This is a genomic window from Mycolicibacterium gadium, assembly GCF_010728925.1.
Lineage (GTDB): Bacteria > Actinomycetota > Actinomycetes > Mycobacteriales > Mycobacteriaceae > Mycobacterium > Mycobacterium gadium.
This window is the reverse complement of sequence record NZ_AP022608.1, coordinates 4,504,221-4,560,149: the sequence shown is the minus strand read 5'-3', so window position 1 is coordinate 4,560,149 and position 55,929 is coordinate 4,504,221. Positions and strand designations below refer to the sequence as shown.

Genomic DNA, 55,929 nt, shown 5'->3' with positions numbered 1-55,929 from the left:
GGATCTACCCGTGTATCGGTGCTCTCGCTGGTCACCGGGACCGCCCGAGCAGACGCAGCGAGCCTCGGCAGATATCGGCCGAATACCTCCGGTGCAGGGCGTTGACCGGGCCGCAGCCGTACCGCCGCCAGTGCACGGCGCGGCGGCGATGCGCGGCGGGATCGTCACCCCGATCGACGCGCACGCCGTCAGCCTCCACCGCCTCAACGGCGGCGCCCATCACGGCCAGCACCATGTCGTCGGTGACGAGAAATTCAGCTAGCTGTCGATCGTCGGATCGCATTGCCAGCGAGCGTAATTCGTCGATCCCCGCGCGCACCCGCCGGTACCGGATCGCCGCGCCGGCCGCCGCCACCTGCGCGACCGCCTCATCGATCCGGCTTGTCCGGCGCAGCAGCGCCCGAACTGCCGCGAGGTCGGCGCCGCCTTCGACGGCCAGCACGGCGTGGGCAATGCCGAACCGGTCCAGCACGTCGAGCAGACGATTTCTCGTCTCGGCCGACAGCGGATGGTCGGAGTGCACGAAAGCGTCGGTCGAGGTGAGGTCCGCGGGCGCATCCACCAGCGTCTGCAACGCGGTCATCAGTTCCTCGTCCAGCTCGGCGCGGGCAAGCAGACCCACCACCGGCACGGTGGGCGCATCCGTCAGCGCGCGCAGTGCGGTGGCATGGCGCTGCGCGGTTGCCAGCGGCCCGGCGTCACCGAACGCGCTCAGGTCCGCCTTGTTCAAGATGACCACCGTCGGCTTGTCCGAACGGTTGGCCACGATCAGATCCTCGGGCTTGAGGGTCTCGGCGACGACGAGCACGGTGACGTCGGCGGCGTCCGCCCTCACCGCGACACCCGCGTCGGCCAGCGCGGCGGCCACCGTGTTCCGTCCGACACCTCGGCGACCGCACACGGCAACGCCTACCGGCGCAGCGGCCCGCCGAATGATCGGCGCCAACCGCGGATTACGACTCTGCTCAGCGAATTGCGTCAAGACGTCAACGAAAATCTCAGCAGCCTCCATGCTCCCCACGGAGTACCACGGTCGGTGGCCCCCTTCCCCACCCACGATGTTGGCACCTCCGCAGGCATGTCGCGAGCGGTAGTTGTGGCCGTTGGGAGTAAACCGGCAGCCCGTGGTCGAGGCGTAGCAGTCGAAGGCAACTGTTGGGTATCAATATGTACCACGATGCGGGTACTCCCCCCTTGATGAGCGACGATGGACGGATGCTTTCGGGTAGCGCGGGAGTGGGACTGCCGGCTGAGCCGGCGGAAGTCGGGGCACCACCCCCGTCACATCTGCACCCCCGGGTGACGAGCTTCAGAACCCGCCGGACGACGTTGAGTGGCGCACAGCAGGCCACGTGGGACCGGCTCTGGCCTGAGCTGGGCATGCACGCCCGCGACGGCGACGGCCCGGCCCCCGCGTTGGACACCGAGGCCTGGTTCGGACGCAAGGCACCGATCGTCGTCGAGATCGGCTGCGGCGCGGGCACCTCGACATTGGCGATGGCACAGGCAGAACCGAACATCGATGTGGTCGCCGTCGAGGTCTACCGTCGCGGGCTGGCACAGCTGCTGTCCGGTATCGACCGCGAGCGGGTCCGCAATATCCGCCTGGTCCGCGGCGACGGCGTCGACGTCCTGCAGTACATGTTCGGGGCGGACTCGCTGACCGGGGTGCGGGTCTTCTTTCCCGACCCGTGGCCCAAGGCCCGCCACCACAAGCGCCGGCTGCTGCAAACCGCGACCATGGCGCTGATCGCCGACCGGCTGAGGCCCGGCGGTGTGCTGCACGCCGCGACGGACCACATGGGTTACGCCGAGCACATCGCCGAGGTCGGTGACGCCGAACCGCGGTTACGCCGCGTGGGCATCGAGGACGCCCTTCCCATCTCGGTCGATCGGCCGGTGACGAAGTACGAGCGCAAGGCTCTCGCAGGCCCCGTGGTCACCGAACTGCTCTGGGAGAAGGCCCAATGAGCCTCACCGAAGACATCGCGCGGATTTCGGATGTGGCCGAAACGCCGCCCGCAACCGGTCGGGTGCTGCTCGTCTGGGATGCGCCCAACCTGGACATGGGCCTCGGCTCGATCCTCGGCGGTCGGCCCACCGCGGCGCACCGGCCCCGGTTCGACGCGCTGGGCCGCTGGTTGCTGTCGCGGACGGCGGAGCTGTCGGCGACCCGGCCCGACGTCTCGCTGGAGCCCGAAGCCACCGTGTTCACGAACATCGCCCCTGGTAGCGCCGATGTGGTTCGACCTTGGGTGGAGGCATTGCGTAACGTCGGCTTCGCGGTGTTCGCGAAACCGAAGATCGATGAAGACAGTGACGTCGACATCGACATGCTCAATCACATCGCGCTTCGCAGGAGTGAGGGCCTGGCCGGTGTGCTGGTGGCCTCGGCCGACGGTCAAGCATTCAAACAGCCGTTGGAGGAAATCGCCCGCGACGGCGTGCCTGTGCAGGTGCTCGGATTTCGCGAACATGCGAGCTGGGCGCTAGCGTCGGATACCTTGGTGTTCGTCGACCTGGAGGACATCCCTGGTGTTTTCCGGGAGCCATTGCCGCGGATCGGACTGGATTCGCTGCCCGAGCAGGGGGCTTGGCTGCAGCCGTTCCGGCCGCTGTCATCGTTGCTGACCTCGCGCGTCAACACGTGAAATGCGCGGGTCGCCTTGAAGATTTGTGAGCGTTAGGAGCTTAGGTGTTCGCCTGGTGGGGTCGGATGGTGTACCGGTTTCGGTACTCCGTCATCGGCGTCATGGTTGCACTGTGCCTCGGTGGCGGCGTGTTCGGCATCAGTCTGGGCGAGAACGTCACGCAGAGCGGCTTCTATGACGAGGGCAGCCAGTCCGTCCACGCCTCGGTAACCGCCGACGAGGCGTACGGGCGTGACCGAACCAGCCACGTGGTGGCGATACTCACGCCGCCCGACGGCAAGAAGGTCGACGACCCCGAGTGGATGAAGAAGGTCACCGACGAGCTCAACCAGCTCGTCGCGGACCACGAGGACAAAATGGTCGGCTGGGTGGGCTGGCTGCGCGCCCCCAACAGCGACGACCCGACGGTCCAGCAGATGAAGACGTCGGACATGTCGACGACGTTCATCAGCGTCCCGCTCAAGGGCGATGACGACGACACGATTCTGAAGAACTACCAGGCGATCGAGCCCGACCTGCGCAAGGTCAACGACGGCAATATCCAGCTCGCCGGCCTGCAACCGCTGGCCAGCGAGCTCACCGGCACCATCGGCGAGGACCAGAAGCGCGCCGAGGTGGCCGCCATCCCGCTGGTCTGTGTCGTGCTGTTCTTCGTGTTCGGCGGCGTGGTCGCGGCAGCGCTCCCGGGCATCATCGGTGGCCTGACCATCGCGGGCGCGCTGGGCATCATGCGACTGCTCGCCGAGTTCATGCCGGTGCACTTCTTCGCCCAACCCGTGGTCACGCTCATGGGTCTCGGCATCGCGGTCGACTACGGCCTCTTCATGGTGAGCCGGTTTCGCGAGGAGATCGCCGAGGGCTACGACACCGAGGCTGCCGTACGTCGCTCGGTGATGACGTCGGGGCGCACCATCATGTTCTCCGCGGTCATCCTCGTGGCGTCCTCGGTGCCACTGTTGCTGTTCCCGCAGGGCTTCCTGAAGTCGATCACCTACGCGATCATCGCGTCGGTCATGCTCGCGGCGATCCTGTCGATCACCGTGCTGCCCGCCGCGCTCGCCATTCTCGGCTCTCGGGTCGACGCCCTCGGCGTGCGCTGGCTGATGAAGTTCGCCGAGCCGGACACCATCAGGTCCGACCCGGGCAACCCGCGCACCAACACGTTGGCGATCGCGTCGATCCCGACCGGCCTGCTGGTCCCGCCGGTGGGCATCGCGCTCGGACACCTGGCGCGCAAGCGGATCAGGGAGACCGGTGAGCAGGGCGCGCAGTTTGCGTTGATCGGCCTGACGCTCGGTTACATCACCCTGCTGGGCGGTCTCGCCTACGCCATCTCGGCTTCGAAGGACACTCTGGGCACCGCCCTCTACTGGGTGTTGATGGGCATCGTCATCTTCGTCGCCGTGGTTGTCGTCGGCGTCGTGCTCGCGCGCTATGTCCCGCTGGCCCGCACCCCGATCGTGTGGTGGCTGAACTGGCTCGCCGAGAAGACGCAGAAGACCAAGACGCGCGCCGAGGTCGAGAAGGGCTTCTGGGGCAAGCTCGTCAACGTCGTGATGAAGCGACCCGTCGCCTTCGCCGCCCCCATCGCGATCGCCATGATCGTGCTCGTCATCCCGCTGGGGCAGCTGGCGCTCGGCGGCATCAGCGAGAAGTACCTGCCGCCCGACAACTCCGTTCGCTCGGCGCAGGAGAACTTCGACAAGACCTTCCCCGGATTCCGCACCGAACCGCTGACGCTGGTGATTGAGAACACCGACGGCCAGCCGGTGACCGACCAGCAGGTCGCGGAGATCCGCAGCAAGGCCATGACGGTCCCCGGGTTCATCGAGCCCGACGGCGATCCCTCGAAGATGTGGCAGGCCCGTGGAGGTGAGTCCACCGATCCGTCAGTGCGCGTCATCCAGAACGGCTTGGTCGACCGCAACGACGCCGCGAAGAAGGTCGACGAGCTGCGCTCGATCTCCCCGCCGCGCGGACTCACGATCTCCGTCGGCGGTACCCCCGCGCTGGAGCAGGACAGCATCCACGCCCTGTTCGACAAGCTGCCGTTGATGGTGACCATCCTGATCGTCACCACGACCATCCTGATGTTCCTGGCGTTCGGTTCGGTGGTGTTGCCGATCAAGGCCGCGGTGATGAGCGCGCTCACGCTCGGCTCCACGATGGGCGTGCTCACGTGGATGTTCGTCGACGGCCACGGCTCCGGCCTGATGAACTACACACCACAGCCGCTGATGGCTCCGATGATCGGTCTGATCATCGCGGTGATCTGGGGTCTGTCCACTGACTACGAGGTGTTCCTGGTGTCCCGAATGGTGGAGGCCCGCGAACGCGGCATGTCCACCGCCGAGGCAATCCGCATCGGCACAGCCACCACGGGCCGGCTGATCACCGGTGCCGCACTGGTTCTCGCGGTCGTGGCGGGCGCGTTCGTGTTCTCCGACCTGGTGATGATGAAGTACCTCGCGTTCGGCCTGCTGATCGCCTTGCTGCTGGACGCCACCATCGTCCGTATGTTCCTGGTGCCGGCGATCATGAAGCTGCTCGGCGACGACTGCTGGTGGGCGCCGCGCTGGATGAAGCGGATCCAGGAACGCCTCGGCCTCGGTGAGACCGAGCTGCCCGACGAGCGTAAGCGGCCAGCGGTGCGCGAATCCGTCGAGAACCCCGAAGCTCTGGTGGGTGCGGGCGCACCGGTCCCCGCCCGTCCCCGCCCACCGCACGATCCCACGCATCCGGCCGCGGAGGGCGCATCGCGTCCCGGCGCTGCTGGCCGGGCCGCCGCGCCGCCACGGACGAATGCGCCGTCGACCACGGGGACGACCCGCATGCCGACCGGACGCCCGCCCGCCGACGAACCGCAGACCACGCGCCTGTCGACCGCACGGGACGCGGTGCGCAACGCCGTGCACAACGCCGCGGCCGCCACCCGCTCGGCCGCCGGTCCCCCGCCCCCGCGGGAAGAGCGCGAGATCGAGTCGTGGCTCGGCGAACTGCGCGGCACCGGCGCGCCTGCCGGTCAGCCGACGCCGTCGCCGAGCAGAAGGCCGGCCACCGAGGGCCGCGGCCGCCCGTCGACCGCGTCCACCCGCAAGATGCCGGGCGCGCCCGCGTCGGAAGACCCGGGTCCGGGGACCCCGTTGCAAGGCAGGGGACGCCCGCTGGGGACCCCGCCGCCGCAGGACAGGGCACAGCCGCAGCAGCCCGACGACGCTGCGACAACGGCGATTCCCGCCCAACGCGCAGAGGATCCCGACACTGCCACCGAGAAACTCAACGCTGCCGCCGAAGAGCAGCCGAAGCGACGCGGCGGCGGAGTGAGCGCCGCGGATCTGCTGCGCCGCGAAGGGCGGATGTAGAGCGCGTCGGCTCATGTAACCCCAGGGCGCGATTCCGCCCGAAATCTCGCCGTGCGGTTACCCCCGCGACGGGCGAAGGCGGTGGCGACCCGGCCGATGACGGCACCTTCGGTGTCCCGTTTGGTGACTCGTACGACGAGCCAGCCAAGGTCGGTGAGATCGTCATGCCGTCTGATGCCTTTGTTGAACACCTCGGGGTCGGTCCTGTGGTGGTCACCTTCGTACTCGGCCGCCACCTTTATGTCCTCCCAGCCCATGTCGAGTTCGGCGACGAGTGTGCCGTAACCGTCGTACACGGGTATTTGTGTTGTGGGGCGGGGAAATTCGTTCCGGATGAGAACCAGGCGTAGCCATGTTTCCCGCGGCGATTCCGCGCCTGCGTCGACGAGTGCCAAAGTCTTGCGTGCCTTCGGGATGCCGTGGCGGCCGCGATACCGATCGGCCAACAACTCGACATCGGCCATCTTCAGGCGGGTCGCCCGGGCGAGCGCGTCGATCGTGGCGACCGCCGAGTCGACCGGGTACCGACACGCGAGGTCGAGGGCGGTTCTCGCCGGATTGGTCACCTGCATGCCGTCGACAACGCAGATCTCGTCACTCTCGATGGAGTCAGCCCACGCATTGACGCCTTCAGCACGCCTGCGATTGGTGTCGATGATCGCTGCGGGCAAGCTCGCGTCGATCCACCGGGCGCCATGCAACGCAGATGCCGACAAGCCAGCAAGAACGCCGCGGCGTCGAGACCTCAGCCAAGCCGCCTTGGCCCGAATGACGGGAGTGACCGGTGTGTTCTTGTCCAGGTATATGTCCTTGTGCAGCGCGATGAAGTCGCGGCGCAGCGCGTGGCGCGTCAGCGCTCCGGCAGCCGTCGCTGCACTGCCCACAAAAGGTTGATTCATGGCCGGATTCTGCATAGGGACGCTGACATCCCCGCGTGTGTAACCCCAGGGCGCGATTCTGCCCGAAACAGCGCCGTGCGGTTACATCGGCGATCTAGTCTTCGCCGCTGCCCCCGACGTCATCGGGGGTGGCCTGGATGACGGCTTCGTCCCCGGTGGCCTGCGCGGCCTCCTCTGCCGCGGGATCCCTGGCGAGCAGCACCCTCGCCGCACTGTTGAGGAACGCGACCGCAGGCACCGCGAGCAGCGCCCCGACGATGCCCGCCGTGATGCCGCCCGCGGCGATGGCCAGCACGACGGCCAGCGGATGGATCGACACCGCACGACCCATCACCAGCGGCTGCAACACGTGCCCCTCGAGCTGTTGGACGGCGATGATCAGTCCGAGGGTGATGAGCGCATAAATCAAGCCTTTGGCGATCAGCGCGACGATGACGGCCAGGAAACCGGCGACCACCGCCCCGACCAGCGGGATGAACGCACCGAGAAACACCAGCGACGCCAGCGGAAGTGCCAGCGGGATGCCCATGATGGCCAGGCCGGTGCCGATACCCACCGCGTCGACGAGCGCCACCAGGAACGTCGCGCGCACATAGCCGATGAGCGACCGGAACCCCGCCCGGCCGGCCTCATGGACGCGCGGCTGCACGTTCTCGGGGAAGATCTTTGTGACGAACCCGAAGATGTTGCGCCCGCCGTGCAGCAGGAAGATCAGGGTGAAGAGCACGAGCAGGGCGCCGGTGATGATCTCGGTGAGGGTGCCCGCCGTCGACAGCGCCCCACTGGTCACCCTCTCCTGGTTGTCACGCAGCGCCTCGAGGGCGGTCTCGCGGGCCTGCTTGATCTGGTCGCCGCCGACATGCAAGGGACCGCTGGACAGCCAGTTACCCAGACCCTCGATGCTCTGGCCCACCTGCTCGGCAAGAGCGGGCAAACCCTCGATGAACTGGCTTACGACGAAGGTGAGAATGCCGCCGACGACCGCGAATCCGGACAGCAGCATCAAAGCGACCGCGACGCCGCGCGGAAGGCCAACGCGATCGAGGAAGTCGACCGCGGGCAGCAGCAGCGCCGCCACCATCGTCGCCAGGGCGATCGGCACGACGATCAGCTCGAGCCGCTTGACCACCCACAGCACCGCGAAGATTGCGGCACCGATGACCAGCAGCCGCCACGACCACGCCGCGGCCTTGCGGACCAGCGGGCTGACCGCCAGGTCTGCGTCAGATAGACCCGCGGACATCCCGCCAGCGTAACGGCCCGCCCCGCGCGTACCCGGTATCTCGGGAAACCGTCGCCCCACGCCTTACCCTGTAGGGCGTGTCGCACGACGCGCCGGCGCGCGAGTCCCGCGGTCAGGACCGCCCCGCGCGCGGCAAGTACTGGTGGCTGCGGTGGGCGATCATCGCCGTGGCCGTCGTCGTGCTGTCCGTCGAACTGACGCTGGTACGCGATCAGCTCGCCAACGCCTGGCGCAGCTTGTACTCCGCGAACTGGTGGTGGGTGCTGGCCGCGGTGGGCGCGGCGATGGCGTCGATGCACTTCTTCGGCGACATCCAGCGCAAGCTACTGCGGTCCGCGTGCGTGCCCGTACACCAGTGGCGCTCGCAGGCGGCGTTCTATGCGGGCAACTCGCTGAGCACGACGTTGCCAGGCGGCCCGGTGCTTTCGGCGACGTTCATCTACCGCCAGCAGCGCAGGTGGGGCGCAAGCCCGGTGATCGCGTCATGGCAGTTGGTGATGTCGGGTGCACTGCAAGTCACCAGCCTGACGCTGCTCGGGATCGGCAGCGCCTTCTTCCTTGGCGCGAAACACAATCCGTTCTCGCTCATCTTCACCCTCGCCGGGTTCATCATGTTGATCGTGCTGGCCCAGGCCGTCGCATCGCGGCCGGACCTGCTCGACGGTGTCGGGGTGCGCGTGCTGTCGTGGGTCAACTACGTGCGCGCCAAACCGGCGGACAAAGGGCTCGCCAAATGGCGCGAAACCCTCGCTCAGCTCGAGTCGGTGAACCTGACCAGGCGCCAGCTCGGCGTGGCGTTCGTGTGGTCGATGATGACGCTCGTCACCGGCGTGGGCACGCTGCTGTTCGCGTGCTTCGCCGCAGGCGGAAAGCCGTCGCTGCTCGGTGTGGTGGTGGCCTACGTCGCCGCCCGCGCCGTCGGATCGATCCCGCTGATGCCCGGTGGGCTGCTGGTGGTCGAGGCGGTCCTGGTGCCGGGGCTGGTCTCCAGTGGAATGACCTTGGCCTCAGCGATTTCCGCCATGCTCATCTATCGGATGGTCAGCTGGATCTTCATCGCCGCCATCGGCTGGGTGGTGTTCTTCTTCATGTTCCGCACCGAGGCCGAGCTCGATCCCGACGCCGACCCCGACTCGTAGAAGGTAATCACCTCGCCCATGCGTACCCGCTATGCCGCTGCGCTTTTCGGCGTCTCAGTGCTGCTCGCCGTCGGCTGCTCGTCCTCGTCGGAGCCACCGGCGCCGTCGACGACATTGACTTCCCCAACCACCAATGCCGGGCCGATCCGCGGGCCACAGCAGCCGATGGCGACGCCGCTGGTCGGCAGTGTGATCGCGCCGCCGATCCCCGTGCCCGCGACCGACGGTCGTGTGCACCTGGCCTATGAGGTTCAGCTGACCAATGTGCTCTCCCAGGAGGTGGCACTGACCTCGCTGGCGGTGCTGGACCGCGACGTCTCGCTGCTCAAACTGGCCGGCGAGCGACTCGCCGACTGGACGCGCGTGGTCGGAAGCCCAACGCCGACAACTAAAATCGGGCCGGCGCAGACGGCCATTGTTTGGCTCGACGTCGCGTTGGAAAAGGATGCCGCCGTACCGGAGCAGTTGGTACACGCCGTCAGCCTGTCGCTGTCCGACCCGAAACCGCCCCTGTTCCCGGCAACCATGACCATCGACATCGCGGCGACAGCGGTACAGTCCCGCAAGCCGATCGCGATCTCGCCGCCACTGTCAGGGCCGGACTGGCTGGACGGCGACGGCTGTCCCCCTGGCCTGCGGCCGGGAGGTGCCCCCAGTGGCACCAGCGCACACCGGATGGCGCTCAACCCGATTGACGGCCAACTGTGGGCGGCCGAGCGGTACGCGATCGACTATGTCCAGCTTCGGCCGGACGGAGCGCTGTTCTCCGGCGACCGTTCGAAGCTGAGTAGCTACTCCTACTTCGGCGCTGACATCCGCGCCGTCTCCGACGGACCGGTCGTCGCGGCCGTCGACGGGCTGCCCGAGCAGATCCCCGGTGCGAGCCCCACCGGACTGGAGTTGAATCAGTACGCCGGAAACCACATCGTGCAGGATCTCGGGGATGGCAACTATGCGTTGTACGCCCACATCAAGACAGGCGCGGTCAAAGTAGAGGTCGGCGACCGCCTCACCGCCGGCCAAGTGATCGGCGCGGTCGGCAACACCGGCAACAGCGATGCACCGCATCTGCACTTCCATGTCATGAGCACACCGGATCCGTTGCGCTCGAACGGCCTTCCCTTCGTGTTCACCGAATTCCGTCTCGACTCGAAGGTGTCCGAACCGGCGGACAACCTGAACGTGCTGTTCGAGGGTAAACCCGCGCCCTTGCAACCCGGATTCATCGCCCGTGACGAAAACAGCGTCATGCCAATGGAACTGGATGTGATGACCTATGCCGATCGATAGCGCCGAGCAGGCCCGCCCCGCGTTGACCGCGTTGGCGACCGACGTCGTCTGCGTCGTCGTCTTCTGCACGATCGGCCGGCGCAGTCACGCCGAAGGGTTGACGCTTTCCGGCATCGCCGAGACGGCCTGGCCGTTCTTGGTCGGCACGCTTACCGGCTGGCTGTTGTCGAGGGCCTGGCAACGTCCGGCCGCACTGGTGCCCTCCGGCGTGGCGGTGTGGTTGTCCACCGTGGTCGTGGGCATGCTGCTACGTAAGCTCACCTCGGCCGGTACGGCGCCGAGTTTCATTGTCGTGGCGTCACTTTCGACGGCCCTGCTATTACTCGGCTGGCGCGCCGGGGTCGCCCTGCTCACCCGCGGCTGACACAGTCAGGGTCGCGCGCAACCCGCCGAGTGGCCCGTTGCTCAGCTCGATGCTGCCGCGATGCAGCGCCGCCTGTTGCGCCACGAGCGCGAGGCCGAGCCCGGAGCCGCCCGGCGCCGCGGTGGTGCCGCGGGAGAACCGGCCGAGAACGGTCTTGTGTTCCTCGGCGGGCAGCCCGCGGCCGTTGTCGTCCACGATGATGACGATCTCGTCGCGCGCCCGCAGTGCCTCCAGCACGATCCGCGTCGCCTGGCCGTGCTGGATCGCGTTGCGCACCAGATTGTCGACGGCCAGCCGCAGACCGCTCGGCCAGCCCCAGATGACACCGAGGTCGTCCTTCGCCTCGACGACGATCTCGATGTCATCGCGCAGACGCATGTTCTCCCGGGCCACCCGGTCGAGCATGTCGGTGATGTCGATCAGTTCGCGGTCTTCGGCTTGCGCCAACTGACCTGACGCCAGCTGCCCTAGCGCGGTGATGATCGCCTCCACCCGTCGCTGCGCCCGGGACAGGTCGGCCACCACCTCGTCGCGCTCCTCGGCAGGGAGGTCGTGGATTCGCAACGTGTCCAGATCGGCTCGCATCGCCGTCAGCGGCGTTCGCAGCTCGTGGGCGGCGTTGGCCGCGAAATCCTGGGCGGCCTGCAGCGAGTTGGTGGTCGCCCGCTGCGCGGCCGTCAGTCGGCTCAGCATCGCCGACATCGCCTCGGACAGGTCTTCGGCCTCCCGCGCCCCATGCACCTTGGGCATCTCCTCGCTGCCCCGGCGCAACTGCTTGGTGTGTTCGGTCAGTTTGCGCAGCGGCCGGATCGCTGGCCCCGCCAGCACCCATCCCAGCAGCGCGGCGATCAGCACCGTGAGCAGACCCGCCGCGGCGTACAGCGGAATCCTGGAGGCACTCAACAGAATGCTGTCAGCGCGGATACCGATCGACATCAGGACGCCGTCGGGCTGATCGACGGGCAGGGTGCGCACCCGGTACTCGACGCCGTTGACTTCCACCGTGTCGGTGCCCGGCGGTAGCGGCGGCAACTGGAAGCCGCGCTGGAACACCACCTGTCCGGTGGATTCGGACCGTCCTGTCGTCAGCACTCCGCGGCGCGGATCCTGTAGCTGTTCTGGTCGCATGCTGGCGTCGATGATCGAATCGAGTCGGCGATCAAGTTGTGCCGCATCGTTATTCGCGAGCACAACCGACGTCGCGATCGTGAACACTGCGACCACCGCGGCCGCTGCGGCTGCCGACGCGACGGCAACTCTGGTGCGCAGCGACGCGGATCGCAGGAACCGCGGAAGTCTCACCCGCTACGACTCGTCCCGCAGGACATAACCGATTCCGCGCACCGTGTGAATCACCCGCGGCAGGTCGTCGTGTTCGAGCTTGCGCCGCAGGTAGGAGATGAAGACGTCGGCCACGTTGGTGTCGACGTCGAAGTCGTAACCCCAGACCAGTTCGAGCAACCGCTGCCGGCTCAGCACGACGCCGGCGTTCTCGGCCAGCACGGCGAGCAGATCGAATTCGCGTTTGGTCAGATTGACCCGCTCACCGCCGGCGAACACCAGCCGTCGCGCGGTGTCGATCGTCAACGGGCCGACGGTCATCGTGTCGGATTGCTGGTCGGAATGGCCTGCGCGACGCAACAGCGCATGCAGGCGCGCCACCAATTCACCCAGATCGAACGGCTTCGTCAGGTAGTCGTCAGCGCCGGCTTCCAACCCCGCGATCCGGTCGTTGACGGTGTCCCGCGCGGACAGCACACAAATCGGGATCTCGTTCCCGAGCGCGCGCAGCGCGGTCACGACGGCGACGCCGTCGAGTTCTGGCATTTGAACGTCAAGCACAAGCGCGTCGTGCGATTCATTCGATAACAGCCGCAAGGCTTCTTTGCCGGTCGCCGCGACCCGAACGTCGAACCCCGAATGGCGCAAACCTCGCGCAACCGAAGTTCTGACGTCCGGATCGTCGTCGACCATCAAGACGGTGCGGCCAGCGCCCTCCCCCTTGGATGGCTCCTGTTGCACCCGAACGCAGACTTAGCTGTCCGCGATGCCGTCGCCGTTGGTGTCGCCGCAGCGATTCTTCAGGTCGACGAGCGGCTGGCGGATCCCGGTCAGGTCCGCCTTGGTCTGCGGGTGCGCATCGAGATACTGCTGAACGTCGTCGCGGACCTCATCGCGCGGCACACCTTCGAGGCTGGTGAAGAACCAGTTCACATCCGGATGCGAGAACAGGTAGGCAGACGTCGCCGCCGAGACACCCGAGGCCACGCCGGCCAGGTCGGCCGCGGTGCAGTTGGGTGGGGGAGGTGGCGGAGGAGGTGCCGGTTGCGCCGAAGCCAGAGGCATGGCGCCGAAGAACATCGCACCGGCGATCGCGCCGGTGCCCACCGCGCCAGCTACCGCACGTCGGGCAGTACGGGCCGAGAGCAACATGGACAAGCTCCTTCTTCGGAAGTGGAAAGGAGGTAACCATGGGCGGTTACCGACATCAAAAGCTAATCAGAATGTGCACAGACTTTCTTGCCTTGCGGCCAACGAATCTTAAGAAAGTCTGAATTCGCAGCTCAATCACCTTACCAGCGAGAGTCGCGCGTCGGCCCAGGCTACGGCAAGCCCGCGATCGCTGCTCCGGGGAGCGAGGTGGTGCCCTGCGAAACGGGGGACGCCGACGGCGACTGCGCCGGTGACACCGTACCTGGGGCACCTGCGGCCGAGGAGCTGGTCTGGGTGCCTGGCAAACTCGGAAGGCCGGGCGCCGCCTGCTGGGCGGCCTGCATCAGACCCATCATCTGCGGCAGGGTCAGCGGAAGCTTGCACCGGCTCGACAGAGTCGCCAGCGGCTGCTGCAACTGCTGCATGTCCTTGGCCGCTTGCGGGTTCGCATCGAAGTAGGTCTTCACCGCGGCGAGCGACTGCGGCCCGCCCTGCTGCTTGGCGATACTCGTCAGTGCCTGGTTGGTCTGCGGATGCGTGTCGAGGTAATTGCCCGTCGACGTGGCGACCGCACCGATCGTCCTGGCGACTTCGCTGGCCGCGCACGGGTCCGGCGCCGCCGTTGCTGACGGCATCGCCGACGACGGTGACACCATCATCGCGACCACCGCGGCGCCGCCGAGGGCGGACGCGGCGAACGTGGCGAACAGCCCGCGGCGCGATCCAGCGGTGATGGATCTCATATGCACTCCTCATGGGTTTGCGAACGATTCGGCGCACCCGAAACGCCCGCCATAGGCGGCAATCGATCCCCGACCGCAAAACCGGCCCAAACGGCCGAACTACATAGTGCCATCGTGAGGGCGAGGCTTACGAATTGAGCGATCGGAAACACATGCCACGGACAGCCTGTAACTACTGCCGGCCGCGTACCGAAAGAGAGGGTTAGAGCTGCTTAAGGCGTTGCTGGCAGGATTCCCGCCGCGCCTCGACATAGCACACGCTGTTGTACGCTCACGCTAGCAACGCCGGGCCAATGTCGTCGGCAGCCCGACTCCGGGGAGAAAGCGGGGAGTTCGACATCCAGCAGTTCATGATGCGCTTGAGCAGCACCCTGCGCAGATACCGCTGGGCGGTGTTCGCTGTATGGCTGCTTCTCCTGGTGCCATCGGTGTATCTCGCGCTGAGCCAGTCCAGTCACCTCACCGGCGGGGGTTTTGAGGTCGAAGGCTCGCAGTCGCTGCGAGTCCAGCGCGAGCTCGAAGAGAATTTCCCCGACCAGGGGGCTTCTCCCCTGGCCCTGGTGGCCGCGCCGCGCGCCGACGCGTCGTTCGCCGACATGGACAACGCGGTCGCCTTCCTGGAACGCGCCGCGGCCGAGGTGCCCAGCGTCCGGGTGGTGCCCAATCCGCAACAGCCGGCGCCGCAACCCGACCGCCCCTACGTCGTCACATTGCAGTTGGACTTCAACAACACCGGCGCGGTCGACGTCGCCAAGAAACTCCGCCAGAAGGTCGGTATCGACGGCGAGGAACCCGGGGAGATCGAGAACGGCAAGGTCAAGCTGTACGTCATCGGCCAGGGCGCGCTCGGTGCCGCAGCCACCCAGGCCACCAAACACGACATCGCTCAGGCCGAGCAGTGGAACCTTCCGATCGTCCTGATTGTCTTGCTCGCGGTGTTCGGGTCGCTGGCCGCCGCGGCGATGCCGCTGGTGCTCGGCATCTGCACCGTCGTCGTGACCATGGGACTGGTCTATCTGCTCTCGATGTACACCACGATGTCGGTGTTCGTGACGTCGACGGTGTCGATGTTCGGCATTGCCGTGGCCATCGACTATTCGCTGTTCATCCTCATGCGTTTCCGCGAGGAGCTGCGGTCGGGCCGCGACCCGGAACAAGCGGCCGACGCCGCCATGGCGACGTCGGGTCTGGCGGTCGTCCTGTCCGGCCTCACGGTGATCGCCTCGGTGACCGGCATCTATCTGATCCAGACGCCGGTCCTGGTCTCGATGGCCACCGGCGCGATCCTCGCGGTGGCCGTTGCGGTTCTGACGTCGACGACGCTGACGCCGGCCATCCTCGCCACGTTCGGTAGGGCGGCGGCCAAGCGGTCGTCGTACCTGCACTGGTCGCGCCGGCCGGAGACGACCCAGTCGCGGTTCTGGACGCGCTGGACGGGCTGGGTGATGCGGCGCCCGTGGATCGCGGCGCTCGGGGCGGCGGCGCTGCTGCTGATCTTGGCTGCACCCGCGTTCTCGATGGTGCTCGGCAACAGCATGCAACGTCAGTTCGAGCCCACCCACGAGATCCGGGGCGGCGTGAACGCCGCGGCCGAGGCGCTCGGGCCCGGCGCGCTCGGACCGGTCCGGGTCTTGGTGAGCTTCCCCGACGGCAACGCGGCATCGGCGCCCTCCAAGCAACCCTTGCTGGACTCGATGCGCCAGCGAATGGCCCAGGGGCCCAACGTCGTTTCGGTGACGCCCGCGGTGTTCGGCGAGGATTACCGGCACGCGCTGCTCTCCGCGGTGCTCTCGGTGGACCCGGAGGACATGGGTGCCCGCGAAACCGTCGACTGGATGCGCGCGGAGCTGCCGTCCACCCCGGGACTCGGTGATGCCCGCATCGACGTCGGCGGTCCGACAGCACTGATCAAGGACTTCGACGACCAGGTGTCAGCCAAACAGCCGCTGGTCTTCGCGTTCGTCGCGCTGATCGCGTTCGTGATGCTGTTGATCGCCATCCGGTCGGTGTTCCTGGCGCTCAAGGGTGTGCTGATGACCGTGCTGTCGGTCGCGGCGGCCTACGGCAGCCTCGTGGCCGTCTTCCAATGGGGCTGGCTGGAGCCACTGGGCTTCGAACCGATCTCGTCGCTGGACAGTACGATCCCGCCGCTGGTCCTGGCGCTGACGTTCGGCCTGTCGATGGACTACGAGATCTTCCTGCTGACCCGCATCAGGGAGCGCTTCCTGCAGACCGGCAACACCCGTGACGCCGTCGCGTACGGCGTGAGCACCAGTGCCCGCACGATCACCAGCGCCGCGCTGATCATGATCGCGGTGTTCATCGGGTTCGCGTTTGCGGGCATGCCGCTGGTCGCCCAGCTCGGCGTCGCGTGTGCGGTCGCCATCGCGGTCGACGCCACGGTGGTGCGCCTGGTGCTGGTGCCCGCGCTGATGGCGATGTTCGACGAATGGAACTGGTGGCTGCCGCGCTGGCTCGATCGCATCCTGCCGGAGGTCGACTTCGAGAAGCCGCTGCCCAAGATCGACCTTCCCGACCTCATCATCATCCCCGACGACCTCTCGTCCCTCGGGCCAACCGGCTCGGAGCTGCGCATGGTGGTCAAGTCGGCAGCCAAGCTGAAAAGCCTTGCCCCGCAGGCTGTTACCGTCGCCGATCCATTGGCGTTCAGCGGCTGTTTGCCCGCCAAGCAGTTGCGTAGCGCCAGCCGGCTCAACAGCACGCACCGCACCGGCGCAGGCGGCAAGGCGTTGCTCACCGCCGAGCTTCCGGTGCATCCGGTGACGATGTGGCGGGGCCGGCTGTCGGTGGCGCTGGACGCGCTGAGCGAAGCGTCCGCCTTCGAGCGGGCACCCATGGAGCGGCGCAGCCCGGTAGAGACCACGAATGTGCAACTGCCGACGGGCGACCGCCTGCAGATCCCGACGGGCGCCGAGACGCTGCGACTGCAGAGCTACCTCATCATGTGCCGAAACAGCACCCGGGACTACGCAGCGTTTGCCGAACTCGTCGACGCGATGGAGACTCGTACGGCCGCAAGCGTGCTGGCCGGCATGGACCGGTACTACTGTGGACAGGATTCGAGGAAACAATGGGTGGCCACCCAGTTGGTACGCCGGCTGGCCGACCCCCAACCGTCAGACGAGCACGACACCCGCATGTCGGGCCCGCAGGCGGAGGCCGATTGGGCCAGGGTGAAGGAGCGCTGCCTTTCGGTGGCGGTGGCCATGCTGGAGGAGGCGAGGTGACGGTGACTCCCGACGTCCGGGGCACCTCGCGCCGCGAGCCCGGCTCGCCGGATCCCACGCCAGGACGCCGTCCACCGGTGGATGACCGGCCCGTCGAGTTCTGGCCGACATCGGCGATCCGCGCGGCGCTGGAGACCGACGACCTGGCCGTGTGGCAGCGCATCGTCGCGGCCATCAAACGCGATCCGTTCGGCCGCACGGCACGGCAGGTCGAGGAAGTCCTGCAGACCGCCCGCCCGTACGGAGTCTCAAAGGCGCTCGCCGAGGTGCTGCACCGCACCCGCGAACATCTCGAGGCCAACGAGCGCGCCGAGGTCGCCCGCCATATCCAGACGATGCTCGACAGGTCGGGTCTGGGCCAGCAGGAGTTCGCCTCGCGCATCGGTGTGCCCAACGACGATTTCGCGTCCTACCTCCGCGGTGAAACGAGTCCGTCCGCGTCGCTGATGGTGCGCATGCGCAAGCTTTGCGATCGTTTCGCGAAGATGCGTTCGACGCGCCGCGAGGGCCAGGCCTGAAGTCCTACGCTGGCGACATGAACAGCGACAACAAAGCCGCCATCAGCCTCACCACCGGACTCGAGGATGCCGAAAAAGTCACCGTCGCATTTCTGGTCGCCGTCGGTGCCGCCGAAAGCGGAAGGCCGACGCTGATGTTTCTCACCAAGGAGGCCGTCCGTCTGATGGTGCCCGGAGTCGGCGTGGGCACGGCCTGCGACGGCTGTCCACCCTTGGAAGAGCTGATGGACCGCTACGGGAAAGCCGGGGGCCGCTATCTGGTCTGCCCGATCTGCATCAAGTCCAAGCAACTCGACGCCGACAACTTCATCGACGGCGCCGAACCCGGAGGCACTGTTCAACTCTGGGAATGGATCGGCGACGGCGCGACCACGTTCAGTTACTAGCCGCCGATGGATATCGAGCGCATTCTCCGCCAGACCCGAAGTGTGGCGATCGTCGGCGTTTCAGATGACCCGATGCGGCCCAGTCACGGAGTTTGGCGCTACCTGAAGGCGGCCAGTGACTACGAGCTGTACCTGGTCAATCCGACGATCAGCGAGATCGACGGCGACAAGGTCTATCCGTCGCTGGCGGAACTGCCCGCGGTTCCGGACATGGTCGACGTGTTCCGTCGCCGCGAACATCTGCACTCCGTGCTGACCGAGACGATTGCCGTCGGCGCCAAAACGCTTTGGCTGCAACAGGGTCTGTGGGATGACGAGGTCGCCCGCGACGGTGCCGCCGCCGGACTCCAGGTCGTGATGGATCGTTGCCTGAAGGTGGACCACGCGCGTCTGCTCGGCTAGCGGGAGTGAATCGGCGATACGTCGTCGACCAGCCAGCGGCCGTCCTGCTTGGACAGCCGGACCCGCAACGCCAGCACTGCGGTGTCGGGCGGGGTGCCGGGCGAGCTCTGTGACCCGCGCAGAATCACGGCGACGCTGGCGGCCGCGGGGCCGATCGCCTCGACGCCCGCGGACACGGTACTGGCCGTCGCCGAGACGTTGCGACTGGCCAAATCCTTTGCCACAGAGTCGAATTCCTTCTTGAACTCCTCTGCGGCCTGTGACGACATCATCGCGGTGGCCCGGTCGATCGACGCGGTGGGGCTCTGCGGGGTGAAGGTCGCTGACGCCTCCGAGACGCTGCTGGCGAGGTCGACCACCTCTGCGGTGTCGTTCTCCAGGTTGCGGTCGGGCACCGACCAGTTCAGATAGGCGACGACGACGGCCGCCGCCAGTGCCGCCGCCGCGGTGCCGGCCACCGCGAGTCGCAGCCTCGGCCCGTCGTCATCCGTGCCGACGGTGACCCCGTCCCTGCGGGCCAGCACCACGTTGGTCACGACGCCTTCCACGATGAGCAGACACAGCACCGAACAGACCGAAACCCACCACAGCGGCCAGCCGAGCGCGACGCCTATGTAGAGCAACGCGGCGATCGCGGCCAACGGCGCCGCCACGTCGAAGGCGCCGATGCGCCAGGCGGTCCTCATCGGACCGACTCCAGCCGGGAGATCATCGGCTTGCCGTCCACGTCGGCGACGTCGAGCCGCAGCGTCCAGCGCACCGTCTGGGGCTTCTCGTTGCCCGCGTTCTCACTGACCGACGTCGCGATGACCATCACGGTGTCGGTGCGTGAGGCGAACGCCGACACATCGGCGGCGGCCGGCGGCCCCTGCGCGCCCGGCTGTTCGTGGTGCACGTACTCGACCGCGACCGAGTCGACCTGGCCGGTGGTGCGGGTCTGCAGCTTCTGCACCAGATCGCGATACGGCTTGATCGACGCGTCGAAGTCGGCGTTGAGCTGTCCGACGGTGCCCTCGTGCAGCTGCGCCAGGCTGGCCTCGACGGTGTCGGCGTTCATGTTGATGAGCACGGTGGTCCAGTCGGCGGCGGCCTGCATGGCCTGCGTGCGGTAACGCAGTTCGGCGGCGTCGCTGCGGTGCTGGGTCCAGATCAGCGCGGCGAGCACGACAGCGGCTATCGCGATCACGCCGGCTACCGCCGAGCCGATGCCATAGCCGGAGATCGCGGAATCGTGCTCGTTGGCATCCGCCTCGTCTTCGGGCATGCGCGTGAGGGTACCGGGCGGCAGCGAGCACGATCGCCACGCTGCCGCGACGACCGGTCTGGCAGTCTGGTGGGGTGACAGTAGAAGCAATCCGATCCGGTCTCGACCTGAGCCACGTCGACTCCGATGCCCGTCCGCAAGACGACCTCTTCGGCCATGTCAACGGCCGCTGGTTGAGGGAATACGAGATGCCGGGCGACCGTGCCACCGACGGCGCGTTCCGGTCGCTGTACGACCGGGCCGAGGAGCATGTCCGCGACCTCATCACCGAAGCCAGCGAAAAGGCTTCAGCGTCCGGTTCCGACTCGCCGTCCGACGAGCGGCGCATCGGGGACCTGTACGCCAGCTTCATGGACGAGCGGGCGGTGGCTGCACGGGGTGTGCAACCGCTGCTCGAGGAGTCGGCCGCCATCGACGCCGCGGATACTCCCGAGGCGCTGGCAGCGGTCCTCGGCACGCTGCAGCGCACTGGCGTCGGCGGGGGGACCGGAATCTACGTCGACACCGATTCCAAGGACTCGACGCGCTATCTGGTGCACATGAGCCAGTCCGGCCTCGGCCTGCCCGACGAGTCGTACTACCGCGACGAGCAGCACGCCGAAATTCTCGCCGCCTATCCGCGGCACATCGCGGCGATGTTCGGACTCGTCTACGGCGAGGAACTGCAGCCGAACGAATGGCAGGCCACCGCCGAACGCATCGTCGCGCTGGAAACCAAGCTGGCCGCCGCGCACTGGGACGTCGTCAAGCGCCGCGACGCCGACCTGACCTACAACCTGCGCACCTTCACCGACCTGCTCACCGAGGCGCCCGGCTTCGACTGGGCCGGGTGGGTGGCCGCGCTTGGTGCCACCCCCGACAAGGTCGCCGAAGTCGTGGTGCGCCAACCCGATTACTTGACGGCGTTCGCCGCGGCGTGGTCCGCCTTCGATCTGGCGGACTGGAAGGCGTGGCTGCGCTGGCGGCTCATCCACGCCCGCGCGTTCCTGCTGACCGACGAGTTGGTCGCCGAGGACTTCGAGTTCTACGGCCGCAAGCTCTCGGGCACCGAGGAACTGCGCGATCGCTGGAAGCGCGGGGTGTCGGTCGTCGAGGGTCTGATGGGTGACGCGGTCGGAAGACTCTATGTCGAGCGGCATTTTCCGCCGCTGGCCAAGTCCAGGATGGACGAGCTGGTCGCCAACCTTCGCGAGGCGTACCGGGTCAGCATCAACTCACTGGCGTGGATGACGCCGCAGACGCGCGAGAAGGCGCTCGCCAAGCTCGACAAGTTCACCCCGAAGATCGGTTATCCGGCCAAGTGGCGCGACTATTCGGCGCTGGTGATCAAGCGTGACGATCTGTACGGCAACTACCTACGCGGCTACGCCGCGGAATACGACCGGGATCTGGCCAAGCTCGGTGGGCCCGTCGACCGCGACGAATGGTTCATGACGCCGCAGACCGTCAACGCCTACTACAACCCCGGCATGAACGAGATCGTCTTTCCCGCCGCGATTCTGCAGCCGCCCTTTTTCGATGCCGATGCCGACGACGCCGCCAACTACGGCGGGATCGGTGCGGTGATCGGTCACGAGATCGGTCACGGCTTCGACGACCAGGGATCCAAGTACGACGGCGACGGCAACCTGGTCGACTGGTGGACCGACGACGATCGAGCCGAGTTCGGCACGCGGACAAAGGCTTTGATCGAGCAGTACGACAAGTACGTGCCCAGGGCGCTCAGCAACGGCCATCACGTGAACGGCGCATTCACCGTCGGCGAGAACATCGGCGACCTGGGTGGCCTTTCGATCGCTCTGCTCGCCTACCAGCTCTCACTCAAGGGCGAACCGTCGCCGGTGATCGACGGGCTGACCGGTGAGCAGCGGGTCTTCTTCGGCTGGGCCCAGGTGTGGCGCACGAAGTCCCGTGACGCCGAAGCTGTTCGGCGGCTTGCGATCGATCCGCACTCGCCACCGGAGTTTCGCTGCAACGGCGTCGTGCGCAACCTGGACGCGTTCTACGAGGCGTTCGACGTCGACCAGTCAGACAAGCTCTACCTGGATCCGCAAGAGCGCGTGCGGATCTGGAGTTAGCGATTTCGGTGCGCTTACGGTCGCTGTGCGAACGTAAGCGCACCGAACTCACCTAGAACATCTGCCAGTCGGAGGCGCCGTCCGGTTTGTCGTATATGCCGGTGGAGTTCTTGATGACAACAGCGTCGCCACTGCCGAAGTTGTCGTAGAACCACTGCGCGTTGGCTGGGCTCAGGTTGATGCAGCCGTGGCTGACGTTGCTGTTGCCCTGCGCCCCCGTAGACCACGGCGCACTGTGAACGAAGATGCCGCTGTTGTCTATTCGCACAGCGTCCTGCACCTTGATCTTGTAGCCCTCGGCCGAACTGACGGGCACGCCGTAGGTCGACGAGTCCATCACGATGTCGGCGAACTTCTCCAACACGTAGTAGGTGCCGTTCTTGGTCTCGTAACCCGATTTGCCCATTGAGACGGGGAAGGTCTTCTCCACCTCACCGTTACGCACGATCGTCATCTCGTGCGTGTCGTTGTCGATGGTCGCGACCAACTGCTCGGGGACGGTGAAACTCGACTTGGTACCCGCCGCATCGATGTAGACCGTGGTGCCGGCCGGCCAGAAGTCCTGCGGCCGCCACCGCAGCTGCGTGTCGGTGGTCCAGTAGAACCGGCCGGGAACGGGCGGCACCGACGTGATGTGCACGGCGTCCTGGGCCATCTGCCGATTGGCGATGGGCCGTTGGAAGTTGATGTAGATCGGCTTCGCCGCGCCGACAATCGAACCGTTGGTCGGATTGAACGACGGCGGCAGGAACGGCGGCTCCCCGACGAACGGCGTCGGGTTCTGTCCTTCCGGCGTCCCTTCGGGAATCGCCATCGGCTGGGGCTCCCCGAAGAGCGGGGGCGGGGCGGGCGGCAGGGGCGCACCGAACGGAGGCGGCGCGGGCGGTCCCGGCGGGGCGGGCGGGAACGCTGCGGGGACCGCGGGCGGTGGCGGTGGCACCGGCGCGGCGGCCGGGTCGACGGGCGCCGGCGGTGGCGGAACACCAGGTTGAGCCAGTGCTGACGGGGTGCTCAGCACCAACCCGCCGACGAGTCCGGCCGCCAGCACGGCGGAGAGTAGGCGCCTCAATTTCGGCTGCCGCATACGTGACCTCCCAGTCGCATAACTTCGTCCAGTGTGGCACAACGCGCCGGGCGGTCTTTGTCATCTGCATGTCGCCAGAACCCCGACCGTCACGCCACCAATGACGCTGACCTGCTGTGTTCATCCGCCTGAGGCGGTCGAACGTTACGTCAGGACCGCACCAACCGGGCGATGGCGGCGGATGCCTCGGCCAGTTTGGCGTCCGCCTCGTCGCCGCCCTCGGCCACGGCCTGGGTGACGCAGTGCCCGAGGTGCTCGTCGAGTAGCCCGAGCGCGACGGACTGCAGTGCGCTGTTGACGGCGCTGATCTGGGTGAGCACGTCGATGCAGTACTTGTCCTCGTCGATCATCTTCGCGATGCCGCGAACCTGACCTTCGATCCTGCGCAGGCGTTTGGCGTAGTTCTCCTTCTGGGCCGAATACCCGTGGGTGGAAGCGTCGTCAGCCATTTCCCCCACCTTTCAGCATCTGGTTCATCTGGCCGATCTCGGCCTGCTGCGTGTCGATCATCGTCTGAGCCATGCGCTTGACGTCCTCGTTCTGACCGTTGGCGACCTCGGCCTTGGCCATCTCGATCGCGCCCTGGTGGTGGCTGATCATCGACTGCAGCCACAGTGTGTCGAACTCGGCGCCTCGCAGCGACTGCAGTTTCGTCATCGTGGCCTCGTCGACCATCCCCGCCATCGCGCCGTGGCCGCCGTGCTCCCCCTGGGACGCGTCATCGTCTGGATTTTCATCCCACTGCACGAGGAACACCCGCAATGCCTTGATCTCGGGCTCCTGCTCGGCGGAGATCTTGGCGGCCAACGCGATGAGGTCGGCGTTGGTGGAGCGGTCCGGCACCATGGCGGCCAACTCGATGGCCTGCTCATGGTGGGGAATCATGTTGGTCGCGAACGCGTGGTCGTCGGCGTTGAAGCCGGCGGGCTGGGCGGTGCCGACCGGTTCGTCCGCCTGGTGCGTCTCGGTGTGGTCGTTGGACCCCGCGCACGAGGTGAGAAGCAAAGCGGCGAAGATGGCTACGAAGACGGTGGCGATCCGTGTGGTGCGAGGCGGCATGAGGATCAGAGTACCGCATACCCCAGTGGGGTATCTAAAAGAGTTTGTCCGGTGAAAAGCCGAAGGCATACTGCTCTCATGCCCTCACAGCCCACGACCGATGCTCCCCGCGCCAGCGGCTCATCGACGCCCGACATCAAGCCACGCAGCCGCGACGTCACCGACGGCCTCGAGAAGACAGCGGCCCGCGGAATGCTGCGCGCCGTCGGCATGGGCGACGACGACTGGGCCAAACCGCAGATCGGCGTCGGTTCGTCGTGGAACGAGATCACTCCGTGCAACATGTCGCTGCAACGGCTCGCGCAGTCGGTGAAGGGCGGCGTCCACGCCGCCGGCGGCTATCCGCTGGAGTTCGGCACCATCTCGGTGTCCGATGGAATCTCGATGGGCCACGAGGGCATGCACTTCTCGCTGGTGTCGCGAGAGGTCATCGCCGACAGCGTCGAGACTGTCATGCAGGCAGAGCGCCTCGACGGATCGGTGCTGCTCGCCGGCTGTGACAAGTCGATCCCCGGCATGCTGATGGCCGCCGCACGGCTGAACCTGGCGAGCGTCTTCCTCTACAACGGCTCGATCATGCCGGGCGTCGCGAAGCTCACCGACGGCAGCGAGAAGGAAGTCACGATCATCGACGCGTTCGAGGCGGTCGGCGCCTGCGCCCGCGGTCTGATGTCGCGCGAGGACGTCGACATCATCGAGCGTGCGATCTGTCCGGGCGAGGGCGCGTGCGGCGGTATGTACACCGCAAACACCATGGCGTCGGCCGCCGAGGCACTGGGCATGTCGCTGCCGGGCAGCGCTTCGCCGGTGGCGATCGACTCGCGCCGCGACGACTATGCCCGTCGTTCGGGTGAGGCCGTCGTGGAGATGCTGCGTCGCGGCATCACCACCAGCGACATCCTCACCATCGAGGCGTTCGAGAACGCCATCGCCGTGGTGATGGCGTTCGGTGGATCCACCAATGCGGTGCTGCACCTACTGGCGATCGCGTCGGAAGCCGGGGTCAAGCTCACACTGGCCGACTTCACCCGCGTCGGCCAGAAGGTCCCGCATCTCGCCGACGTCAAGCCGTTCGGCCGTCACGTGATGAAGCACGTCGACGAGATCGGCGGCGTGCCGGTGGTCATGAAGGCGTTGCTGGATGCCGGTCTGCTGCACGGGGATTGCCTGACGGTGACCGGTGAGACCATGGCCGAGAACCTGGCCCACATCGAGCCGCCGGACCCGGACGGCAAGGTGTTGCGCGCGATGAACAATCCGATCCATCCGACCGGTGGCATCACGATCCTGCACGGATCGCTGGCACCCGAAGGAGCGGTGGTCAAGTCGGCCGGCTTCGACTCCGACGTGTTCGAGGGCACGGCAAGGGTTTTCGAGCGCGAGCGGGCCGCGCTCGATGCGCTCGAAGACGGCACGATCACCAACGGCGACGTCGTGGTCATCCGCTACGAGGGACCCAAGGGCGGACCCGGCATGCGCGAGATGCTCGCCATCACCGGCGCCATCAAGGGTGCGGGCCTGGGCAAGGACGTGCTCTTGATGACCGACGGCCGGTTCTCCGGCGGCACCACGGGACTGTGCGTGGGACACATTGCGCCCGAGGCGGTCGACGGCGGGCCCATCGCGTTCATCAAGGACGGCGACAAGATCCGCCTCGACGTCGCGAACGGCACGCTCGACGTGCTGGTCGACAAGGACGAGTTCGAGTCGCGTAAGGCGGGCTTCCAACCACTGCCGCCCGTCTACAAGACCGGGGTGCTGGCCAAGTACACCAAGCTGGTGGGCTCGGCGGCCGGCGGCGCGGTCTGTAGCTGACCCTTACGCCGGCCCGGGGACGCCTCAGGTCACCATGCGGTCGATCCGCTGCAGTGCCACCGCACACACCGACAGGTAGGCCGGCGCCCACCACGGGACTGCGAACGCCAACCTGGTTCCACCGTCGGCGGGTCTCACCTCATGCCGAGTGGCGCGCAGGCCGGCCACCTCCCACGCCCAGCAGCGGTTCTCTTCGAATTCGGTGATCGTGAACGGCAGCGCGACTCCGATCGCCGTCCACACTTTGCCTCGCGAACCCAACCTCATCGGCCCGATCTCCGCCAGCTCGGCCCGCTGAATCGACGGGCCCCATTGCGGCCACAGGTCGAGGTCGACAAGAACGTTCCACACCGCCTCGGGCGGCGCAGAAATCTGCCTTTCGACGGTCGGCATGCGCTGCCGGAGGCCAAAGTCCATTGCCGGTCTGTGCCCCAACGGCGAAGTACTAAACGAGCGCTGGCTAGCGCGGGGTAGGTGGCGGCGGGTCGGCGGGCGTCACCGAGATCGGCAGCGAGTGCACTCCTGCTCCCTCACCCGGGCATCCGGCGCCCTCGACGGTGATCGCTCGCTGGCCGAAGAAGCTGCCATCGGGTCGAGGGATCAGGTAGTCCGACCGCACGGATTGCACTGCGCTGTCGGGATTCATGCGCTCGCACAGGTACGGATAGTCGCCGCTCGTCTCCCAGCGGTCGTTGTTCCATCGGTACTCGAACACCGGTGGGGCACCGGGGTCGCGGGACAGATCGTCGGAGTTGTCCATGGTCACCACGCAGCCGTTCACGTCGCAGTTGGCGGTGTATTCGACAAGGAAAGTCTTGGACGGCATGGGCGTCGGCGCACCGTTGAACGTCTGCTGCGCGAAGTCGACGGACACGTTGTACCACCCGTACAGCAGTGGAGGCGCGGGTCTGGGTGTCGCCTGGGCTGCTGGGGCCGCGAGCAACGCGGCACATGCTCCGATTGCGCTGATGGCTCGTGTCCTGGACATACCTGTGTCAATAACACACCGGAATGTCATGCACCCGCGAATTGGGCATACACCGCGGGCAGGAAGCCGGCCAGGTGGTTCATCTCCTGAGCGCAGTGCACGAGCAGATCGCGCGGATCGGGCAGCTGGTGAGCGGCGACGGGCCGAATCACCGCGTCGGTCAACATATTTCCCTTTCGCAGGCCGATGTGGGGTCCGCCCATCCAGAATCGGGACCGCATCTCGGCGCCGTCGGCGGTGGCCCGTACGTGGTGGACGAACCAGCCGATGTCGACGGGCACCTCCGCCGATCCCAGCCGTGCGCACACCGCGACGTCTGCGCCAAGGCGGGTCGGTTCGAGGCCGATCACCTGTGGCTCGACGAACTGGATCGCGGCCTTGGTGTACGACGATCCGAGGTACTCCTCGATCAACGACGTCCGGCCGACCCAGCTGCCGTCACCGCCGTTGTCGGACCAGCGCGCCGACGCATGAGCGCGTGGGTGCCACAGTTTGTAGCGTGTCGTCTCACTGCCGTGCCAGCCGAACCACCAGTCCCACATGGCGGGTGTGACGCCGGGCATCTCGGTGCGCACCGACACCTGGAATCCGCCGCCGCGCAGCTGACCGAATCCGTTCTCGGTCTGCTGGTAGCCCTCGTCGAGAATCGTTCCCGCGGAATCGAATCCGAGCAGCGTCTGGTCGGCCTGAGGTCCGTGCTCCAGCGCGACGACCACATGCCTTGGCAGTTCGGCCATGTCGGGATTGAAGTACGCGCCCCAGGGGGTGTCACCGTCGGCATCGCGGTAACCGAGGTAGGCGCTCATCAGACCCGTCCCATCCACGGGTAGAAGCGGCCGTCGGGGTCGTATGCGGCTCGGGCGTTGTCCAGCCGTGCCATGGCCTCGTCGGTGGCGAACTTCGCCGGACGCTGTCCGAGATTCTCGTCGGCCAACTGGATTCCAGTGGCCAGATGCGCCATCTCGGCCATGTTGTCGCGCGGCCAGTTCGCGTACTTGTCGTCGTCGGCCTCGTCCATCCAGCCCCCGTAGAGCGCGAGGTAGACCTCGGCCTCGACGCTGTAGGCCATGTCCTGCCGGGCCGGTGACGGTCCCCAATTGAGCCAGAGGAAATGCGCGGGGTGCGGCGGGAGGGTGTCGAGGATCCGACGAATGCCGGGCATCAGGTCCGCCGCCGGTGCCGAGGTCCACATGTTGTCTGCGGAGTAGCGGTGATCTTCCAGATAGTTGGCCATCACCGCGGTGTACCAGGTGGGCAGATCCGTTGGCGCATAAGGAACTTTGACCAGTGCCTGATCGATGGCCGGACAGGTGCCCAACAGGGCGAGCGCTTCCTCGGCTTCGGCCTCGGTGTCGGCGAACACGGGCGACGCGAGCAAGATCGCGGGACCGTCGATCCCGGCATCCCGCACGGTTCTGGTGGCGACGATCTGCAGTTCCACCCTGCGGTCCACGTCCGCACTGATGTCACGCGCCCAGGTGAACACCTCCTCTGCGCAGTCGAACGGATAGGCGTACAGGCTCATGCCGCAGACGGCCGGCTTCGGGTACAGCTTCAGATGAAAGGCCGTGACGGCCGCGAAGAACCCCGGACCGGCACCTCGCGCCGCCCAGTACAGATCGGGATGATTCTCGGCGTCGATGTAGAGCTTCTCGCCGTCGGCGGTGATGACGTCCAGACCGATCACGCTTTCGCACGCGGGGCCGTAGACACGACTGTTCCAGCCGTATCCGCCCTGAAGCAGGTACCCGCCGATGCACACGCCCTTGCAGTGGCCGGCGGGGAAGAACAGGTCCTGCTCCTCGAGTTCGGCCGCCAGGATGCTGCCACCTTTGCCCGGGCCGGCCACGGCGAGCATTTTGGCCTTGTCGATGGTGGCCTGGTCGAAACCGTGCATATCGAGCAGCAGGCCGCCGTCGCGCAGATGGTTGGCCGCCCAGCTGTGTCCGCCCGACCGGATCCCGACCTGAAGATCGTGGGCCTTCGCATAGGCCAGTGCGGCGATGACGTCGTCGTCGTCGTGGGCCTGCACGATCATCGCCGGATAGCGATCCGGCACGCGTTGATTCCAGACCGTCGACCGTCGGGCGTCCTCGTACCCGTCGGCCCCGTGCGCGAAGTGCCGCCCCGCCGGTAGTGCCACCACTTAGCCCTCCTAGATTCACATTGCGAATCGTTGTGAGCCGCATTGCGGATCAATATAGTGGTGGGGTGGCCCCTGCGGAAGAGAATCAGCCATCCGAATCCGGGCGTTCAGACGGAATTCAGGTTTTGCGACGTGCGGCGGCCGCCCTGGACGAGATCGCCGCTTCACCAGGCCAGCTTCGGCTGGTCGACCTGGGCGGGCGGCTCGGCCTGGCCAAGTCCACGGTGCGACGGCTGCTGGTCGGACTGGTCGAGATCGGATTCGCGAGCATCGATGACGAGGGCAGGATCAGCCTCGGCGAACGACTGCTCGGGCTGGGCGGTGCCGACGACGCGACCCTTGCGACACAGTTCCGGCCCACGCTGGACAGGTTGGCCCGCACGACCGGCGAGACGGTGGATCTGTCGGTACTGCGTGGTCAGCAGATGTTGTTCATCGACCAGGTGCAGTCCGCGCACCGGCTGCGGGCGGTTTCGGCGGTGGGTGTGCGGTTCCCGCTGGAGTGCACGGCCAACGGCAAGGCCGCGCTCGAACTGCTGACCGACCCGTCCGCGGGGCTCAGCGGCATCGCGTTCGACCGCGACGAGCACACCGCCGGGATCTCCGCGGCCGGTATCGCCGCGAGGACGACGGGCGGACACATCGTCGCGATCTCGGTGCCGGCGCCGAGCGACCGCTTCGATGCGAACGAGCGACGGATCGTCAGCGCCCTGCGCGACTGCGCGCGATCACTGGCTAGTTGACAACCGCGACCGCGAAGCCGTCCCAGCCCTTGGTGCCCACTGTCTGGATCGCCGCGGTGTCCAGACGCGGATGTTCACCCATCATCTCGAGCATGTCGCGCACGGCGCGGGCCTGATGGTCGTCTGCCGCGGGTGCGAACACCCGCCCGAATCGGGCGATGTTGTCCACCACGATGATTGAGCCCGGGCGGCCCAGCTTGATCGCCCACTCGACGTAGGCGACGTTGTTCTCCTTGTCGGCATCGATGAACGACAGGTCGAAGATCTCACCGCGTGCTTCGAGATCCGGCAAGGTGTCAAGGGCGGCGCCGACGATCACCTCCACCCGGTCCTCGACGCCCGCGCGCGCGAGGTTCTGGCGTGCGACATCCGCGTGCGCGGCCTCGTACTCGAGAGTGACGACACGACCCGACGGTCCGACGGCGCGAGCGAGGTTGATGGTGCTGTAGCCGGCGAGCGTGCCGATCTCCAAGACGCGGGTCGCCCGTGCCGCCCTGGCAAGCAGGTACAGCAGCTTCCCGTGTTGCGCCGATACCTCGATGGCGGGCATCCCCGCCGCGTCGGCCGACTCCCGCGCGGCGGTCAGCGCATCGTCCTCGGTGCGCAGCACAGCGTTGAAGAGCTGATCGAGCGCCTCGGGGTCTGGGCGGGAATCAGGCTCGGCCACACGGGGCACGTTATCGGACACCCTCTTTCGCGTACACCACGCGCAGCACGTGGGCGACTTCCGGACCCATGACCCCGCCGGCGAGGTCGCAGAACGTCGCGACGAACTCGGGTCCGTGCGGCGGTTCGGTGACGCAGAGATGGTGGGCGATCTCGTGCAGGACCACCAGTTCACGCAGCGCCCACGTCGTGCGTTTCTCCGGCACCGCGATGCGTGCGCCGTCGTCGGCACGCTCGTAGTGCGCCGCGCTGACGCCGCGCCGGGCACGCACCGTCAACGCCCCCGCGCCGGGCCACGCCTCACGGACCAGCGCCATGCCGAGCACGTCGTCGACGTAGCGCTGCACCGACTCCACCGACGCGAACCGGCCCTCGGGTGGCAGGGTCAGCTGCGTCCCGAAGAAGTCGACCACCCGGTTGCCGTGCTCAGCCGCCCGGTCGAACAGTGTCCGGACGAATTCCTCTGCGGCGTAGACCTTGGCCCGCTGGGTGTCTCTGATCGCTCACGTCTCCAGGGCCGAGCGGGCACCGGACAGCTCCCCGCCGCTGCCCAGCCGCGCCTTGCGGCCTGCGCGATCACCCGCGCGTCGCGCCGCCGACGAATACCCCGCCGTCGCACTGGTTGGTCGCCACGTGCCCCGCGCCGCCGAGGTCTGCTGGTAGAAGTCCTTGAGCTCGATCTCCTTGTTCCGCAACGCGATAGCGGTGCCCGGCTTTCTGCGCCAGCGTGGTCCGGTGGCTTCCCGCTGCGCCTCTTCGCGGGCTTCGGACAGCCGCTTGCCGATGCGCGCACCGAACGCCAGCTGGAAGTTGATGCGCGCGGTGATCGTCGGCGTCGGCCGGTGGTCCCCCGACGCGATGTAGGCCTCCGACGCGCGCACCATCTGCATCACCAGGCTGGCGTAGAGCGCATGGCTGGCGTCGATGTCCTCGCCGAACCCGTACGCGTATACGAACGTCGAATTCGAGGCGACATCGCACTTCACGTCGTTGGCCATCGCGATCACGGTGAACAGCTGGACATAGGTCCGCAGGCCGCGGGTGCCTGCGTTACCGATCGTGATGGTTCGCTGGACCGGCATCTGCGCCTTGGTGCGGTTGGATGCATGCGAGCGTGCGACCGCCAGGTCGATCGATGTCGCGGTGGCCAGCCGTTGGGCGGCGGCCATGAACGCGTCCGCCTCGTGCGTGTTGTCGGTCCCCTCGGCTTGCCGCAGCAGAGCGGCGATGCGCGCCAGCATCTTGTCGTCACTCATGGCGCCAGATTAGGTCTACTTGCCGACAAATTCGTCGAGCGCGCTGACGAGCTGTGGAGAAAGCGGATCCTGCTTGGAGTAGTTGGCGACGTTGTCGGTCGGATCGTCGCGCAGCACATGGCTGACGCCCTCGAGCTCGACGACGGTCAGCGCGGTGTGTTCGAGCGCATCCTCGAGCGGCCGGATCGATTCGCACGTCGCCTGTTTGTCGGCGTCTGAACACGTGATCAGCACGGGCGTGCCCGCGGGCACCTTGGCGGCCAGCGTGAGCGGGTCGATCTTGTCAGCCTCGATCACCGCCTTGACATTGCCGGCATTGACGAGCGCGCCGAGTCCCTCCGGGAGATTGGTCGGGACCGTGCCCTCGGTGCGGACCTCGTCGACGGCGGCCAGCCAGGTGGTCAGCGCCTCCGGAGAGGCGCTGGCGCGCACCCGGTTGGTGATGATGTCCAGATACCTGCCGGGTAGCGGCTGCAACAGGGCCAGCGAGTGGATCTTCGGTGCGCCGACGTTCGCGTCGGTCGCCAGAGCCATCGCATGGACCGTGCCTTCTCCCACCGCGTATACCGAGATGCGCGACGTGTCGGTCGCGGACTGCTCGGCGAGGTAGCTCACCGCGGCCTTCGCGCCGGTGGTGTAGACGGCGCTGACGACGTCCTGGGGCCGCTGCGAATAGGGTCCGAGACCCGTCTTCCCGGTTCCGATCTTGTCGTACCGCAGGCTCGCTACGCCTTTGTCGGACAACAGTTCGGCGAGCTGCCGCATGTTGCCGACGGGGCCCGCGACCGCGTTGTCGCCGTTGCGGTCGGTGTTGCCGCTCTCGGAGATCAGCAGCGCCGCAGGTCCCGGTGCGCCGCCGCGCTCATGACGGTACGTGCCGTGGATGGTCAGGTTGTCTGCGGTGAACGACACGTCTTCGTCGACCCAGGCAGATGTCGGTTCGTCGTCCGATCCGCATGCCGACACCAAAAGTGCCAGCGAAAGTAGCAGGCCCGCAAAGGCTTTCAAAGCTTGGCCTCGATCCACGAAGTGACGTCGTCGAGCACCAGCTCCTTTTCGGGCTCGTTGAAGACCTCGTGATAGAGCCCTGGATACACCTTGAGGTGAGCGTCGGTCGATGCGACACATTCCAGTAGGTGACGGCTACCGGCGACCGGGATCAGCTTGTCCTGCTCGCCGTGCACGACGAGCAGTGGCGCGGTGAGCGCCGAGGCGCGCTGCGGCATGGTCTCGCCGACCTCGATGAGCGCCTTGCCGATACCCGCGGGCAGCTTGCCGTGATGGACCAGCGGATCGGCCATGTACGCCGCGACCACCTCCGGGTCGCGGGACACCGCTTCGGTCGGGAGGTTCTCGACGGGCAGGCCCGGCAGAATGCTGCCGACGACCTTGGCCACGCGGATCATGAACGACGAGACGGCGTCCTGGGCGTCGACGGCAGGCCCCGACAGCACCATCGCGGTGTAGTCTCCCGCGTGCTCGACGCCGTAGGCGAACACGACACCGCCGCCCATGCTGTGGCCGAGCACGATCCGCGGCAGCTCGGGGTGGTCGGTCCTGGCGATGCCGACCAGGGTGTGGAAGTCGCCGGTGTATTCGTCGATGTTGCGCAGGTACACCCGCTTGCCGCCGGAGCGCCCGTGCCCGCGAAGGTCGAGCGCGTAGGTGATCAGCCCCGCCTCGCCGAATCGCTCGGCGACGTGGTCGTAGCGGCGGGCGTGTTCGGCGTATCCGTGGCACAGGACGACGACACCGCGCGGGGCGAGTTCCGGGGTCCATATGTCGTAGACGATGCGGACGCCGCCGATGCCCTCGAAGCTGCGTTCGGTGCGGGTAGTTGCCACCCAGGGAGAGTATCGGGCTGCCCAGTCGCACGCCGGTGACGGTTGTCACCCATGGTGACTAAGCTCGGCGAGGTGACGGTCCTGGCCCGCAATCTGGACGACGACAGCGCCGAAGACGCCTTTCTGGCCGACGCGCAGCGCTATCGCCGCGAGCTGCTCGCGCACTGCTATCGGATGACCGGGTCGCTGCATGACGCCGAGGACCTGGTGCAGGAAACCTACTTGCGGGCATGGAAGTCGTACCAGGGGTTCCAAGGCAAATCATCCGTGCGTACCTGGCTGTACCGGATCGCCACCAACACCTGCTTGACGGCGTTGGACAGCCGTCAGCGCCGGCCGCTGCCGACGGGGCTCGGCGCGCCCAGCTCCGATCCGGTCGACGACATCGTCGCGCGCGACGAGGTGCCGTGGCTGGAGCCCATTCCCGACGACTCGACCGACCCGTCGAACATCGTCGGCTCGCGTGAATCGGTGCGGCTCGCGTTCGTCGCGGCGCTGCAGCACCTGTCCGCCCGGCAACGCGCGGTGCTCGTGTTGCGTGAGGTACTGCAGTGGAAAGCCGCGGAGGTCGCCGACGCCATCGGCTCCTCGACCGCGGCGGTCAACAGCCTGTTGCAGCGCGCGCGTGCGCAACTCGATGCCGTCGGGCCCAGCGAGGACGACCATCTGCAGGTCCCGGAGTCGAAGGAAGCCCAGGATCTGCTGACGCGCTACATCGACGCGTTCGAGACCTATGACATGGACAAGCTCGTCGAGCTGTTCACCGCCGACGCCGTCTGGGAGATGCCGCCCTTCGACGGCTGGTATCAGGGCCCGGAGAACATCGTCCTGCTGTCGAAGACGCACTGCCCGGCCGAGTTGCCCGGCGACATGCGGCTACTCCCCACGGTGGCCAACGGTCAGCCGGCCGGAGCGATGTACATGCTCAACCGGGAAACCGGCGCGCATGAGCCGTTCCAGATGCATGTGCTCGCCACGACGGACGAAGGCATTACCCATGTGGTCGCCTTCCACATGGCGTCGTTCGAGAAGTGGGGCTTGCCCGCCACGCTCTAGTTTGCCGAATGTCGGGTGTTGTCACGCCCGCGCGCCGAAAACGTGGGTAAACCCGACACTCGAGCTGGTTTCACCGGGGCAAGCTCGCATCTAGCCGCACCGAGGCGTGGTCAGACCATCCTCTATCGCGCATCGCATCGCGCACCCGCGCAAGGAATGTGCTGCGTCTGTATCGAAGGATGTCGCGGCTGAGCCGAATCACGATCCAGCCTTCCGCTTCGAGGTCGGCGATCCGCTCGATGTCGCGAGCATGATCCGCCCACGTGGCCCAGTGTTGTGGACCGTCGTACTCGACGGCGACTTTCCACTTCCGGTATCCCAGGTCCACCCGGCCGATGAACTCCCCGAACGTGTTGCACACCACGATCTGTGTCTCCGGACGGGGAAAACCGGCTTCGATGAGAAGCAGACGAGTGCGCGTCTCCTGAGGCGACTCCGAGCCGCCGTCCATCAGATCGGTCGCTTTCCGCAAATGCGGGATCCCCCGAGCACCGCGGTGCATGGGCAGCAGCGCCGCAACCTCCTCGGACTTCACGCCTGTCGCGTTCGCAAGTGCATCAAGCCTCATTACCGCCTGCATTCAAAGTCCCTCGCCGCCCTAGGTCGTAAGCGGTACGCGCGGGTGTGGTGGCCGTCATGCCACGGACCGCGCATATTTCGCTTTCGTGGAGGACGTCGCGATGGATCACGATCCCATTGACCTTGCCTGGCACAGGTCGTATTAGCTCGGCAGGAAGCGCCGCGTCGATCCATTTCGATCCGTGAACGGCCGCGGCCGAAAGCCCAGCGACTGTGGCGCGACGACTCGACCACAACCACGCGGCATTCGCTCGCATCTCGGCGGTCAGCTCCACCCCCTTCGGCAGGTAGACGTTTTGGTAGATCTTCACGTTGCGGGTCGTCAGGGTTCTGCGCGTGAAACGGCCCGCCGCCACGGCTTCGGTTCCAAGGAACGGCTCCATATTCATGGCGTAACGGTGGGGTCGCTATCCGACAGGATCGGCGACCGTCGGGCTTTGTCACGGTACTTATCCACAAGCGTCGCAAACCCGACGCTCGACGATCAATAGCGCGCGAACTGCCAGCTCAACGCTGCGATTGGCAGCAGTTCTGGAACGTGTTCTATTCTCATGGGTCATGAAGACCAAGGGCGCTCTGCTGTGGGAGCTCAACACGCCGTTCCGCGTCGATGAGATCGAGATCGGCGACCCCGTCGGCGACGAGGTACAGATCCGCGTCCACGCCGCGGGTATGTGCCACTCCGACTATCACCTGACCACCGGCGCCACCCCGATCGCCCTGCCCGCGCTCGGCGGCCACGAGGGCGCCGGCGTCGTCACCAAGGTCGGCCGCAACGTGACGGGCATCGAGGAGGGCGACCACGTCATCCTCGCGTTCATCCCGGCCTGCGGCGAGTGTCCGCCGTGCCTGAAGGGCTACCGCTCACTGTGTGATCGCGGCGCGGTTCTGCTCGGCGGTAAGGCGATCGCCGACGGCACCTCGCGCGTGCACGCCGGCACCACCGAGGTCTCGCCGATGAACCTGCTCGGCACCTTCGCCCCGCACATGACGGTCCACAAGGACTCCGTCGTCAAGATCGACAAGGACATCCCGTTCGAGACCGCCGCGATCATGGGTTGCGCGGTGCCGACGGGCTTCGGGTCGGCCGTCAACGTCGCCGACGTCCAACCCGGCGAGACCGTCGCCATCATCGGCGTCGGCGGCATCGGCATGAGCGCACTGCAGGGTGCGGTGATCTCGGGCGCCCGCAATGTCATCGCCATCGATCCGAACGAGTGGAAGCGCGACCAGGCGATCAAGTTCGGCGCAACGCACGTCTACCCGTCGATGGCCGAGGCGATCGCCCCCATGATCGACGTAACGCATGGCTTGATGGCCGACAAGACGATCATCGCTGTCGGCGACATGAAGGGCGAATACATCGAAGAGGCGATGATCCTCACCGCCAAGACCGGCACCTGCGTGCTGACCGGCATGGGTTCGATGATGGACGCCGACGTCAAGCTCAACATGTTCCTGTTCACCATGTTGCAGAAGACGTTGAAGGGCAACATCTTCGGCGGTGGGAGCTCGCACGTCGATACGCCGAAGCTCACCGGGCTGTACAAGTCGGGCCTGCTCAACATCGACGACATGGTCACCAGGACCTACCGTCTCGAGGACATCAACCAGGGCTACCAGGACATGCTCGACGGCAACAACATCCGCGGCGTCATCACGTTCGACGAGGCGGACTGGTAGTCAACCGCTCGGAGACGGCCTTGGCCACCGCGCCGAAGGCGCGCAATTGCGCTTCCGGCATTCCGTCGAACATCGCGGAGCGCACCAACGCGACGTGCCCCGGCGCGGCCACCTCGAGCGCAGCACGGCCGGCGTCGGTGAGGTCGACGGTCGCACCGCGGCGGTCGTCGTCGCTGCCCTGGCGTGCGACCAGACCACGACCACGCATCCGGCGCAATTGGTGGGACAACCGGCTCTGCTCCCACGCCAACGCATCGCCGAGTTCGTTGATCCGCAGTGGGCCGCGCTCGGACAGGGCGACCAGCACGTCGTAGTCCGAGAGCGACAGCTCGCAGTCCTGCTGGAGCTGGCGGTGCATCGCCGTCTGCAGCCGGCTGGCCATCGCCAGATAGTCGCGCCAGATCTGCTGTTGCTCGTCGGTCAGCCACATGGAATACATGACACATCATCCATGTTGTCGTGTCCAGTGGCCGCACCTAGGCTGGGCCCGGAGCGAGAGGATCGCTGATGACCACCCCGACCATAGACGTCCGTCGTGCCGACGACCGCGCGAAAACCAAGATCGCATGGCTGGACTCCAAGCACTCGTTCTCGTTCGGCAGCCACTACGAACCCGAGAACACCCACCACGGCCTGCTGCTCGTCAACAACGACGACATCGTGAAGCCGGGGACCGGCTTTGATACCCACCCGCATCGCGATATGGAGATCGTGACCTGGGTGCTGCGCGGATCGCTCGTGCACCAGGACTCGACCGGTCACTCCGGCGTGATCTATCCCGGCCTGGCACAACGCATGTCGGCTGGACGCGGCATCCTGCACTCGGAGAAGAACGACTCCTGGACGCTGACCGGCGAGCAATCGCACTCCGACCCTGTGCATTTCGTGCAGATGTGGGTGGTTCCCGACGAGTCGGGCATCGAACCCGGATACCAGCAGCTCGAGATCGACGACGAGCTGTTGCGTGGCGGTCTGGTGACCATCGCCTCGGGCATGCCCGAGCACAGCGACCAGGCCGCTATCACGATCCGCAACAAGTATGCCGCGCTGCACGGCGCGCGGCTACAGGCCGGCGAGAGTGTCGAACTGCCTTCGGCGCCGTACCTGCACCTGTTCGTACCCCGCGGTGACGTCACCCTCGAGGGCGCGGGGCCGTTGCACGAAGGCGACGCCGTGCGATTCACCGCTTCGGGCGGCCAGCGCGTCACCGCCACCGAACCCGCTGAAATTCTGCTTTGGGAGATGCATGCGGGTTTATCTGCGGCATAACAGAATTGGGATCTGCATCGCCGGTATGGCGCTGCTCACCGCGTGCTCCGCTGCACCGACTCCGCCACCGGACACCCGTGCACCGACTTCGGCCGCCCCGACCTCCGAACCTGCCGGGGGGCTGAGCCCCGTGGCGGTGCAGGTAGCTCCCGATCTGGCGCAGGCCCCGTTCGACGAGCCACGGGAGGCGCGGGTTCCGCGAGGGTGGACGTTGTCGGTGTGGGCGCGCTTGCCGAAGCCGAGGCTCGCGGCGTGGGCCCCCGACGGCGCGCTGCTGATATCGGTGCCCAGTGCCGGCGAGGTCGTCGCGCTGCGCCCTGGGGCCGGCAGCCCGACACGAGAGGTGCCACTCGACGGACTCGACCAGCCTCACGGGTTGACCTTCGCCGGAAATTCCTTGTACGTCGCGGAAAGCGACCAGATCGATGTTTACGACTACGCCGACGGCAGGGCGATCAATCGCCGAACCGTCGCCGGGGGCCTGCCCGACGCGAAGAGCCCGGACCTTCGCGGCGCCTATTCGCACGCGCTCAAGAGCGTCGCGATCGGCCCCGACGGTGCCGTGTACTTCTCGATCGGGTCGACGGGCAACATCTCAGCCGAGGATCGCGACGCGGACCCGCCGCGCGCCACCATCATGCGCGTTCCACGCGGCGGCGGACCGGCTGAACCATTTGCGACGGGCGTCCGCAACGGCACCGGCCTGGCGATCGCGCCGGACGGGTCGTTGTGGACCGCGGTCAACAACCGTGACAACGTCGCGGATCCACGCACCGGCGAGGTCGATCCGGAGTACGTCGACGAGCATCCACCGGAATCGGTGGCCCGGCTGACACCGGGACGCGAATTGGGCTGGCCCTACTGCAATCCCGACGGCGGTCCGGCCAATCTGCCGTTGATTCGTGATGTGCAGACCAACGCCGACGGCGACCGCATGGACTGTGCGTCACTGCCGCCGATCGAACAGAGCCTCGGCGCTCACGCCGCCCCACTCGGCATGAGCTTCACCGACGGCGTACTGCCCGCGCCGTACGCCAGCGGGGCGCTCGTCGGCGTCCACGGATCGTGGAACCGCGAACCGCCCCGTGCGCCCGAGGTGTCGTTCTTTCCCTGGCGCGACGGCGTCTTGGGCGATCAGCAGACGCTCGTCGGTGGGTTTCAGTCCGGGGACGGCTCGCGGTGGGGCCGTCCGGTGGCCGCGGTGACCGGACCGGACGGCGCGGTCTACATCACCGACGATTACGCCGACGCCGTGTACCGTCTGGCCCCGCCGTCGCCCTAGCGGACCTGCGTGCTCTTGGTGCCCCGCCGCCCGGTGATACCGACATAGATCGCGATCAGCACGATGGCGACGATGATGCCGACGAGGAACGGGATGATCTCCCACCCGCCGTTCGAGTTCTGGTACCCGAGCTGGTAGGTCAGCCAGGAGCCGATGAAGGATCCGAGCGCACCGAGCACGATCGTCATGATCACACCGATGCTCTGCTTACCCGGCATGATGAGACGCGCCAGCGCCCCCACGATGAGGCCGACGATGAGCGCGCTGAGAATCGTTCCGATCATTTCTGCTCCTCTATAGGTAGTCGGTTGAGTACCGACGTCATCTGTTTCTCGGTGTCATTGGCCAGTTTTTCGAAGTACAACTTCAACAGCGGGTTCAAAAGTGCTATCGGCCCGCGCATTTCGAGGTCGTTGCGGTAGGTGATCACCGAACCCGAATCGGCCGCGTCGACGTAGATGTTCTCGGTGGAGGTCGACGACTTGTTCTTGCCGACGAACACCAGATTGCTGTCGCTCATTGTTTCGAGGGTGTAGGTCAGTTCTGCGGTGACGCCGGCGATCTTCGATACGTTGTGCCAGGACGCGCCTTTACCGATTGGCCCGCTGTCGTTGCGCGTGCATTGCTGCGTGCCCGGATCCCACTCGACGGCATGTGCAAAATCCTTGAGGTACTCGATCACCTGGTGCGGCGAGGGGCTGACCGAGAACGTTCGCGAGACAGTGGGCATGCGGTGCGATTACCCGGTTCTTCGGGGAACTAACGCGCGCCAGTCCGTGACAGGTAGCCGACAGCGTCTGTGCCGGGGCGAAATCCTATTGTGATGCACTTGTTACGAAAGTTGACAGTGTTGCTACCGGGGTTAATGTGGTTTCGTCGCTATGTCTTCTGGAGGCCCCCTTTGTCGATCTCCGTCACCATTCGGCGCTTCGCGGTCGGCGCGGCGGCGCTGATGTTGTGCGCTGGGCTGTCGACAACGGCCGGAGCCCCGAACGCAGGCGCAGCGAGCGGCCGCGATCTCCTCGCCGGCGCCATCGCCAACACCCGCGGGTCCTACCTCGTCTACAACTTCGGCAGCGGCCATCCCACACCGATGCTCAACGCCGGCGGCAGCTGGTACGAGATGAGCAACGGCGGCCACTTGATGATCATCAAGTCGGCGTCGCAACGGCTCGCCCCGCGACTGCTCGTCGACTCGCACAGCGGTTATCAGGGCCGCTGCGAACGCGATCCACGCGCGCGCACCGGCGAGGGCCTCCGGCAGGCATCCGAGATCTTCTCGCCGCTGCAGGCATGGCAGGCGCTGGGCCAGCCCACGATCGCGATCAACGCCAACTTCTTCGACGTCCGTGGACAGCAGGGTGGCTCATGGAAGTCGACCGGCTGCAGTTCCCCCCTGGGTGCCTACGTCGACAACACCCGCGGGCAGGGGCGCGCCAACGCGGCGGTGACCGGCACCCTCGCGTATGCGGGAAAGCAAGGCCTCTCGGGTGGCAACGAGAACTGGAAGGCGTTGTCCACCATGATTCTTCCCGTCGCAGGCGCACCCTACGTGGTGCCCCCGAGAAGTCCCGACGATTACGACGCCGCATCGCCGGTGATTCAGGACCTGCTCGACAAGGATGTTCGCTTCGTCGCGGTCGCGGGCATCGGGTTGTTGGCGCCCGGTGACATGGGGCAACTCAACGACGGCGGACCGAGCGCCGCCCGCACCGCCCTCGCATATTCCAGGACGAAGGACGAGATGTACGTCTTCCAGGGCGGCAGCTACACACCCGACCAGATGCAGGATCTGTTCCGTGGCCTAGGCAGCGATACGGCCGTGCTGCTCGACGGCGGCGGCTCGTCGGCGATCGTGTTGCGTCGTGACACGGGCGGCATGTGGTCGGGAGCAGGTGTCCCGGACGGCAATTGCGATACCCGTCAGGTGTTGTGCGATTCGCGGGAACGGGCGCTGCCGAGCTGGTTGGCGTTCAACTAACGCAGGACATTCAGCGCGCTGCGCGCCGCCCGCCCGGTCTGCTCCGCGTAACTGCCGCCGAACAGCACGACGTGAGCCAGCAGCGGATACAACTGGTGCAGGCCGACCCGGTCGCGCCAACCCTCGGACAGCCTCCGCCGCGACTCGTACCCGGCGATGACCGCCTCGAAGTGCGGACAGCCGAACAGTGCGAGCATCGCGAGTCGGTCTCGCGGTGGCCGCCGTGGGCCGCGGGGTCGATCAGGACCACGCCGTCCGGAGTCCACATCACGTTGCCGCTCCACAGGTCACCGTGTAGACGGGCGGGGCGATCGTCGTCGTCGAATCGCCCGTTCTCACACTGCGCGATCACCGCATCGAGTTCACGCCGGATCGACGCGCTGAGCCGGTCGGCCGCGCGCTCCGCCATGGGCGCCAACCGTTCACGGGCGTAGAAGGTCCCCCACGAGTCGTGTGCGGTCAGCGACATCGGCAGAGGATGGTGCAGCGGTCCGAAGAAGCCCGGCCCCGGCCATCCGGGTGGCCCGATGCCAAACGCATCGGCGCCCGCGTCGTGCGTGCACGCCAATCGCCGACCGAACTCGCGGGCGGTGTCACGGTCGGGCGCGACGGCGTCGAGCCGTCCCAAGGTGAGGGTCCCGTCGTCGAAGTCGACGACCTCGGCGCACGGCACCCCGCCGTCGGCGGACGAAAGCCATTGCAGCCCTGCGGCTTCGCACGCAAAGAAACCTGTCGGCGCGCCGGGGTTTCGCTTGACGAAGGTCGGCATCTCAGGGTTGGCCGGAGACCTTCCGCAGCGCGATGTCGCGCATCTTCGTCGGCATCACACTCATCAACGCCACCTGCGCCTTGGGCACCAGTCCGACGATGTAGCGGGCGCGTGGCCGCTTCGCGGTGAGCGCCTCCTCGACGACTGCGGACACCTTTTCCGTCGGGACGGCGATCTTCTGCGACACCGGGATCATCTTCTTGAAGCCCGCGATGTGCTTGGCGTAGAGACCGCGGTGCTCCGGGGTCAGGCCGGCCTCAAGGTCTTCCACCATCGTGTCGGCGGTACGCCACATGTCGGTGTCGGTCTGCGCCGGCTCGACGACTATGACGCGGATCTTCCAGGGGTTCAGCTCCATTCGCAGCGCATCGGCGGCCGCCTCCAGCGCGAACTTGCTCGCCGCGTACGCACCGACCAGCGGCATGGACAATCTGCCGTTGACACTCGAGATGAACACGACCCGCCCCCGGGATCTCCGAAGCCGGGGCAGGACCGCCTGGGTGACAGCCAGCGCACCGATGACGTTGATCTCCAACTGCTTTCGCCACTCGTCGGGGCTCAGGGTTTCCATCGCTCCGCCGACGGCGATACCGGCATTGTTGACGACGGCGTCCAGCTGTTCGGGCAACGATTGCTCGAGGGCGGCGATGTCGTCGGCGGAGGTGACATCGAGGATCACCGACGACACCCGCTGCGGGTCGTGTTTGGTTACCGCGTCCGCGTCCTGCTGGCTGCGGACTCCGGCGATGACGTCCCAGCCGCGGGCGGCCAGATGCTCGACGATCCCCTTGCCGATCCCCCGTGAAGCGCCGGTGACGAGTGCTGTTGGCATACGCCGAGACTAGTCACTGCTGGAGCTGATGCCAGCAACTCAACAAAGCTCCCATTCAGCGGCGCTGACGATCTCGAGCGCCGTGTTGTTTCCGACCCCCAGATCGTTGATCACCATCGTGGTCTTGCCGGGTGACAACACGCCTGCGCGTTCGGCGGCGCACACCCTTTCCCCCACGGCGAGCAACTGCTGCGGGGTCAGGAATGCGTATCTGTCCTGCAGCTTCGCCAAGTACGCTGCCTCGTCCGCAGCCGCCGACGGCGCGGACAGCACCGCAGCACCGACCAATGCCCCCACCACACTGATTGTTCGAATCACCAGGTCCACCTCCGCAAATCGGAGTTTCCTCCGGTCATTGCGGTTAAACACCCACTTTGGCGAGTACTTGCAAACGCTAGGAAATTTGTTGTACGACAAACTGTGTCGTCAACCGATGCCACTGACTCCAGTCGCTGAGTAGGTAATGTCCGGCGTTGGGGATGCCGACCCATTCGGCGTCGACGCCACGATCCTTGGCCCGCAGGGTCTGCTGCCGCGACGCGCGCGGATCGGTCCGCGTATCGCCGGTGCCGTGGACGACCAGGAGCCGGCACCCGACGGGCACCAGATCGGCGTCGTCTCGCGGCCACCATGGAGCGAGTGCCACGACGCCGCCGATGTCGGATCCGGCGCTCAGGTGCGCGGCGACCCGTCCGCCCATCGAATGGCCGACGAGAACGACCCGGCGCGGGTCGACGTCGGTGAGCATTCGGTCGAGCTCTGCCTGGGCATCGTGTACGGGATCTCGCCGAGCGCCATTCCATCCCCGCAGGCGGTACTGCACACGATGCAGCCGCACACCTCCGCCGAGCCTGCGCCGAAGTGCCAGCGCCAACCAGTCCATCCTCAGGTTGGCGAGCTGCCGTGCGCGGGAGGCTTCGTCGCTCTGCGGCTTGCCTCCGGGAAGGATCAGCACGCCGCCGCGCGCCCCGCTACTCATGGCCGCCCGGGTGACGGCGGGGGCCGAACCAGAAGATGGCCGCGCTGGTCGCCACGACGGCGGCCGCCAGCGTGATCACGGGTGCAACCGCGAACCGAGTCAACGTCGCGCCCAGTGTGGCACCGGCGAGAATGGTGAATACCACGCCGTAACGCAGCTTTTCGCGATCACCGGTGCCACCCGCCAGCCGGCTGTCGAAGCCGAGACCGGAGATCGTCGTCGTCAGCACCGTGGTGGACAGTTCCTGGATACCGAACTGCCGCGCGGTGGAGTTCTGAATACCGAACGCGATGGCCAACCCCGCGATCAGGAACAGCTTCGTGTGGTCGCGGTAGTCGAGAACCCCGGTTCCCGCGAGGATCGACAGCGTCACGAGCATCACGACTTCCAGTGAGAGCGTGAACCCCAGCCAACGATGGACTTCGCGGTCGAGGTGGCGGGCCAACCGGCCGCCGAACACCGCGCCGGCCACGAAGCAGACGAGCGCGACCAACGCGGCGGTCACGTCCACGACCGTGCGCGGGGCCAGCCAGAGACCGAGGAAGATGACGTTGCCCGTCATGTTCGCCACGAACACATGGCCGAGTTCCAGCACACTGACCGCGTCGACGAGGCCTGTCGCGAAGGTCAACAACAGCAGCGCGACGTGGGTGAGCCGGTCGGACACCGGTGATTCGACGGCCACGGTCGGCGATGGCCCGGCCTACAACTGCGGCGTCAGGTCAAACGATGTCACGGTGGACATCTTGGTGATCAACCACTTCGTGTGATCGCGCTCCATCGTCAGCCGATAGGACAGATACCGCAGTGACGGAATGTTCTTCGTCACCGGGCTGGTCGCCACCGAATTGGTGTACACGATCGCGGTGGCTTCGTCGCCGGACAGCGACTCCACGGCGGCACCCATCACCTGGGTGGTGTTGGTGACCTGGGCCTGCTTGTTGGGTGCGACGATCGCGTCGATGTACTTGCGGTACTCGTCGGCGAAGTCGCCACCGAGGAAGACGTCGGCGCGGTCCGGCAGCGTTTCCATGTTGTCGGGGGTGTACGTCCACAGCGTGGAGATCGCACTGGCCGCGGTGCGGGCGACGTCGAGCTTCGTGTCGACCGTCGCGCGTTCGGCCAGATAGGGCTGGACCGTGGCACCCGCGAAGGCGCCGGCCGCAACGAAGAGCGCTGCCGCGGCAGTGGCCGCGATCAGGAGTCGCTTCCCGGCGGGACGGTGCGGCACCAGAATCCGGTCGTCGTCGGATTCGTCGTCCGCTTCGGCGTCAGCCTCCGAGTCGGGGAGCTCGCTGGCTTCCTCGGGTTCCGGCGTCTGCACACCTTCGGAATCGTCCTCCGCTGCTACCGCTTTGGGGGTGCGCCGCTTCTTACCCACGGGGGTCCGCGGCGCCTCGGCGGGCTTGTCCGGATCGACAGGCTCGGCGGGAGTCTCGGTAACCGCCTGGAGCTCAGGCGTTTTCGGGCGGCGCCGCAGCGAGAACCGGCTGCGGCGCGGTTCGGCCGGTGCATCCGCTTCGGTGGTCAGATCACCTGGATCAGCTGGCTGATCTTCCACTGTTGTCCTTCCTTGATGGCGGTTGCGACCCAACGGTTTCCGCTTTCGATCGTCGACTTTCCGTCCGGCGACTTGGACGTGATCTTCGTCGCGACCAGCACGTCGGCGCTTCCGTTGTCGTTCCACCGCTGGACGCCCGCGGCGACCACGGAACCCGTGGTCGGTTCTGCCTGCGCCACCTGGATCAGGATCTCGTTCTGCTTCTCCTTGAACATGCTGGCGAACTCGCCGGTGCCCTGCGCCAGGATCCGGTCGGTGTAGGCGTTGGCGTTGAACGGATCCAACGTGGTGTAGGAGGTCATGAACGCCTGCACGTAATCCAGAACCTGCGCGTTGTTTGCGGTGTTTCGGACGTCGGCCCGGTGGCTGACGAGCATCAGGGTGCCCGCCGTCAGCGCCGCGGCGATCAGTACCGATGCCAGCGCCGCGATGAGCGGCAGGCCCCATCGCCGCGGCGGGTCTGGCTTCACCTCGAAGAAGTCGGGCTCGTCGGCCTCGATTCTGCGCCGCGGGCTCATTGGCCCGGCGCATTCATCTGCGGCTTCTTCAGCACGACGAGATTGGCGACCTTCCACTGGCCGTCAGCTGCCTTCTCGAACTCCACCCGCAGCGTCGCGGTGATGAACTTCAAGTCCTTCGGATCGGTGCCGCGCTGCCCCTGCAGCGCGATCAACATCGAGGCCTGCTCCGCCGTCGCCGACAGCACGGCGCTGCTGACCGCGAAGTACTCGTTCGACGTCGCACCCGACTGCTGCACCAGCTGCTGTTGCGCGATCAACTGATCGCGATAGCTGTCGGTCGTCAGCGACTGCGCATGCGAGAAGTCCTGTTGCAGTGACTCACTGTTATAGCTGAGCATCTGTTCGACGATCCGGGGTCCCTGCTCGGCGATCTGCTGACGGGCGACGTCGACCGCGCGTTCCGGTCGGTACACCACGAGGTAACCCAAGCCGACGGCCACCGCACACAGCGCCGTCGCCACGATCAGCGCGATTGCCGCGGGCCGACGCATATCACGTTGTGGCCGTTCGGCAGGGGATTCGACGGCGTGCACCTCGGTGCGCAGCAACAGGTCGGCGAACGTGCGGCGTCTGCCGTCCCACAGCGGCCACAACCAGCCGACGAACAGCGCCGCGGTGTCCAGCAGGTGCACCAGGTCCCGGCCGACCAGTCGCAGCACGCCGGGAGCGGCACCGTCGTGGGTGCGAACCGCGATGCCGAAGACCGCTCGGCCCAGGCTCCAGCCGGTGATCGTCGGTAGCAACAGCCGGTTGACCGCCATCGCGACGATCACACACGCCGCCGTGGCGACGTACACCCACCACAACCAGCCGAGCCACGGTGCGCTCCACGCCGACACCGCCATGGTCGCGATCACCGCAACCCCGAAGAGGACGTCGATGGCGATCGCACCCGCGCGTGCCGGCCAGGACGCCAGCGACGGTCCGGCCTCCACCTCGGTCTGCGACGAGTCCACAGTGTCCAGTACAGCTGTCACGAGGTGACCTGGTCCAGCTGCGCGATCTTGTAGGTGCCGTCGGCCGGCGCCATCTGCAGCCGCAGCCGGTAGCCCTGCTCCTGGTCGGCGACCTCGGAGTTGGTCACCTTCACCCGCACCGCGACCAGGACCTCGAAGGATCCGTCGTCGTTGTGCCGTTCCACCGCGGCGCGCATGTCGGACACCTGCACCGTCACATTGGCGGCCTGGTAGGCGTCGACCAGGACCCCGCTGTATAGGCTGGCCTGCGCTCCGAAATCACCCGTCGAACATTCGATGATCTTCGACTGTGCCACGCTCATCGCCGTCACATCGGGCGCGTGCGTCGCGGCCACACAATCCCGCGCTGCCTGCAGGGCGGCGGCTTCCTCGCGCGCAGCCTTCTCGCTCTGCTGGTTCGCTTTCAGCAAGAGAAAGCCCGCCACCGCCCCGGCCCCGGCGAGTACCAGCAGACCGGCGCAGATCGCGGCAACCCAACCGCGGCCAAGCCGCGCCGGGCGGTGATCGTCGGTGGATTCTGCTACATCGGGTCGCTGGGGCGGCTCCGCGGCTAACGACTCGTCGAGCGCCTCATCAGCATCGGTGGGGTTCAGCTGGCTGGTGCCAGCATCTCCTTCCATCCGTCGTCTCCTGGGTTGCTCGAATTTGTGACGTTGTACCTGACGCCGTCCGGTCCCACGACCTGGCCGCTGGACGGGCTGTAGACGGCCGTGGAGCCCGGGGGCCCTGGTGCCGGAGTGTAGATGCACGGGTTGGGCTGCTGTCCACTGCAGGTGACGCTGCCCTGGCCAGGGGGGCTGAGCGGGTCACTGATCGGCGCCGTCGACTGCGGCGGAGGCAGTACGTCGGCAGACGCCGGATTCACACCGTTGTTGACGCTCGGGGCCGGAATGACACCGCGTCCCGGGTTGACGCCCTGATCGCAACGGGCACCCGGCGCCGGGCAGGACAGGATCTGGTTCGGATCGCCGTACCACGGGTTGGTGCCCAGCGGCACGTACGGTTCGGGACTGCGGCATTCCATCGGCGTGGCCGCGCGCTTGCCCGGCACGTCCACACACGGGTAGTTGCGGGCACCACGAACGACGTTGCCCTGGTAATCCTTCGGGATCTTGCAATAGGTGCCCTTGGGCAACGGCGCCATGCTTGTGTCCGCCGGCGAACGCCACTCCGATGCCGGCAGGAAGCCGGTGAGGCACGGCGGCGGCTGGTTGATCGACAGCACGAGCGGCAGCTGACCTAGGTCCTCGAACAGCGTTCCGGCCTGGGCGACCGACGCGCCTTGCGGCAGCATCACCAGCGTCTGTTCCAGGCCCTTGTTGTAGCGCTTGAGCATGTCGATCACGATCGACAAATTCGCCAGCGTCTGGGGCAACGAGTCGCGCACGTCGCTGAACACCATGTTCACCTGATCGAGCGTCGGCGCGGCGTCCTGGATGCCACTGCGCAGCGCGGCATCCTGCTCGGCGGTCTGCGCGGCGATGACGTTCAGGTTGCGCGACCACGCCTCGATGTTGTCGCCGGACTGAACCTGGCTGTCCAGGACCGGCGCCGAGTTGGCGATGATGTCGTTGACCTGAGGCAGGTTGTCCTTGAAGCCCTGCGCCAGGTTGGTGGTCGAGTCGACCAGCCTTTGCAGCGCCGGCCCCAAACCGCCTACGGCGTTGGACGTTTCGGTGAGCAGTGCGTCGATCTTCTCCTTCGGCAGTACCGCGAGGCCCTCGTTGGCCGCGTCCAGCGCGGGGCCGACCTCGCTCGGCACGGTGCTGTCGGTGATGGTCGACCCCGGACTGAAATACTGGCCCGGATTGCCCGTCGACACCAGGTCCAGGTACTGCTCGCCGATCGCCGACACCGAGTGCACGTTCGCCGACGCATCCGCGGGGACCTTGTACCGGTCGTCGATGCTCATCGTCGCCAGCGCGCCCGACTCGGTCGGCACGACGCTGGTGACCTTGCCGATCTGGGTGCCTCGGTAGGTCACGTTGGCGGTCGCGTACAGACCGCCGGAACGCGGTAACTGCGCCTTCAACTCGTACTGCCCGATGCCGATCAGGCTCGGTATCCGCAGGTAATACACGCCCAGCACCGTCAAGGCGATGACCGTCAGGATGGTGAACAGCACCAACTGGAACTTGATGAACCTGGTCAGCACTGCTCACTCACCCCTTTCGACCAGTGGGCCGCCCGGCGCGTTGTGCGGGTTCGGCGTGAAGCGGACATCCGGGATCATCGTCGCCGGATCGCGGCCCCAGGACTGCTCGAGTGCGCGCAGCATGCCCGAGATACCCGTGCCAGACAAGGCGGCGTTGTCGAGTGCCGACAACGTCAGGTCGACCATCAGCGACGCGTTCAGGTAGTCGCCACGGATGACCTTCGGCACGTTCTCGATCGAGAACGGCGCGGTGAGCATCAGCTTGAGTGCGCCGATGACGTACGGCGACGCCCGTCCCAACTGCTTCAGCGGCCGTTGCAGGTTGGCCAGGTTGGTGTTCAGGTTGTCGCTCGCGGGCGCCAGCGCGTTGTCCGCGGCCAGGCTGACCCGGCCCAGCGCCTCCACCGCATCGGCGAACAGATCGCGGGTATCCGCGAAATGCTTGATCAGCGGCGGGAATTCGGTCAGCACCTGATCCAGCGTGTCGTTGCGCTGAGCCACGATCGACAGCAACCGGTTGGTGGAGTCGATCGCGCGGGTGATGTCCTGGGTCTGCTTGTTCAGTTCATCGGTGAACGTGTCGAGCTTGTTGAGGAACTCGCGGATCTGGTCGGCCCGGCCGTTCAGCACGTTGAAGATCTCGGTCTGAATGGTCTCGAGATTCGACACACCGCCGCCGCGCAGGATCGTGGCAATGCTCGCCAGCACCCGCTCGGTGCTCGGGAACGCCGTGCTGTTCTTCAACGGGATCGTGTCGCCCGTGCGCAGCAGTTGACCCGACGGACTCGGCGGCGGCTCCAGCTCGACGTGCTGGCTGCCCAGCAGGCTGGTCTGGCCGATCCTGGCCAGGGCATTGGACGGCAGCCCGAGGTTGGGCTCCATGTCCAGGGTCAGCGTCGCCACCCAGTTCTTCAGCTCGATCGCGCGAACCCGGCCGACGAACACGTCGGCCACCCGGACGCGGCTGTTGACGTTGAGTGCCAACGTGTCCGGCATCTGGACATAGATCGTCATCCGCTCCGAGCCGGTGCCGGGACCGCCGGGCAGCTCGACGTTGGAGATGCCGCGCCACGGCCACACCCCGCACGAACTGAGCGTCAGCGCGATCGCCACCAGCGCGACCGTGCGTAGCGCGATTCGACTCCATCTGCGACGGGTCATCATCAGCCTGCCTCAGCGGGTAGTGGCGGTCCGACCGGCGCGGGCGCCGCTGCCCGGGCTGGTGCTGGTCCGGATCCCGGGAAGGGCAGCGGACCTGTCATTGCCGCACCGCCCGGATCACCCGGGGCCACACCCGGCGCCGGGCCGGGTACCGGACCCGGCTGCGGATACCACGGCGGCGGCAGCGGAGTGTTCTCGGTGTACGCGTTCGGCGGGCCGGCCTGATGCGGACCGCCGAAGGTCGGCGGCGCGGGCGGGATCACGCAGTCGGGTCCGCCCATCAGTTCCGCGAGGCATTCGGGGAACATCATGTTCTTGGTGAGGGGCTGCACGTCGACGCCCTGCATACCGGGCGCTGTCACCCAGCCGTGCTCGTGGTTGCCGTGCGAGAACAAGGTGTCGCGCGACCAGATGCCCGGTACGGTGGTGTCCTTGTACCCTGGCGGCGGCTTGAGCCTGGGCTCCGAGTAGGCGATGTGTTTGGGCAGGGTCATCGCCGTCGTGGTCTGGTTGATGCCGAACGGCAGGTAATTGAACTTGATGGCGTCCAGAATCGGGGCGAGGTACTGTGCGCACATCTCGGCCGACTCCTGATACCCCAGGCGGCTGCCCGCCTGAATCGAGCTGCAGATGAACTGGATCGGGTTGGCGAAGTTGTTGATCACCGGAAAGCTATTCACACCGCCGGTGACCGGGGAGACGATGTTCATCAGGTTGGCGCCGAGGTTCGGGAACACGTGCAAGGCGGTCTCCAACCCGTCCTTCGAGTCGGGCTGCAGGATCGCGTTCGTGACGTCGGCCAGGTTGTTGACGTCATGCGTCAGCACCTCGGCGTTCTCGTCGAGGAAGCTGCGGGTGGTCGCCAGCAGTGTGTTGAGGTCCTGTAAGGCGTTGGCGACCTCGCGGTCGGTGTTGGTGAACGCGTTGGTGAACGTCGCGAGGTCGTCGTTGAGTGCGACGAACTGCTGATCGCTCTGGTAGAGCGCGTTGACGAACAACGCCAGGCTCTTGACCACGCCGAAGAAGTCACCGCGCCCTTCGTTGAGCGTGAACAGCGCCTCGGACAAACCGTTCAGGGTCTTGTTGAGCTGCTCGCCCTTGCCCGCGAAGCCGTCGGCCGCCGACTCGATGATGTCGCCGAACGGTCCCTTGGGTTGTTCCGGCGTCGGCCCCAGGTCGCGCAGGATGCGGTTGATGGAGTCGCGCAGTTCGTCGTACTCCACCGGCACCTGTGTGCGGTCGATGTCGATGACGGCGCCGTCCTCCATCACCGGTCCCCCGGTGTAGGGCGGTGACAATTGGATCGTCCGCGAGGCGACCAGGCTGGGGTTGAGGATCGACGCCGTGGCGTTGGCCGGAACCTTGAAACTGTTGTCGTAGTTGAAGGTCACCTTCATCTTGTCGCCCGCGGGATCGATCGATTCGATCGTGCCGACCTTGACGCCCATGATCTGGATCTTGTCGCCGGGATACAGCGCCAGCGTCTCCGGGAAGTAGGCCACGACGGTGTTGGTGGTCAGCTTCTTGTACAGGTTCCACCCGACGACGGCGGCCACCAGCGCGAGGATCACGATGATTGTGCCGATGATCACCGCAGCACGGGATACCTTAGGCAGCTGCATGTTTCGTACGTTGAAGATCGTTGCCATCGGTTACACCCCCTACTGGCCCTGTGAAAGTGGTGGAAGGAACGGCGGATTGCCCGGCAGTGGCGGGGTGCCCGCGGGCCCCGCGTCGGGACCGGGTCCCGGCGGCGGTGGCGGTCCGGTCAGGGCGGGCGGCAGCGGAGCGATACCCGGCGTGAAGTCCGGCGGCAGCGGAGGCTGCGGGCCCACCGGGACCGTGCGAGCGCCCGGCGGAGCGGGCGGCAGCGCGGCGGGAGCACCGGGCATATCCGGTGACACCTGGCCGGGGATCGCGGCGGCCGGCACCCCCGGCGACGGCTGTGGTCCGTGCACATTCGGGTCCGACGTGACGACGTTGGGCGGACCGTATGCGGGACCGCCGAACGGTCCGATCGACAGGTTCGCGCACGGCAGCGGATTGCCCGGGGTCGGGATCCCGTCGGCCGCAGGCGTATACGAGCATGGCGCACCCTTCAGCACGCCGGGTCCGGGATTCTCCGGCGTGCCCTCCAGGACGGCCGGCCCGGGCGCCGGAGCGCCGTTCGGGAAGCGGGCCCCGTTCGGATCCGGGAACCGCCAAGCGGGCAGACCCGCGTCGCCCCAGAACTTTTCGGGGTCGATACCGCGCTTCTTGAACGCGGCGTCGACGAACGGCTGCAGTATCTGGCCGGGCAGCAGGTTGACGAGCATGACCTTGAAGTAGGGGCCCGACGCGACGGCTTCACCGAGGGACGCCACGAAGCTGGCGACCGTGGTGAGCGTGTCCATCAGGTCGAACCGGCGCTCGGAAAGGACATCGCTGACCACGCGCAGTTGTTCGAGCACGCGGTTCAGGTTCGGGTTGTCGTCGATGAATCCCTTGACCTGTTCGGAGAACGAGCCGACGCGTTCGAGCAGCATGCTGACCGCGTACTGGCGTTCGTTGATCGCGCCGAGCAGCTGCTGGGCGTTGACCAACAGCTTGTTGATCTGTTCGCCGCGGTTGCCGAGGATTCCGGCGATCTGGTTCGCATTGGCCAGCAGCTGCTTGATCTGGTCGTCGCGCTTGCCGATGGTGTCGGAGAACCGCGCCACGCCGTCGAGTGCGGCGGACAGGTGCGGATAGGTCTGGTCGATGGTCTCCGACAAGACATTCAGCGACCTCTTCACGGTCTGGGTGTCCCAGCCCGAGGATGCTTCGGTCACGTCGAAGAACGCGTCGTAGATCTGATACGGCGTCGTGGTTTGACCCAGCGGCAGAGTCCCGTTGGCTTTCAACGGTTCTGAGCCGCGCGGTTCGATCTCGATGTTGCGGCGGCCGAGGATGGTGTCGGTGCGGATGGCCGCCCGGCTCTCGGTGCCGATCTGCGTGCCGTCGAGCGAATAACCGATCAGCACCTTGTCGCCGTCGATCTCCGCGCTGCGCACCAGGCCGACATCCACACCGGCGATGCGCACCTTGTCGCCGTTGTTGAGGCCACCGGTGTCGGAGAACTCCGCGTAGTACGTGGGTGTCGCGAACAGCATCGGCACGCTGGCGAAGCTCTGCCCGACACCGATGACCAGGAGAAGGACAAGGATGCCCATCAGCCCGTTACGGACGCGGTTCGATCCCTCCAGGGTTCTCATTGCGGCGTGCACCTACCCGACGGCTGGCTGAAGAGTTTGACGGTGCGTATCGGACCGCCGGGCTGCAGCCCGTTCATCCGGATCGAGATGTCGCAGGAATAGAAGTTGAAGAAGTCACCGTAGATACCGCCGGCCCGGCCGATGATCTTGAACGCGGTGGGCAGCCTGGTCAGGATGTCGTTCAGCTTGTCGCGCTGGTCGACGAGCGGCTGCTGAACCGCCTCGAGATGACCGACGGTGCTCTGCAGCAGCGGGCGGTTGTCCGCCAGCAGATCCGCGATGGTGCCCGCGGCGTCGCTGATGTCGGCCACCGATGACGCGATCGGATCGGCGCGGTCGTTCAGCCCCGTGATCAGGGTTTCGAAATTCTGCACCGTCTCGTCGAACTGCTGCTGGTGCTTGACCGTGGTGTCGAGCACGGTGTTGAGGTTCTTGATCACCTCTCCGATCGCCTGGTCACGGTCGGCCAGCGTCGACGTCAGCGCCGCGGTCTGGTCGAGGATGTCGTTGATGGTGCCGCCTTGGCCCTGGAAGATCGTGATGATCGACTCGGCGATGGTGTTGACCTTGTCCGGATCAAGGGCCCGGAACACCGGGCGGAATCCGCCGATCAACGCGTCGAGATCCAGAGCGGGTTCGGTCTGCGTGACCGGAATGGTGCCCCCGCTGGGCAGCCGCCTGTCGCTCTCGCCGCGCTTGAGCTCCATGTAGCGGTCGCCGATCAGGTTCAGATAGCGGATCGAGGCGGTGGTGCCGTCGAACAGTGGCAATGACCGATCCACGTCGAAGTCGACCCGGACCTGCGAGCCGTTGTCGATGAGCTCGACCTTGGAGACCTTGCCGACTTCCACACCCGAGGCACGGACGAACTGTCCGGCGCGGAGCCCGCTGGCGTTGGAGAACACCGCCGAATAGCCGGTGGTGCGGTCGAAACGCATCTGCCCGAACACCACGATGATGATCGCGGTGAACAGCAGCAGCACCAGTGAGAAGGCGCCGAGCTTGATGGCTGTACCGGTGATTTTCATGGGTTGATCGTGTTCTCCCCAATCTGGCGTCCCCAGACGTACTCGATCAGGATCGGCTGGCCCAACTCGAAGTGGTTGTACGGCGCGATCGAGGCACCGGTGTCCATCACGAGGTGCGGGGCCGGCCACAGGTCACGCGTAATGGGTTGCCAGCAGCCGGGTTTGCCCTCGGGGCCGCCCCTGGCGTTCACGCGTGGGAGGTTGTCCGGATAGACATAAGGATTGCCGGCACCAAGGCCCATGAGTGCCGATAGCGTACGCAGCGAGTAGCCGTTGCCGCCCAGCGACGCCGCCACCTTGGGTTCGACATCGTGGAAGTTGCGAATCGTGCAGAACAGGGCCGGGCTGTACTCGTCCAGGATCTCCGACGGACGGATCAAATCCTCCGCGCCGCGGACCAGATACGGACCGCCACGCTCGAAGACGTCGGCGCCGGTGTTGCCGAAGCCGACCGCGGCCATCAGCGCCTGGTCGATGGTGCCCTGCTCCTGGTTGAGCGTGCGGGCCGTGGTGACCGCGTTCTGCAGACCGTCGAACAGATCCGGTGCCGCCTCCGAGTAGACCTCGCCGAGGTCAGCCAGCAGCTGATTGTCCCGACGGATCTGGGGCATCTGCGGGTTGATGTCGTCGAGGATCGCGTTGCCGTTGATGATCGACTGGCCGAAGCGGTCACCCAAACCGTCCAGCGCCTCGGCGGTGGCCGCCAGCGTCTGGTTCAGCTTGATCGGATCCACTTGCGACGACAGCGAAACGACCGTCTCGAACAATGTGTTGAACTCGGTGGTCACGTGGGTCACGTCGATCACGTCGGACGATGTGATCCGTTGCGATGACGGGTCTTTCGGCGATGTGAACGAGATGTACTTGTTGCCGAACACGGTGGTTGCGCTGATGTCCGCGTCCACATTCTGCGGGATCAGCTTGATGTACTTGGGGTCGACGTCCAGGACGATCTTGGCCTTCGGTTCGCCTCCGACGTCAACTGCGTCAACCGTGGCCACGCGGCCGATCTCGACCCCGTTGTAGGTGACCTTCGCGCCGGGGTCCATCGACAGCCCGGAGCGCGCCGAAATCATCGTCAGCTGTTCGCGCGGCAGGAAGTCGCCACGAAACTGGAAGTACACCAGCACCACGGCGGCGATCGTCAGCAGCGCCAAAACCAGACCCGCCAGCTTGTACGGCGGGGTGCGGGACGTGTTCAAGGGCGCGGTCATGGGCTACACCGTCAGGTTGAAGTTCGGG

58 protein-coding genes and 2 pseudogenes (2 of these 60 running past the window's edge) are annotated in these 55,929 nt (G+C 66.6%); 18 read left to right on the top strand and 42 right to left on the bottom strand.

All coding sequences use genetic code 11. The features are described from left to right. Together G6N36_RS22560 and G6N36_RS22555 are read right to left on the bottom strand one after the other, a co-directional pair. A protein-coding gene (locus G6N36_RS22560) for a hypothetical protein (protein ID WP_163689042.1) crosses the window boundary here: on the bottom strand, positions 1-35 show its 5' end (the start). 1,426 nt of this gene lie to the left of the window's left edge; only the first 35 of its 1,461 coding nucleotides appear in the window; the start codon lies at positions 33-35; the stop codon falls past the left edge of the window. Beyond that, on the bottom strand, positions 32-868 hold the full coding sequence (locus G6N36_RS22555) for a P-loop NTPase family protein (protein WP_235690138.1): 837 nt from the start codon (positions 866-868) through the stop codon (positions 32-34). The genes G6N36_RS22560 and G6N36_RS22555 overlap by 4 nt, the downstream gene beginning before the upstream one ends. Before the next feature lie 329 nt (positions 869-1,197). Here G6N36_RS22555 and trmB point away from each other — a divergent pair, with 329 nt between their 5' ends. The 3 genes from trmB to G6N36_RS22540 are packed head-to-tail and all read left to right on the top strand — an operon-like array spanning position 1,198 to position 6,013. After that, positions 1,198-1,971, top strand: a complete 774-nt coding sequence (trmB, locus tag G6N36_RS22550; protein ID WP_163689041.1) for a tRNA (guanosine(46)-N7)-methyltransferase TrmB — start codon at positions 1,198-1,200, stop codon at positions 1,969-1,971. Further along, positions 1,968-2,651 (top strand): NYN domain-containing protein, encoded by a 684-nt coding sequence (locus G6N36_RS22545; RefSeq protein WP_163689040.1) that lies wholly within the window; start codon positions 1,968-1,970, stop codon positions 2,649-2,651. Before trmB ends, G6N36_RS22545 begins: the two co-directional genes overlap by 4 nt. 44 nt (positions 2,652-2,695) lie before the next feature. Continuing rightward, the gene (locus G6N36_RS22540; protein WP_163689039.1) at positions 2,696-6,013 is read left to right on the top strand and encodes an MMPL family transporter; all 3,318 of its coding nucleotides are present in this window, start codon (positions 2,696-2,698) and stop codon (positions 6,011-6,013) included. 11 nt (positions 6,014-6,024) lie between these two features. On the opposite strand, the gene G6N36_RS22535 is transcribed toward G6N36_RS22540, so the two are convergent. Together G6N36_RS22535 and G6N36_RS22530 are read right to left on the bottom strand one after the other, a co-directional pair. Further along, positions 6,025-6,912: a type IV toxin-antitoxin system AbiEi family antitoxin gene (locus G6N36_RS22535; protein WP_163689038.1), complete on the bottom strand. Its 888-nt coding sequence runs from the start codon at positions 6,910-6,912 to the stop codon at positions 6,025-6,027. A gap of 94 nt (positions 6,913-7,006) precedes the next feature. Continuing rightward, positions 7,007-8,155, bottom strand: coding sequence for an AI-2E family transporter (locus G6N36_RS22530; RefSeq protein WP_163689037.1), 1,149 nt, complete (start codon positions 8,153-8,155; stop codon positions 7,007-7,009). 77 nt (positions 8,156-8,232) lie between these two features. On the opposite strand from G6N36_RS22530, the gene G6N36_RS22525 reads away from it, so the two are divergent. From G6N36_RS22525 to G6N36_RS22515, 3 genes are read left to right on the top strand one after another with little or no spacing between them, the layout of a single operon-like run. Beyond that, a complete protein-coding gene (locus G6N36_RS22525) occupies positions 8,233-9,294 on the top strand; it encodes a lysylphosphatidylglycerol synthase transmembrane domain-containing protein (protein WP_163689036.1) in 1,062 nt (353 codons plus the stop codon). Positions 9,295-9,312: 18 nt separating this feature from the next. Beyond that, on the top strand, positions 9,313-10,584 hold the full coding sequence (locus tag G6N36_RS22520) for a M23 family metallopeptidase (RefSeq protein ID WP_163689035.1): 1,272 nt from the start codon (positions 9,313-9,315) through the stop codon (positions 10,582-10,584). Beyond that, positions 10,571-10,948 (top strand): DUF3054 domain-containing protein, encoded by a 378-nt coding sequence (locus G6N36_RS22515; RefSeq protein ID WP_163689034.1) that lies wholly within the window; start codon positions 10,571-10,573, stop codon positions 10,946-10,948. Before G6N36_RS22520 ends, G6N36_RS22515 begins: the two co-directional genes overlap by 14 nt. Here the strand turns inward: G6N36_RS22515 and G6N36_RS22510 are convergent. The 4 genes from G6N36_RS22510 to G6N36_RS22495 all read right to left on the bottom strand — a co-directional run bounded on the left by G6N36_RS22510 (position 10,904) and on the right by G6N36_RS22495 (position 14,124). Further along, positions 10,904-12,250, bottom strand: coding sequence for a sensor histidine kinase (locus G6N36_RS22510; protein WP_163689033.1), 1,347 nt, complete (start codon positions 12,248-12,250; stop codon positions 10,904-10,906). The genes G6N36_RS22515 and G6N36_RS22510 overlap by 45 nt on opposite strands. A 3-nt stretch (positions 12,251-12,253) precedes the next feature. After that, positions 12,254-12,922: a response regulator transcription factor gene (locus G6N36_RS22505; protein WP_179964960.1), complete on the bottom strand. Its 669-nt coding sequence runs from the start codon at positions 12,920-12,922 to the stop codon at positions 12,254-12,256. A 60-nt stretch (positions 12,923-12,982) separates the two neighbouring features. Continuing rightward, a complete protein-coding gene (locus tag G6N36_RS22500) occupies positions 12,983-13,381 on the bottom strand; it encodes a heme-binding protein (RefSeq protein WP_163689031.1) in 399 nt (132 codons plus the stop codon). Between the two features lie 170 nt (positions 13,382-13,551). Then, a complete protein-coding gene (locus G6N36_RS22495; RefSeq protein WP_163689030.1) occupies positions 13,552-14,124 on the bottom strand; it encodes a hemophore in 573 nt (190 codons plus the stop codon). A gap of 350 nt (positions 14,125-14,474) precedes the next feature. Here G6N36_RS22495 and G6N36_RS22490 point away from each other — a divergent pair, with 350 nt between their 5' ends. Genes G6N36_RS22490 through G6N36_RS22475 form a run of 4 tightly spaced genes read left to right on the top strand, consistent with a single transcriptional unit; the run spans position 14,475 to position 18,678 of the window. Continuing rightward, positions 14,475-17,372, top strand: a complete 2,898-nt coding sequence (locus G6N36_RS22490) for an MMPL family transporter (protein WP_163690824.1) — start codon at positions 14,475-14,477, stop codon at positions 17,370-17,372. Further along, on the top strand, positions 17,369-17,890 hold the full coding sequence (locus G6N36_RS22485; RefSeq protein WP_179964840.1) for a helix-turn-helix domain-containing protein: 522 nt from the start codon (positions 17,369-17,371) through the stop codon (positions 17,888-17,890). The genes G6N36_RS22490 and G6N36_RS22485 overlap by 4 nt, the downstream gene beginning before the upstream one ends. 17 nt (positions 17,891-17,907) lie before the next feature. Continuing rightward, positions 17,908-18,276 carry a DsrE family protein gene (locus G6N36_RS22480; protein WP_163689029.1) on the top strand — a complete coding sequence of 123 codons (369 nt, stop codon included), beginning with the start codon at positions 17,908-17,910 and terminating at the stop codon, positions 18,274-18,276. 6 nt (positions 18,277-18,282) lie between these two features. Further along, positions 18,283-18,678, top strand: coding sequence for a CoA-binding protein (locus G6N36_RS22475; RefSeq protein WP_163689028.1), 396 nt, complete (start codon positions 18,283-18,285; stop codon positions 18,676-18,678). Here G6N36_RS22475 and G6N36_RS22470 read toward each other — a convergent pair. Together G6N36_RS22470 and G6N36_RS22465 are read right to left on the bottom strand one after the other, a co-directional pair. Further along, a complete protein-coding gene (locus G6N36_RS22470) occupies positions 18,675-19,364 on the bottom strand; it encodes a hypothetical protein (protein ID WP_163689027.1) in 690 nt (229 codons plus the stop codon). The two genes, G6N36_RS22475 and G6N36_RS22470, sit on opposite strands and share 4 nt — an antisense overlap. Continuing rightward, positions 19,361-19,942 carry a hypothetical protein gene (locus G6N36_RS22465; RefSeq protein ID WP_163689026.1) on the bottom strand — a complete coding sequence of 194 codons (582 nt, stop codon included), beginning with the start codon at positions 19,940-19,942 and terminating at the stop codon, positions 19,361-19,363. Before G6N36_RS22465 ends, G6N36_RS22470 begins: the two co-directional genes overlap by 4 nt. A gap of 74 nt (positions 19,943-20,016) precedes the next feature. On the opposite strand from G6N36_RS22465, the gene G6N36_RS22460 reads away from it, so the two are divergent. Then, positions 20,017-22,020: a M13 family metallopeptidase gene (locus G6N36_RS22460; protein ID WP_163689025.1), complete on the top strand. Its 2,004-nt coding sequence runs from the start codon at positions 20,017-20,019 to the stop codon at positions 22,018-22,020. Positions 22,021-22,072: 52 nt separating this feature from the next. Here the strand turns inward: G6N36_RS22460 and G6N36_RS22455 are convergent, their stop codons facing one another. The 3 genes from G6N36_RS22455 to G6N36_RS22445 form a co-directional block, all read right to left on the bottom strand. Beyond that, positions 22,073-23,104, bottom strand: coding sequence for a L,D-transpeptidase (locus tag G6N36_RS22455; protein ID WP_163689024.1), 1,032 nt, complete (start codon positions 23,102-23,104; stop codon positions 22,073-22,075). 149 nt (positions 23,105-23,253) lie between these two features. After that, positions 23,254-23,553, bottom strand: coding sequence for a copper-sensing transcriptional repressor RicR (ricR, locus tag G6N36_RS22450; RefSeq protein WP_163689023.1), 300 nt, complete (start codon positions 23,551-23,553; stop codon positions 23,254-23,256). Beyond that, complete coding sequence (locus G6N36_RS22445; protein WP_163689022.1) at positions 23,546-24,163, bottom strand: DUF305 domain-containing protein; 618 nt, start codon at positions 24,161-24,163, stop codon at positions 23,546-23,548. Before G6N36_RS22445 ends, ricR begins: the two co-directional genes overlap by 8 nt. A 78-nt stretch (positions 24,164-24,241) precedes the next feature. Between G6N36_RS22445 and ilvD the strand changes: the two genes are divergently transcribed. After that, entirely contained in the window at positions 24,242-25,978 is a 1,737-nt protein-coding gene (gene ilvD / locus G6N36_RS22440) for a dihydroxy-acid dehydratase (protein WP_163689021.1), read from the top strand. A gap of 24 nt (positions 25,979-26,002) precedes the next feature. Here ilvD and G6N36_RS22435 read toward each other — a convergent pair whose 3' ends face one another. From G6N36_RS22435 to G6N36_RS22420, 4 genes are read right to left on the bottom strand one after another with little or no spacing between them, the layout of a single operon-like run. After that, complete coding sequence (locus tag G6N36_RS22435) at positions 26,003-26,395, bottom strand: SRPBCC family protein (protein ID WP_163689020.1); 393 nt, start codon at positions 26,393-26,395, stop codon at positions 26,003-26,005. Positions 26,396-26,438: 43 nt separating this feature from the next. Beyond that, positions 26,439-26,966, bottom strand: coding sequence for an MBOE_33420 family protein (locus G6N36_RS22430; RefSeq protein ID WP_163689019.1), 528 nt, complete (start codon positions 26,964-26,966; stop codon positions 26,439-26,441). A 26-nt stretch (positions 26,967-26,992) separates the two neighbouring features. Beyond that, positions 26,993-27,772, bottom strand: coding sequence for a DAPG hydrolase family protein (locus G6N36_RS22425; RefSeq protein WP_163689018.1), 780 nt, complete (start codon positions 27,770-27,772; stop codon positions 26,993-26,995). Continuing rightward, complete coding sequence (locus tag G6N36_RS22420) at positions 27,772-29,112, bottom strand: FAD-binding oxidoreductase (RefSeq protein ID WP_163689017.1); 1,341 nt, start codon at positions 29,110-29,112, stop codon at positions 27,772-27,774. Before G6N36_RS22420 ends, G6N36_RS22425 begins: the two co-directional genes overlap by 1 nt. Before the next feature lie 65 nt (positions 29,113-29,177). On the opposite strand from G6N36_RS22420, the gene G6N36_RS22415 reads away from it, so the two are divergent. Then, positions 29,178-29,855: an IclR family transcriptional regulator gene (locus tag G6N36_RS22415; protein ID WP_163689016.1), complete on the top strand. Its 678-nt coding sequence runs from the start codon at positions 29,178-29,180 to the stop codon at positions 29,853-29,855. Here G6N36_RS22415 and G6N36_RS22410 read toward each other — a convergent pair. From G6N36_RS22410 to G6N36_RS22390, 5 genes are read right to left on the bottom strand one after another with little or no spacing between them, the layout of a single operon-like run. After that, on the bottom strand, positions 29,848-30,522 hold the full coding sequence (locus tag G6N36_RS22410; RefSeq protein WP_372512303.1) for an O-methyltransferase: 675 nt from the start codon (positions 30,520-30,522) through the stop codon (positions 29,848-29,850). The two genes, G6N36_RS22415 and G6N36_RS22410, sit on opposite strands and share 8 nt — an antisense overlap. Positions 30,523-30,532: 10 nt before the next feature. Continuing rightward, entirely contained in the window at positions 30,533-31,021 is a 489-nt protein-coding gene (locus G6N36_RS22405; protein ID WP_163690823.1) for a TIGR04338 family metallohydrolase, read from the bottom strand. A 3-nt stretch (positions 31,022-31,024) separates the two neighbouring features. Next, on the bottom strand, positions 31,025-31,777 hold the full coding sequence (locus G6N36_RS22400; RefSeq protein ID WP_163689014.1) for a DUF2786 domain-containing protein: 753 nt from the start codon (positions 31,775-31,777) through the stop codon (positions 31,025-31,027). Positions 31,778-31,792: 15 nt separating this feature from the next. Then, positions 31,793-32,785 carry an alpha/beta hydrolase family protein gene (locus G6N36_RS22395; RefSeq protein WP_163690822.1) on the bottom strand — a complete coding sequence of 331 codons (993 nt, stop codon included), beginning with the start codon at positions 32,783-32,785 and terminating at the stop codon, positions 31,793-31,795. Further along, positions 32,782-33,621, bottom strand: coding sequence for an alpha/beta hydrolase (locus G6N36_RS22390; protein WP_163689013.1), 840 nt, complete (start codon positions 33,619-33,621; stop codon positions 32,782-32,784). Before G6N36_RS22390 ends, G6N36_RS22395 begins: the two co-directional genes overlap by 4 nt. A gap of 51 nt (positions 33,622-33,672) precedes the next feature. On the opposite strand from G6N36_RS22390, the gene G6N36_RS22385 reads away from it, so the two are divergent. Then, entirely contained in the window at positions 33,673-34,677 is a 1,005-nt protein-coding gene (locus G6N36_RS22385; protein ID WP_372512302.1) for a sigma-70 family RNA polymerase sigma factor, read from the top strand. Between the two features lie 70 nt (positions 34,678-34,747). Here G6N36_RS22385 and G6N36_RS22380 read toward each other — a convergent pair. Beyond that, positions 34,748-35,639, bottom strand: a pseudogene (locus G6N36_RS22380) (endonuclease domain-containing protein). A 175-nt stretch (positions 35,640-35,814) separates the two neighbouring features. Here G6N36_RS22380 and G6N36_RS22375 point away from each other — a divergent pair. Next, positions 35,815-36,939, top strand: coding sequence for an NDMA-dependent alcohol dehydrogenase (locus tag G6N36_RS22375; protein WP_163689011.1), 1,125 nt, complete (start codon positions 35,815-35,817; stop codon positions 36,937-36,939). Here G6N36_RS22375 and G6N36_RS22370 read toward each other — a convergent pair. Beyond that, positions 36,914-37,378 carry a MarR family winged helix-turn-helix transcriptional regulator gene (locus G6N36_RS22370; RefSeq protein ID WP_179964838.1) on the bottom strand — a complete coding sequence of 155 codons (465 nt, stop codon included), beginning with the start codon at positions 37,376-37,378 and terminating at the stop codon, positions 36,914-36,916. The two genes, G6N36_RS22375 and G6N36_RS22370, sit on opposite strands and share 26 nt — an antisense overlap. Before the next feature lie 68 nt (positions 37,379-37,446). Between G6N36_RS22370 and G6N36_RS22365 the strand changes: the two genes are divergently transcribed. Both G6N36_RS22365 and G6N36_RS22360 read left to right on the top strand, forming a co-directional pair. Continuing rightward, positions 37,447-38,208, top strand: coding sequence for a pirin family protein (locus G6N36_RS22365; RefSeq protein WP_163689010.1), 762 nt, complete (start codon positions 37,447-37,449; stop codon positions 38,206-38,208). Continuing rightward, positions 38,186-39,490, top strand: a complete 1,305-nt coding sequence (locus tag G6N36_RS22360) for a PQQ-dependent sugar dehydrogenase (RefSeq protein ID WP_163689009.1) — start codon at positions 38,186-38,188, stop codon at positions 39,488-39,490. The genes G6N36_RS22365 and G6N36_RS22360 overlap by 23 nt, the downstream gene beginning before the upstream one ends. On the opposite strand, the gene G6N36_RS22355 is transcribed toward G6N36_RS22360, so the two are convergent. Then, the gene (locus G6N36_RS22355; protein WP_163689008.1) at positions 39,487-39,774 is read right to left on the bottom strand and encodes a GlsB/YeaQ/YmgE family stress response membrane protein; all 288 of its coding nucleotides are present in this window, start codon (positions 39,772-39,774) and stop codon (positions 39,487-39,489) included. The two genes, G6N36_RS22360 and G6N36_RS22355, sit on opposite strands and share 4 nt — an antisense overlap. After that, the gene (locus G6N36_RS22350) at positions 39,771-40,220 is read right to left on the bottom strand and encodes an SRPBCC family protein (RefSeq protein ID WP_163689007.1); all 450 of its coding nucleotides are present in this window, start codon (positions 40,218-40,220) and stop codon (positions 39,771-39,773) included. Before G6N36_RS22350 ends, G6N36_RS22355 begins: the two co-directional genes overlap by 4 nt. Positions 40,221-40,442: 222 nt before the next feature. Between G6N36_RS22350 and G6N36_RS22345 the strand changes: the two genes are divergently transcribed. Then, positions 40,443-41,471: a phosphodiester glycosidase family protein gene (locus G6N36_RS22345; RefSeq protein WP_163690820.1), complete on the top strand. Its 1,029-nt coding sequence runs from the start codon at positions 40,443-40,445 to the stop codon at positions 41,469-41,471. On the opposite strand, the pseudogene G6N36_RS22340 reads toward G6N36_RS22345, so the two are convergent. From G6N36_RS22340 to G6N36_RS22265, 16 genes and pseudogenes are all read right to left on the bottom strand, one after another. Further along, positions 41,468-42,240, bottom strand: a pseudogene (locus G6N36_RS22340) (fructosamine kinase family protein). The gene G6N36_RS22345 and the pseudogene G6N36_RS22340 sit on opposite strands and share 4 nt — an antisense overlap. Position 42,241: 1 nt before the next feature. Further along, positions 42,242-43,072, bottom strand: coding sequence for an SDR family NAD(P)-dependent oxidoreductase (locus G6N36_RS22335; protein WP_163689006.1), 831 nt, complete (start codon positions 43,070-43,072; stop codon positions 42,242-42,244). Positions 43,073-43,111: 39 nt separating this feature from the next. Continuing rightward, positions 43,112-43,390 carry a DUF732 domain-containing protein gene (locus G6N36_RS22330; protein WP_163689005.1) on the bottom strand — a complete coding sequence of 93 codons (279 nt, stop codon included), beginning with the start codon at positions 43,388-43,390 and terminating at the stop codon, positions 43,112-43,114. Positions 43,391-43,466: 76 nt separating this feature from the next. After that, on the bottom strand, positions 43,467-44,051 hold the full coding sequence (locus G6N36_RS22325; RefSeq protein WP_163689004.1) for a dienelactone hydrolase family protein: 585 nt from the start codon (positions 44,049-44,051) through the stop codon (positions 43,467-43,469). Then, positions 44,044-44,736: a YoaK family protein gene (locus G6N36_RS22320; protein ID WP_163689003.1), complete on the bottom strand. Its 693-nt coding sequence runs from the start codon at positions 44,734-44,736 to the stop codon at positions 44,044-44,046. The genes G6N36_RS22325 and G6N36_RS22320 overlap by 8 nt, the downstream gene beginning before the upstream one ends. An 18-nt stretch (positions 44,737-44,754) precedes the next feature. After that, the gene (locus tag G6N36_RS22315) at positions 44,755-45,612 is read right to left on the bottom strand and encodes a mammalian cell entry protein (protein ID WP_163689002.1); all 858 of its coding nucleotides are present in this window, start codon (positions 45,610-45,612) and stop codon (positions 44,755-44,757) included. Continuing rightward, a complete protein-coding gene (locus G6N36_RS22310; protein ID WP_163689001.1) occupies positions 45,579-46,130 on the bottom strand; it encodes an Rv1363c family protein in 552 nt (183 codons plus the stop codon). Before G6N36_RS22310 ends, G6N36_RS22315 begins: the two co-directional genes overlap by 34 nt. Next, positions 46,127-47,110 (bottom strand): RDD family protein, encoded by a 984-nt coding sequence (locus G6N36_RS22305; RefSeq protein WP_163689000.1) that lies wholly within the window; start codon positions 47,108-47,110, stop codon positions 46,127-46,129. The genes G6N36_RS22310 and G6N36_RS22305 overlap by 4 nt, the downstream gene beginning before the upstream one ends. Next, positions 47,107-47,730, bottom strand: a complete 624-nt coding sequence (locus G6N36_RS22300; protein WP_163688999.1) for an Rv1363c family protein — start codon at positions 47,728-47,730, stop codon at positions 47,107-47,109. The genes G6N36_RS22305 and G6N36_RS22300 overlap by 4 nt, the downstream gene beginning before the upstream one ends. Then, on the bottom strand, positions 47,700-49,265 hold the full coding sequence (locus G6N36_RS22295) for an MCE family protein (protein ID WP_163688998.1): 1,566 nt from the start codon (positions 49,263-49,265) through the stop codon (positions 47,700-47,702). Before G6N36_RS22295 ends, G6N36_RS22300 begins: the two co-directional genes overlap by 31 nt. A gap of 3 nt (positions 49,266-49,268) precedes the next feature. Next, entirely contained in the window at positions 49,269-50,429 is a 1,161-nt protein-coding gene (locus G6N36_RS22290; protein WP_163688997.1) for a virulence factor Mce family protein, read from the bottom strand. Further along, positions 50,429-52,075 carry a virulence factor Mce family protein gene (locus G6N36_RS22285; protein ID WP_163688996.1) on the bottom strand — a complete coding sequence of 549 codons (1,647 nt, stop codon included), beginning with the start codon at positions 52,073-52,075 and terminating at the stop codon, positions 50,429-50,431. Before G6N36_RS22285 ends, G6N36_RS22290 begins: the two co-directional genes overlap by 1 nt. A gap of 12 nt (positions 52,076-52,087) precedes the next feature. Continuing rightward, entirely contained in the window at positions 52,088-53,659 is a 1,572-nt protein-coding gene (locus G6N36_RS22280) for an MCE family protein (protein WP_163688995.1), read from the bottom strand. Further along, positions 53,656-54,687 (bottom strand): virulence factor Mce family protein, encoded by a 1,032-nt coding sequence (locus G6N36_RS22275; protein WP_163688994.1) that lies wholly within the window; start codon positions 54,685-54,687, stop codon positions 53,656-53,658. The genes G6N36_RS22280 and G6N36_RS22275 overlap by 4 nt, the downstream gene beginning before the upstream one ends. Further along, positions 54,684-55,901 carry an MCE family protein gene (locus G6N36_RS22270; RefSeq protein WP_163688993.1) on the bottom strand — a complete coding sequence of 406 codons (1,218 nt, stop codon included), beginning with the start codon at positions 55,899-55,901 and terminating at the stop codon, positions 54,684-54,686. Before G6N36_RS22270 ends, G6N36_RS22275 begins: the two co-directional genes overlap by 4 nt. A gap of 3 nt (positions 55,902-55,904) precedes the next feature. Next, positions 55,905-55,929, bottom strand: partial view of an MlaE family ABC transporter permease gene (locus tag G6N36_RS22265; RefSeq protein ID WP_163688992.1) — the end only. The gene runs 845 nt beyond the window's last position; only the last 25 of its 870 coding nucleotides appear in the window; its start codon lies beyond the right edge, outside the window — the gene reads right to left on this strand; the stop codon is at positions 55,905-55,907.

Coding starts and splice junctions, on each gene's coding strand:
- G6N36_RS22325 (WP_163689004.1), bottom strand. CDS start 44,051: ATGAGTAGCGGGGCGCGCGGCGGCGTGCTGATCCTTCCCGGAGGCAAG.
- G6N36_RS22355 (WP_163689008.1), bottom strand. CDS start 39,774: ATGATCGGAACGATTCTCAGCGCGCTCATCGTCGGCCTCATCGTGGGG.
- G6N36_RS22480 (WP_163689029.1), top strand. CDS start 17,908: ATGAACAGCGACAACAAAGCCGCCATCAGCCTCACCACCGGACTCGAG.
- G6N36_RS22290 (WP_163688997.1), bottom strand. CDS start 50,429: ATGATGACCCGTCGCAGATGGAGTCGAATCGCGCTACGCACGGTCGCG.
- ilvD (WP_163689021.1), top strand. CDS start 24,242: ATGCCCTCACAGCCCACGACCGATGCTCCCCGCGCCAGCGGCTCATCG.
- G6N36_RS22285 (WP_163688996.1), bottom strand. CDS start 52,075: ATGGCAACGATCTTCAACGTACGAAACATGCAGCTGCCTAAGGTATCC.
- G6N36_RS22520 (WP_163689035.1), top strand. CDS start 9,313: ATGCGTACCCGCTATGCCGCTGCGCTTTTCGGCGTCTCAGTGCTGCTC.
- G6N36_RS22385 (WP_372512302.1), top strand. CDS start 33,673: ATGGTGACTAAGCTCGGCGAGGTGACGGTCCTGGCCCGCAATCTGGAC.
- G6N36_RS22270 (WP_163688993.1), bottom strand. CDS start 55,901: ATGACCGCGCCCTTGAACACGTCCCGCACCCCGCCGTACAAGCTGGCG.
- G6N36_RS22490 (WP_163690824.1), top strand. CDS start 14,475: ATGATGCGCTTGAGCAGCACCCTGCGCAGATACCGCTGGGCGGTGTTC.
- G6N36_RS22360 (WP_163689009.1), top strand. CDS start 38,186: ATGCGGGTTTATCTGCGGCATAACAGAATTGGGATCTGCATCGCCGGT.
- G6N36_RS22275 (WP_163688994.1), bottom strand. CDS start 54,687: ATGAAAATCACCGGTACAGCCATCAAGCTCGGCGCCTTCTCACTGGTG.
- G6N36_RS22445 (WP_163689022.1), bottom strand. CDS start 24,163: ATGCCGCCTCGCACCACACGGATCGCCACCGTCTTCGTAGCCATCTTC.
- G6N36_RS22500 (WP_163689031.1), bottom strand. CDS start 13,381: ATGTTGCTCTCGGCCCGTACTGCCCGACGTGCGGTAGCTGGCGCGGTG.
- trmB (WP_163689041.1), top strand. CDS start 1,198: ATGAGCGACGATGGACGGATGCTTTCGGGTAGCGCGGGAGTGGGACTG.
- G6N36_RS22535 (WP_163689038.1), bottom strand. CDS start 6,912: ATGAATCAACCTTTTGTGGGCAGTGCAGCGACGGCTGCCGGAGCGCTG.
- G6N36_RS22365 (WP_163689010.1), top strand. CDS start 37,447: ATGACCACCCCGACCATAGACGTCCGTCGTGCCGACGACCGCGCGAAA.
- G6N36_RS22430 (WP_163689019.1), bottom strand. CDS start 26,966: ATGTCCAGGACACGAGCCATCAGCGCAATCGGAGCATGTGCCGCGTTG.
- G6N36_RS22375 (WP_163689011.1), top strand. CDS start 35,815: ATGAAGACCAAGGGCGCTCTGCTGTGGGAGCTCAACACGCCGTTCCGC.
- G6N36_RS22370 (WP_179964838.1), bottom strand. CDS start 37,378: ATGTATTCCATGTGGCTGACCGACGAGCAACAGCAGATCTGGCGCGAC.
- G6N36_RS22400 (WP_163689014.1), bottom strand. CDS start 31,777: ATGAGTGACGACAAGATGCTGGCGCGCATCGCCGCTCTGCTGCGGCAA.
- G6N36_RS22530 (WP_163689037.1), bottom strand. CDS start 8,155: ATGTCCGCGGGTCTATCTGACGCAGACCTGGCGGTCAGCCCGCTGGTC.
- G6N36_RS22345 (WP_163690820.1), top strand. CDS start 40,443: ATGTTGTGCGCTGGGCTGTCGACAACGGCCGGAGCCCCGAACGCAGGC.
- G6N36_RS22515 (WP_163689034.1), top strand. CDS start 10,571: ATGCCGATCGATAGCGCCGAGCAGGCCCGCCCCGCGTTGACCGCGTTG.
- G6N36_RS22310 (WP_163689001.1), bottom strand. CDS start 46,130: ATGAGCCCGCGGCGCAGAATCGAGGCCGACGAGCCCGACTTCTTCGAG.
- G6N36_RS22300 (WP_163688999.1), bottom strand. CDS start 47,730: ATGGAAGGAGATGCTGGCACCAGCCAGCTGAACCCCACCGATGCTGAT.
- G6N36_RS22470 (WP_163689027.1), bottom strand. CDS start 19,364: ATGAGGACCGCCTGGCGCATCGGCGCCTTCGACGTGGCGGCGCCGTTG.
- ricR (WP_163689023.1), bottom strand. CDS start 23,553: ATGGCTGACGACGCTTCCACCCACGGGTATTCGGCCCAGAAGGAGAAC.
- G6N36_RS22505 (WP_179964960.1), bottom strand. CDS start 12,922: ATGGTCGACGACGATCCGGACGTCAGAACTTCGGTTGCGCGAGGTTTG.
- G6N36_RS22435 (WP_163689020.1), bottom strand. CDS start 26,395: ATGGACTTTGGCCTCCGGCAGCGCATGCCGACCGTCGAAAGGCAGATT.
- G6N36_RS22425 (WP_163689018.1), bottom strand. CDS start 27,772: ATGAGCGCCTACCTCGGTTACCGCGATGCCGACGGTGACACCCCCTGG.
- G6N36_RS22545 (WP_163689040.1), top strand. CDS start 1,968: ATGAGCCTCACCGAAGACATCGCGCGGATTTCGGATGTGGCCGAAACG.
- G6N36_RS22495 (WP_163689030.1), bottom strand. CDS start 14,124: ATGAGATCCATCACCGCTGGATCGCGCCGCGGGCTGTTCGCCACGTTC.
- G6N36_RS22455 (WP_163689024.1), bottom strand. CDS start 23,104: ATGCGGCAGCCGAAATTGAGGCGCCTACTCTCCGCCGTGCTGGCGGCC.
- G6N36_RS22335 (WP_163689006.1), bottom strand. CDS start 43,072: ATGCCAACAGCACTCGTCACCGGCGCTTCACGGGGGATCGGCAAGGGG.
- G6N36_RS22475 (WP_163689028.1), top strand. CDS start 18,283: ATGGATATCGAGCGCATTCTCCGCCAGACCCGAAGTGTGGCGATCGTC.
- G6N36_RS22280 (WP_163688995.1), bottom strand. CDS start 53,659: ATGAGAACCCTGGAGGGATCGAACCGCGTCCGTAACGGGCTGATGGGC.
- G6N36_RS22350 (WP_163689007.1), bottom strand. CDS start 40,220: ATGCCCACTGTCTCGCGAACGTTCTCGGTCAGCCCCTCGCCGCACCAG.
- G6N36_RS22465 (WP_163689026.1), bottom strand. CDS start 19,942: ATGCCCGAAGACGAGGCGGATGCCAACGAGCACGATTCCGCGATCTCC.